The following is a 57,671-nucleotide window of genomic DNA, read 5'->3' as shown; positions in this document are numbered from 1 at the left end:
CTCGTCATGGGGCTCGACCAGGCGGTCTACGTCCGCGAGTCGTGCTTCACCGCGGCGCAGATGCGCGACTTCCACCAGCACGGCCGACGCAGCGACCTCGCGACGCTGGCCGAGCGGCCGCTCAACCACGCCGCGTCCGCCGTGGCGGCGATGATCCGCGTCCTGCGGGGCGGCGAGAGGGGCACCGCCGAGCCGACCGGGCCCACCCAGGCCGAGCTCGAGGACCTCGTCGGCAGCCCGTTGCGACCGACCACGCCCGACGAGGTCGCGGCGCGGCTCGCCGACGCCGACCCCACCACCCACCTGCTCGTCGGGGTGGACCGCGACCAGGGCCCCGGGCACTGGTACGTCGCGGTGCGCCTCGACGGGGAGGTGACCGCGCTGGACCCGATCGCGAACACGCGGCACCCCTGGCCCCCGCCGAACGCCGACGCCGTGCGCTGGTGGGCCAGCGGTACGCCGACCCCCGCCGCCCCGCCTGCCCCCGCGACGACCACCACCGCGTCCGCTGCTCCCCCAGCCCCCCGGCTCCTCCCGCCCCGCCGGCCCCGCCCGCCGCGCAGCAGGGCACGGTGCTGTGCGAGGCCGACGCCCACGGCACCCGCGTCTGGCTGCGCACGACCCCGTTGCTCGCCCCGTTCGGCCAGCAGCTCGTGGACGCGTGGACCCGGCAGCCGGCCGACCGCATCACCGGCGGGCGCGGCATCTGGTTCGGGTTCTGGTGGACCGCGCTCAGCCGGAGCAGCGAGGGCGACGGCCTGCGCGTCGCCGCCTCCGACCTCGGTCGGGTCGAGGACGCGACCAGCTGGAACGTGGACCCCGCGCTCGAGGTGATGCGCCAGCAGGTCGAGATGGTGGGCTTCTGCCGCGCGCAGCGGGACTCCGTCAACTTCCTGCGGACCGTCGCGGTCGAGCCGGGGTCCCTCGAGGCCCCCGAGGTCCACCTGCTGCGCCGTCAGCCGGGCGAGCACCCCGACTCCGGGTGGTACGTCGGCACCTCGCCCACCCCGAGCGCCGACGTCGAGGTGCTGGCGGCGAAGGAGGTCTGGCGGCGCCGACCCGAGCTCACCCGCTACCTGGGGCTCCCCGTCGGGTTCCGCGCCGTGTGGTCGGGCGGGCGCACCGCGTTCCTCCGCAACCCGGCCGGCAACTTGATCTGGGACGCCGCCGAGCACGACCGTCGACAGGCAGAGGCGGCCCCGGCGGGCCCGGCGGGCCCGGCGGGCCCGGCTCCCGCGGCCTCCGGGGCGACGCGCCCGCAGCGCACCGTCCCGCGCGGCGGCAGCCCGACGTACGCCCGGGCGGTGCAGGCGCTCAACGGCGAGCACACCTCCCCCACGGAGCTGCTCGCCGCGGCCCGCGAGGTGCGCGGCTGCTTCGAGCGCTCCGAGCACCTCATCGGCCTCCTGCCCGGCGAGGCACCCGACGTCCTGGTCGAGCTGTGGGAGCGGGCCGGCACCGGCGAGGCGCTGGTCGACCTGGGCGACTGGTGGCGCGCGCCGCGGACCGGGTCCCCCGACCCGGCGCGGGCGATCGCGGCGTACCAACGAGCCGACGCCGCGGGCTCGCGCGACGGGGCCCTCGGCTGGGTGCGCGAGACCTACTTCGCCGGGACCGGCGACCCCCGCCACGCCGTCACGCGCGTCGAGCAGCTCGTGGCCGACGACGCCGACGGGCGCGCGCACGTGCTGCGCGGGTGGATGCGGTTCAAGGGCTGGGGCTACCCGCAGGACGCCGCGGCCGCCGCGACGGACCACCGCACGGCCGCGGGACGGGGCAACGCGGACGCCCACTTCGAGCTCTCGGTGCTCCACGGGACGGGCCAGGGCGTCGAGCGGGACCCGCGTCTCGCCCTGGAGCACCTCGAGCAGGCGGCAGCGCAGGACCATCCCCGGGCGCTGCACAACCTCGCGGCGATGCACGCCACCGGACGCGGGGTGCCGGCCGACGCCGCTCGTGCGGTGGAGCTGTACGAGCGGGCCGCGGACCGCGGTCACGCGCAGGCGGCGTTCACGGCGGGCGTGATGCTGCTGACCGGTGAGGGCGGGGCGCCCGACGAGGACCGGGCCCGCGACCTCCTGGGGCTGGCGGAGCACCACGGCCTCGACGTGCGCGAGCGCGCCGGTGCGCTGCCGCCGGCGCTGCACGACCGGATCCTGGCCGTGCTGGCGCGCTGAGGGGCCTGGCAGGATCGCAGGGTCCCCGCCAACCCTTCCGAGGAGCCGCGCCGTGCCCCGCACCATCGCCACCACCACCGACGTCGACCTCGCCGCCCTGCAGGACTTCGTGCGCCCGCGCCACCGCATGGTGCTGCTGACCCGGCGTGCCGACGGGTCGCCGCAGGCCTCCCCCGTCACCGGCGGCCTCGACGACGCCGGGCGCATCGTCATCTCGACGTACCCGGAGCGGGCGAAGACGCGCAACGCCCGTCGCCGCCCGGAGGCCAGCGTCGTGGTGCTCTCCGACGAGTGGGACGGCCCGTGGGTGCAGGTCGACGGCACGAGCGAGGTGCTCGACGTGCCGGAGGCGCTCGACGCGTTCGTGGAGTACTTCCGCAACATCGCGGGCGAGCACCCGGACTGGGACGAGTACCGGCAGGCGATGCTCGACCAGGGCAAGTCGATCATCCGCATCACGCCGACCCGGTGGAGCCCGGTCGCGACCGGCGGCTTCCCCGCGCGGCTCGCGTGAGCGCGCGGCGCCGCGCCGCGGTGGCGGCGCCCCGCATCGAGGCGCCCTACCTGGAGCGGCTCGCCGACGGCTCCGCCGACGACCTCCGGCCCCGCGCCGACCTCGAGGCCATGCAGGTCAGCGAGGTCCGGGTCGAGCACCTCGACCTCGACGGGGCGGTGCTGACCGACGTCCGCCTGCGCGACCTGGCCGCCCACGAGACCGACCTGGGCGGCGCGCGCCTCACCGGCGTGGGGCTCGAGGGCGTCGACCTGACGGTGGTGCGCGCCTCCCGGGGGCAGTGGCGCGACGTCGAGGTGACCGGGCGCCTCGGCTCGATGGAGGCCTACGAGTCACGCTGGCGCTCGGTGCACCTCGTCGGCTGCAAGCTCGGCTTCGTCAACCTGCGCGGCGCCGAGCTGGTCGACGTCGCCCTCACCGACTGTGTCGTGGAGGAGCTCGACCTGGCCGACGCCCGCCTGTCGCGGGTGCGCCTGAGCGGCACGCGGGTGGGGCGTCTCGACGTACGACGCAGCGAGATGCGTGACGTCGACCTGCGGGGCGCCACGCTCAGCGAGGTCGAGGGGCCGATGGACCTCGGCGGGGCTGTCGTCACCCCCGAGCAGCTCGAGGCGCTGGCACCGCTGCTCGCCGCCGGGATCGGGCTGCGCGTCGAGCCCTGACGGGGACGACGAGGCGACCGGCGCCCGCGCCGGCCGGTCAGGGCACGGGCCAGGACCAGCCGTCGCTGAGGACGAGGCGGTGCAACCGCACCCGGCGGTCGGCCTCGGCGTCCAGCGCGGCCCGGAGGATCTCCGTCGCCACGAGGGGTACCCCGGCCTCGCGCAGCGTCTCCAGTGACGGCGCGGGCGGGGGCTCCACGTCACGGGGCCAGCCCGAGTCGGCGGCGGCGGAGAGGTAGCGGCTCAGGGCGTACCGCAACGGCCGCAGCGCGTTGGCGTCCGGGCGCTCGGTCTCCGGCACGCCGTGCGTCAGGACGGTCAGCGCCTCGTCGAGCTGCGCCACCGCGGTCGGGGCCGCGAGCGCCGGGCGGCTCGAGTGGAAGTAGTCGAGCGCCGGGTAGGCGAGGTGCTGCTCGGCCGAGGTGGCGACGGCCGGCAGGAGGCCGATCAGCTGCTGCTCGAACATGTCGCTGAACCGGTCGCCGACCCACGCGCGGGCGACCATCTCGGGGGCGGTGTCGCCCAGCGCGTGGATCTGCACGGCGAGGGCGCGCCGGGAGACGACCGCCGACACCACGGAGATGAGGTAGGTGATCGCCAGGGTGACGATGAAGAGGCCGCAGAAGCTCGCGAGGGCCGTCACCTCCCGCCACTCGGGGTCGTGGGCGACGAAGTCGCCCGTGCCGAGGGTGAACAGCGTGAAGCCGGTGAAGTAGACGACGTCGGCCGCGCCCGCGGGGACCCGGGTCGTGGAGTCGACCACGCTGCCCGACCCGGCGAGGACCAGGGCCCATCCCGTCCACAGCAGCAGGACCCACGTCAGCACCGTGCCGACGAGGAGGACCGACCCCACCCCGGTGAGGAACGACGACTCGTCGTCCTGCCGGTGCCGGCGTACGGCGACACGCCAGCAGACCCCGACGACCCGACTGGTGAGTGGCCCGGCGCCCGCCGACACCGACAGGGTCGTCATCAGGGCGTCGACGAGGACCCCGAGGACGACGAGCGCGCCGGCGACCACCAGCAGGACGTCGAGCGGTGTGTTGTCGAGCACGGGGAGTTCCTCCGGTCGGTACGACGGGTGGGCGGACCCCCGGTACCCGCGCGCGACCGACCCGGCGCGGTGGACGCCGGCGCCCGGAGCCGCGGTGGGCGGGGGGACATCCGGACCCCGGAAATGACTCCGGCCCGGGGAATCGTGTTCGATTCCCGGGCCGGACCTTGTAGCGGGGGCAGGATTTGAACCTGCGACCTCTGGGTTATGAGCAGTTCTCGCGGCGTGTCGCGGCACCTGTCGCTGAGCGGCAGATTCGCGTAAACTCGCAGGTCAAAGGCCACTTTTGATTCCACTGCCGTCCGTGTCGATCCAGCGCCATCCGGCAACGTTTGCGGACAAATTGCGGACGAGGGAGGTGGACTTACACCGCGAAAGAGGTCGCTCCAGGAAAGAGGTCGCAGATGGCTTGGGTCAAGGAACGACACGGTGCCCGCGGCACCACCTACACCGGCTGCTACCGCGACCCCGACGGCCGCGAGCGGTCGGCCGGATCGTTCCCGTCACGCCGCGAGGCACTGCGGGCTGCCCACCGGGAGGAGCAGCGGGTGCTGTCCGGCTCCTGGCACGACGCGAGCCAGGGCGAGAACACCTTCTTCGACTATGTCGAGAAGGAGTGGCTCCCCCACAAGCACCTCGAGGTGACGACGCGGGCCTCCTACGTCTCCTACCTGAACAAGCAGTTCTATCCGGCGTTCGGGAAGAAGAAGCTCAACAAGATCTCGCCGATGGTGATCCAGGACTGGGTGACCACGGCGTACGACGAGGGTCTCTCGCCGCGCTCGATCAAGAAGTACCACGTCTTCCTGTCCTCGATCTTCCGTCGGGCGGTCCGCGACCGGGTCCTCGTCTACAACCCGTGCGACCACACTGAGCTGCCGAAGGTGATCGCGCGGAAGTCGCGGACCCTGACGCCAGAGGAGTTCGAGCGACTCGTCGCCGCGGTGCCAGTGCAGTACCGGCTGATGCTGGAGACGTTCATCGAGACTGGCATGCGCTGGGGCGAGCTGATCGCGCTGCGGCCTCGCCACATCGACTTCCTGCGCCGCACGATCAGCGTGGAGGAGACGATCGTGGAGACCTCGAAGGCCCACTCCCCCACCGGCGAGCGCTTCATCGTCAAGCCCTACCCGAAGAGCAACGAACCCCGCACCTTCGGCGTTCGCCAGGCTTGGCTCGATGCGATCGCCGAGCACATGCGTGTCAAAGAGATCGGCCGCGACGACCTGCTGTTCACCACCAAGGTCGGGACGCCGATCTCCCGAAACAGCTTCCGAACCCGCGTCTGGCTTCCCGCAGTGCAGGCCAGCGGCGTCGACTTCCCCGTCCGCGTCCACGACCTCCGCCACGCGCACGCTTCCTGGCTGCTGGCCGGCGGATCGGACCTCGAGTCGGTTATGGACCGGATGGGCCACCACCAGATCCAGACGACGCAGAAGTACCTCCACGCGTTGCCCGACGCCGATCAGAAGAACCTCCACGCGCTCGAAGCGGTCCATCGGCGCTCGTGAGCACGGATGTACTGGGTCGCCCGGTACGTCGAGCTCGTATGGGACGCTCAGGTACGCGTCGCGAAACTAAGCCGGACGGGCCGAGACCGACACTACGGACGGACAGCCTCGGCCAGGGCGTCCGCCAACTCGTCGACGGTCATCAGCGAGGTGTTGAGAGTCAAGATCCCAGCGAGCAGGGGCGACTGTGCGTGCACTTGATCCTTGGTCACTCGATGCCAGACCGGCAGGATGAGGTTTTCGCCAGTACTCGTCTTCTTGCTGAACAGGGCATCGAGTTCCGCCTGCGTCCACTGCTTGGCGAAGAAGTCCGGCGAAAGGATGACGACGCCGAACCGAGCGCGGGCAATCCCCTTCTCAATCTCTTGGCGGATGCTCAGACCGCCCTTGATCTTGATCTCGTCGAACCAGACAGAGAGACCGCGTGCTTCCAGCGCTCCCTTGAGGGGCCGCGCAACTTCGTCCTTGTCCTCACTCGCGTAGGACAGGAAGACATCGTTCTCCGATACGAAGGGCTCGAACGCGCGGGGCGAGAGACCGCCGGGATGACGATCGGGAGCGAAGGGTTCGCGCGGCGGATCACCCAGGCGGCGAGGTGGGGCGAACTGGCGAGCAGCAGCCGCGTTCTGCTTCTTGATCGCATCGAGCGCCTTCTTCTGGCTCGCCTGCTGCTCCTTGTCGTACTTCCCCTGCGCCGTGGCGATCTTCTTTTCGACGTCAGCGAGCTTCTTCTCCAGGTACGATCGCTTCTTCTCGCCTTCGTTCGCTGCCTTCTCAGCCGACTCGGCCTCGCGCGCCTTCGACCGCCTTGTGGCGTCCGACTTCGTCTTGTCGGCGGCAGCGCGAGCGGCGGCAGCCTTCTTCCGCTTGTCGGCGACGGTCGCCGACGCCTTGCTGATCTGCGTCCGCAACTGGATGGCCTGCTCGCGGTACCGGCGCAGGTCGGACTCGGCCGTCATCAAAGTGCCATTCAGTTCTTGGACTTGTTGGGGACCAGGTAGTGCGGGCCAACTAGTCCGACGTGGACCTTGCCCGTTGAGCCGCCGGTGTCGTCATGGAAGTACACGCGTGGCGCGAGGTTGCCCCCGCCCTCCGAGACCTTCAGGTGGGCGAGCATCGTGATCTCCCCCGATGGGTCGACCGCCGAATCGACCTTGAAGATCCGAGTCCGGCGGAGCTTGTCACTGTTCTGGACGGTCTCGCTCTCGCTCATCGAGAGTTTTTTCGTCGTCGCGGGCCAGCCGAGCAGCGGACCCTCGGCGCACCACTCCCAGAAGCCGCCCTTGTTCCACCCGTTGGAACGGTCCTCGGCGTAGGCAGCCAGTGCGCGCAGCCCTCGCCACGTCGTGTTTCCCCAGGCGAATGAGTTCGGCGCGGTGTCGATGTCAGCGAGGTCCCGTGGCGCCGAGTCGGGGACGGCGAGCCATCGCGACAGGTAAGTCTGGGCAGCCAGTACGGCCTCGGATGTGTCCTGTACTTCGTCGGGGATGGCCGTCGTGATCTCGTGCTGCGTCCCCCAGAGGATCTCGCCCAGTCCTCTCGCAATCAGCGCCTCCTTAAGCCGGGCGAGGTGACCATTGGCCTTCGCAAGGGCCTTCTCCAGTTCGCTGTGGTCGGCGATGGCGACATCTCGTTCGAGTTCCCACTGCTGCCGTGCTTCCTCGAGCTCGGCCGCAGGGACCATTCCGTCGAGGGCATCGGCAGGAAGACCGGTCTGCTCGGCGAAGACAGCGAACACATCGGGCACGCGTCGACGCGCGGACAGTTGCGTTACCGAGTAGACGATCCGATCGATCGTCGCCTGAGTCGCGTCGTGCAGACGGGCCCGCTGGTAGTACCGGTGCCGCCAACCATCGGCGTCCGGCGTTACCGGATGTGGCGTGTAGACCCGGATTCCACCGCCCCAGACGGCGAGACCGCCGAGCACATCCTTGAAGGCCGTGACGGCATCGTTGTCGAGCGTGACGACGACCGCCACCCCTTCGACGCGCGTCGCAATCCTGTTGGCCCACATCAGCCACCGACCATCGTGTTGGCCACCCGGCTCAGAACACACGATCAGCGGCAGGGTTCGGTTCGGGGCGGCCAGCAGGTCGGTGAGGATGGCCATGCCTGCGGCAGGAATGGCTTGCGGCTCGGTGAGGAGCGCGCTGCCACCAAGTGATGGCTTACCTGCCACCGCCAGCAACTCGTGCACGATCTTCGGCCGCCCTACCGCGACGCGGAGTGTGAGGTCGTCAGACTCCATGCGGTTCTCGACGAGGGCGTGGGTAACTGCATCGTCGGCGACCACCCTGATAACAGTTGTCCAGACAGCTGCATCACCCGGCTTGTGGTCGCTGGATCTGAGCTCGAACGCGGTAGCGCCAACAGGCCGGTAGTCGATGCGACGATGGCGGCCTTGCGAGACCTCCAGATCGGTCTGCCCTTCCACGAGCGGTTCGGGATCCGATGTCTCCTGCGCCCACGCCGCCGTGCAGTGGCGGAGGTCTTCGAGACTTGCGGCGGGGGTCCTGTCAGTCCATACGGCGCGGTAGAGAACGCTCACAGCAACTCCTTCGCTCTGGCGAGGTGCCCCGCGACCTGTTTGGTGCGCGCCTGCGGCCGAAGGTCTGGAGTACGGCGACGTCGAGATCCTCGTCCGAGATGTCGGCGTGTTTCGCCTTGACAAAACGAGCGGCATTGGCGATCTCGACGGGGCTGATGTAGACGAACGGTCGGTCGGCGGTGCTGTCGTTGGGGCGGAACTCGGCCCACGTCGCCGGGTCGATCTCGCGGGGCCAGACGAACTTGTCCTCGTCGACAAAGAGACCGGCCTGCCTGATTTGGTAGGCGATCTTCTTCTCACGGTTCGCCCGGACGCGCTGTAGTCCGAACGACTGAGCGGTCTTGTCCACGAGTCGATCGAGATGGATCGGACCCTCGTACGTCGCGATCTCGACGGCGACTGCGCGCACCTTCTCCTTAGCCACCTTCTTGGGCAGGTCATCGAGGACCTCGACCCCGCCCACCGGAACGACAGTCCATGGCTCGAACTCCAGGCGCTTGCTGCCAATCACGCTGGGTTCGCGCTCCAGCACTTCCGGGTCGGGGATCACGACCTCGGGGTTGCCAGCGCCCTCGGCGTCGCCGGGCGTGGGAACCTCGGCACGAGCTGGAGCGGGCGAGGCGGGTGGCGTGGCAGACGCTTCGGCAGCCTGCTCGGTGACTCCCGCTTCCACTGCGAGTGCGGCGAGCGCCTCGTGACGAATGCTCCGTGCATCCTCCATACCGTCGTCGTTGAAGTGCTCCAGGAGGCGGACGCAGAAGTCGTTGGCGCGGAACGCTTCCTCGACCGAGAAGTCGTACATGTGCGCCATCTGCTTGCGGACAATGCGGAGTTCGTTGCCGATGGTGCTCACTGCGCGCTGCCTGTCATCAAACGGGTAACCGAAGTCGCCGAGCCGCTCGGTGAGCATTCGGAGCTGAGCCTGGAGGTCGTAGGTCCAGTGCTGGTAGCTGCCCGAGAAACCCTTCTTCTGGTCGAGGAGGTCGAGCACCACTGTCCACGGGTGGCCGCCGAGGTTGGGTGCGAGCTTCGCGGCGATGATCGGATCGAGCCTCTTCGCGAGGTGGTCGAGCCCTTCCTTCACCGACAGGTTGGGCTTGAAGCTCATCAGAAGATCACCTCGCCCTGCGTTCCAGGAAGCATCCCGTCCTCGAAGAACAAGGCGGCGTCGTCAGATGACGTGCCGCCCTTTGGCGGCTTGCGCAGAGCGTCGGACACGGGAGGCAGTTCGTCAGCGGGAATGAGCGGGCCCGCAAGGATCTGCTCCAGCAAGGCAATTCCGTCAGGCACGATCGCGAGAGTCTCCTTGATGGCGGCGACGATCTCGACGAGCTCATGGCTCCACTCAGGCGCCCAAGCAGCGGGTCGGATGTGGTCGAGCGGTGAGGCGCTGGAAGCCGCGCGGCCAGCCGGCTTCGACATGCGGTAGCCAAGCCACTTGGGGATGACGTCCATTCCGCTGACCTCGAACGTCCAGACCTCTTCGGGCACGCCGGTGAGTACTCCGTCGGCGACCTTCAAGGTCTCGGTGGGGGCATCGAACTTTATGTCTGTCTTCGCCTCCGGGAGGCGCGACGGCTCGGGCTGCCACTCGATGCCCGCGGTCGGTAGCGTGCCAGCGCCGAAGCGCTCGCCGAAGGTCTGGAGCCACATCAGCTTCTCGCCATGTTGCGACATCCGCACGAACAGCCCGGGTTCGGCGGTGAGGGGCACCCGGGGGCCGGGCGTCTCGAGGGCGTCGTGGAACCGCTCGGTGTAGTCGGTGCCAGCAAGTACCCCGAAGGTGTAGGCGAAGAGCAGTTCGACGGTGACCTTGGCGCCGAGCTTGTCACCGAGGATCTCGAGCGCCGCCGTGTCCGCATTAGGTGTGCCCTTGGCGTCGCGGTACAGGGGGACGATGTCCTTGCCGCCGTAGGAGCCGCGGAAATGATGCTTGTCTGGCACGGCCGTCGTCAGGGTGGCGGCCGGTCCGCCGCCGAGACTGGTGGTCGTCATGGTCGTGAGGAACACCTGCTTGTTGGACAGAGATGCCCAGAGCGACGGGCTCTCGGTCTTAGCGAGGCGAGGGTCCTCGAAGGTCCACTGCCGATCGAACGAGCGCATTCCGAAGCGGACGATGGGTTCGTGAGCGTCGCCTGGCTTGAGGTCGACTAGCTTCGTCATGCCCGGCACCTTGGTGGAGATGCTGCGACCGGTCTTCGAGGGCGCGAAGTACTTCAACCGCTCGCCGGGCACATTCGTCGCGACGAATTGCTCCCATCGCTCCTCCAGCAACTCCTTCGTCGGGGCCACCGGCCAGGTGCGGCTGATCATCGACCCCGGCTGCTGCCACGGAAAGAGGTCGATCACCTTGGGACACGCCGCCCAGTCGGCACCGCCTGCAGTGGGGATCAAGGGCGCGTGCCAGTCGGTACTCGCTTCAAGGGTGGTGAGCGTGGTCTTCCCAGCGGCGAGATCGGTGAGCGCGGCGAGCTTCTCGGCCCGGGTGCCCCGGTAGCTGGCGTACCGCACCGGCGCCGGCTTGCTTCGATCTCCGTTGCCGTGGCGGACGAGGGTGACGATCGCGACCGGCGACTCGATGTCAAAGACGTTCTCGTCCTTGCGGGTGCCCTTGTTGTCGCCGTGGAGGTCGACGACGGTGATTTCGTCCGCCACCTCACGGGCGAGTCGGCGCAGGCCGAGGAATCCTGGTCCGTCGAGCCACGACGAAGCGGTGATCATCGAAACGACGGCCGGCCCGGTGTTCTCCTCGAAGACCTTCCAGATGGCCCAGCGCCAGAAGTAGACATAGAGGTTGTACAGGCTGGCGTGGGAACTGAAGATGACGTGCTTCTTCGCATCGTCGAAGATGTCGTCGAACAACGACCGGGATGCGCCTTCCTGCAGCGCCGTGATGAAACCGCCCGTGCCGTTGCTCTCGACGCGGTCGTAGGGCGGGTTGCCGATCAAGACGTTGTGGTTCCAGTCGTACTTGACCTCATCGGCGTGTGCGCCCTCGGTGCTGATCGGGTCGGCGAGCGCTTCGATCACCTGTGGGTGCTTGGCCCCCAGCGTGTCGCCGAGGTAGATGGGCAGGCGTGCCTTTGCCCGGAGATTCTCGGAGATGTCGAGTGAAACCTTGAGGTGGCTGACGGCGTAGGAGGCGAGCGAGATCTCGCATGCGGAGGCATGTGCGAGCGCGGCCGCCTCGCCGCCCTCCTTGTCGTTGCGCTTCGCCTGGCGCAGCCATTCGACGAGGAAGGTGCCGGTCCCGTTCGCGGGGTCGAACATCGAGACCACTGCGTCGCCAGCGTTGGCGCGCTTGGGGATGTCGATGTCGGGGTTCGCTTCGACGTACTCGGCCCAAGTAGTGGCGTCCGCGACACCAAGCGGCAGCCCGAACGACTTCAGCGCGTCGTCGACGGTCTTGACGATGTAGCGCACGACCGGAAGGGGCGTGTAGAACGCGCCCAAGTCCTTGCGCTGGCCTGGGTCGTACTGTGCGAGGAACTCCTCGTAGAAGTAGACGACGGGATCGTCGCGCTGGTTGTCGGCACCGAAGTCGGCGAGCAGCTCGTCGACGTCCGTGACCGCGAGCTGCTCCGCAAGCTCGTTCAGCCCCAGCTCATCAACGTCGATGACCCCATCGGAGTCATCACGGAAGCGCGAGTAGATCGCGTCGAGGAACTCGTTGTCGAACTTCAGGGCGGAGACTGACTGGTCAGCCTTGAACTCCTCGGGGTGCGCGATGCGCGCGGTGAGCAGCCCGTAGACCATCGTCTGGGCATAGACATCCGCGAACCGGTCCGGGGTCAGGTTCCCCAGCAGCTGCTCGCGGACGTCGTTGAAGAGGGCCCGGATCGGACCGCCCTCGGTCTCGACCTCGTAGAGCGCACGAACTTCGTCGCGGACGTCCTGAGCAACCTCAGCCATGCGGGCCGATAGTGCCTTGGCTGACCGGATGCCCTCACGGTAGCCCCGAAATCCCTTGCCGAATTCCGGACTCAGGACGATCTTGGGGCCATTCGGGGAATTCCAGAACAGGTCAGGCACGCCACGGCGTACCAGGAGGTCAAGTCGGGCCGAGGTCGGCTCGTTGCTCCAGGAAAGGACATTGAGAACGCGCTTGCCGTCTTTCTCGCGGAAGTTGACGACGTGCAGGAGGTGCTCGTTGCCTTCGGAGAGGCAGAAGAACAACAGGTCAGGAAGATCCCATTGGGCGTGGGTGCCGCTGCCCTTGCGGGCGCGCTCGTTCTTGACGAGACGCTGTACGAGGCGGCGGATCGCGCCGACTGGTAAGCGGCCGCCGTCGAACTCCAACACCCAGACGCCAAACGCCTGATCCTTCTTAAGCTGCGGAATCTGAGAGATGTGCTTGAGCCTCGCGACCTTTTCCGGATCAAGGTGGAGCTCCTCCGGTTCCCACTCGAGTTGGAGGTCGTCCCAGGTGAGGCCGTCGGGGATCGGCCAGTCGAGGCCGTCGAGCAGCAGGGTCAGGAGGTGGTCAGTTGACTTCGGTGCGGCCTTGAGAAGTTGCCGGAGGCGGCTCTCGTTGGCAGTCATCGCACTTCCATCCAGCAGATCGTCTTCGGCGTCGGAGCATCCATCGGCAACTGGGTCTCCTTGCGAAGCCTCTTGGTCTCGTTTCTCTCGAACTCGCGCAGCGCTGGGTACAGCTTCGAGCGGTCGCTGAACGCGGCGGGCGGCGTGCTGGGTTCGGCGACGATCGCTCCGTCGACCGCGTGTAGGGCGCGCTCGACGCCCTCGGCAGTACGGAGCGCCCACTCGATCTCACCCGGTTCGATCGTCCACTCGGCCTCGCTGTCGTCGTCGGCCGCCTTGGTGAGCACGGGGACGCGGCGGCAGATGAACACGCCGGAGGGCTTGCCCACCTTGGCCGTGGAGATGCCATCGGGCAGGCGCGTGACGAGTTCGTGCAGGTTGGGGTTCTCTCTGACCAGGTTGAGCCACTTGAGACGTAGCTCTTCGATGGGGGCGACGTCCCCGTTGTACTCGTCCTTGAATGCCTGGAAGACCTTCACGTCGTCGTACACGTCGGACTCGTCGATGAGCTTGCCGCCCGGGATACCGAGCGTGCTGGAGATCATGAGCGTCTTGCTCTGGACGCGGCTGTACAGCGTGAGCAGAGTTTCGATCTCTGCCGGAGGCAGGAAGTTTCGGATCTGGATGTGGCCGCGCGACTTCTTCGCTGAGGGCCTCTCCTTGATCAGTTCCTTTTCGATCTGTGGGTTCATCCGGCGATCGACGCGACCGATGCGCTGCATCAGGCGGACAGGGTTCCAATGGATGTCGTAGTTCACGAGAAGGCTGCCGTCCTGGAGGTTCACTCCTTCACTCAGCACGTCGGTGGATACCAGTACACGGAGTGGCGCGAGCTTCTTGCGGTCGGCTGCGGAGACCTTGTTGTAGAAGGGCGCGAACCGCTTGATCATCGCGTAGCGGTCGTTGCCACGTGTGCCGTCGATGCGATCGACGTCGACCAGGCCATCCTTTCGGAGTTGCTCCTCGAGGTAGCGGGCGGTGTCCGCGAACTCGGTGAAGACGATCACGGGCTCGTTGCGGAACTCGGGCGTGAAGACGGCCTTGTCCAACTTCTCCTTCGACCCCTTGGACTGACCGATGAGGAGGTCGCGGAGGCTGAGGTACTTGTCGTCCACGCCTGCGCCACCCAGGATCAGATCCATGAAGCGCGCGAGCTGATCGAGATCGTCGAAGGCCGCGTCGATCATGTCCTGCAACCTGTACTCACCGCCGACGAGGTAGTAATCGAGTTCGTTGAGCTCCTCTTCGGTGAGGTCCTCCTCGCGCCACACCTCATCCAGCGTTGCGCGGTAGCGGTCGTGGATCGCCTGGAGTGTCGGCTCATTTGCGGCACGCCAAATAGTCAGCCGGCTCTCTTGATCCGGATCCACCTTCGTATTCACGTCGAGCCAGCCGAGTACCTTGGCCGACAGGTCGAGGCAAGAGCCCGCGAATGCGGCGAGGCTCGATTCGAACCGCTTGAGGAAGATGGTGCGGATGAGGGCAACCACCTGCCGCTGGCGGTTCTCCGCTCGGGTGTCGACGTCCTTGTTGGTCGAGAACGCCAAGGGGTAGTACATCGGCAGCACGAAGAGGGGGGTGGCGCGGCTGAAAGCGTTCTGCAACTCGGTGAAGAGCGGGGAGTAGAGCGTCCCGAACTCGTAGGGCACAACTCGGGGCACCTGTGTCTCGGGGAAGACGACCTCCGAGCCGCCGACGACCTTGGAACTCTCGACGGCATACTTGCGGCTGTTCTGGTGGATGATCGACTGGAACAGTTTGTCCTTCGCCATGAGATCCGCGATCGCAGTGGCATCTGGCACTGCCGTCTTGAACGGCTTTTCGAGGCTGACGACGTACTTCCGCAGGCTGTTGATACCGATGCTCGCGAAGTGGCTGTCGGCATCGACCCCGGTGAAGAGCTCAGCCTGGTGCACAAGGTCGAAGAGTGAGTTGTTGATTGGGGTTGCCGTGAGAAGGAAGACGGTCTTCCGCCTGCAGATCTCGTGCATCCGCCACCAGCGCGATCCCCATGGGTTCTCGTCCGTCGGGTTCTTGCCGTGGTTCCGGAAATTGTGCGCCTCGTCGATGATGATGACGTCGGCGCGCTTTGCCAGATGCTCGATCTCGTCGGCACCCTTCTGTGTCGTGAGGTCGGTGTGGGCTCGGACGAGCACGTTGGAGAACTGTCCGAACAGCTCGGGCAGCTTCTCCTTGAGCTCTGGGTTCCACACGGCGTCCTGGCCGGTCTTCGTCGCCATGATGAGGACGTTCTTGCGATGGCGCACGGCGAAGTACTCCGTCAGCATCAGCCCGACGAACGTCTTGCCCAGTCCGACGCCGTCGGTGAGAAAGCCACCGTTCCACCGTCGTGACATCTCGATCAGCGAGTGGAATCCCTCCTGCTGGTAGGGCGCGAGCAGGGGGTAGATGACGGAGTCGGACTCCTCCCACGACTTGTCGGTGGGATCGACGTTCGCGGTCAGCGCGTGCAGCGCCTTGGCGTAGACCTCCAAAGGGGTGAATTCACGCACATTGTGTTCAAGCACGGCGAGCAGCTCGGGGTTGACCGGCGTGGCCTCGTCCCAGTGGCTCTCGTACCACTCTTGGAGGTCGGCCACCTCGGGACCCTGGAACTTCACGTTCAGCTCGACGTTCTGGGTCAACCCGGGGCGGGTGAAGTTGGAAGAGCCGACGAGCGCTGCCGAGCCGACGACCTTCAGCTTGCTGTGGGTGATGTAGGCCTTCGCATGGAACTTCTTGGGCTTGTAGACCCGAATCTCGATCTTGCCGGCGCGGATGCCGTCAACGACGGCGTCCACCCCGGTGAGGAAGGCGTCACCGTTCTGTCGTTCCTCGAGAATGGAGGTGTCGAGGGCGGCTGCAATGGCGTCGGCTGTGGTGCGGCTGGTGTCGCCCCCGATGAGAAGGCGGATCTTCTCAACCTTCTGCCAGGCACCGTCGAGCGCGAGGAACGCTCCGATCTCGAAGTGACCGGTGGCGATGTCGATCGCCGAGCTGATGTCGCACCACTCGCGGACGTACTGGAGTGCCTTCCAATCCTCTGCTGTGTTGTCGACAATGAACTGATCTGACGTTGCCACTCGGTTTCCCTTCACTCCCTCGCTCCTCTCGAAACTCTATGGGGCCGGCCCGACAGAATCAGGAGAACGCAGGTCCTGGGCACGCAATTGCCGAACGCCCATGACCCGGCACGTGCCCGCTGTGCGGCGGACCCATTGAGGTCGGCGGGGCGGATCTTCAAGCTGCCCGCCGGGCGTAGCGGAAACGTGACGACCTGGGTCTGCTGGACCTGTCGTTCGCCATCCTCAGCCGGTACGCCGACGGCGGACAGCATCCGCCGCGAGCTTCAACATCGACTCGCGCAGCACAAGTCGCCGTCCATCAACAAGGGCGGGGCTGCCGTGCTGGCCGAACTCCTCGAGCGGGCGGTCAACGCAGGCTCGATTCCACAGGGGTTGGCGACCCTCGCGCGGGTCACTGAGCTCCGTGACCTGCTCCGAGAGGCAGTCGACTGGCGTGAGCCGGCGAATCTCTGCCACGAGCACGCGCTCATCGCCGTCATCGCGATCGACCAGCTCGTGCGAACCGGCGCCGTGAGCGTCATGGCCCGGACACTCGACAGGCCACACCCTTGAGCGAGCCCACGATCCGGCACGTCGGCGAGCATGCGTCGCCGGAGGCGATCGAGAACGCCTACGAGTGCATGAACGTGACCGACCCCGCGGTGCTGCAACGCTGGTCCGATGAGGAGACGGACTTCGAGCTCCTCTGGGCCGACGGCACCGGGATCGTCGTACGGACCGAGCACACGATTCTCGCCTGGGGCGGTCGCTTCGCGCCCGCCGGCGGGCATGCCGCTTTCGAGGTCCTTGAATGGGCCGCCGCTCACGACCGTCCGTGGGCCGTCGGCGGGACCCTGGTCCAAAGCGGAGCTCCGACGATCATCCTCCCCCGCTTGGTCAGCGACGGCTCCATTCCTGACCCAGAGGCTGTCCGTGCACTGGTGGCCGAGTGCGGACACCTGGACCCCGAACGGCAGTACGTCGTGATCGACCGCCGACCGAAGGTGATCGACCACTCCGGCATCGGCTGGACGACCATCGCCGAACATCCCCGCAAGAGATCCGCCGAGCGACCACTGCTCCTGATCGACGTCGACGGCTTCCTCTCGCCCTACAATCACCGGGACGAACGGCTCCCCGGGTTCACCGATCTGCAGATATTGAGCCACATGCAGGTCCACCTTTCTGGCGCACGGCGCCTCTTCGCCCTCGCCGACAGGTACGACTTGGCCTGGGCCACGACCTGGAACGAGGGAGCGAACGGCGTCGCGCAACGCTTGGGCCTGGCGTCGCTGCCCGTGGTGCCACTCGACGCCACGCGAGCACTGGAGGACGCGCCGTTCGAGAGCCCGAAGGCGAGTGCCATCCTCGCCTACGTCGGCGACCGGCCGTTCGCGTGGCTCGACGACTGGAACACGCGGAGCGACGCGATGCGGCTGCTCCGCGGCCACGATTGCCTCATCATCCGGATCGCGCCCCGCAGAGGCATCGAGGACCATCAACTCGAGGCGCTCAGCACGTGGGCGACGTGATGCACAACGCAAGGATTTCGATTGCGTCGGACCCCGAGCTAACCTAGTGTCATCTGTGTCATCTGAATCACCTGTGACACTACCTCCAACGTAGGTGCACCCATGAAGACTCTTGAGACCTCCAACATCCCTGCCGACCAGCTCGACGAACTCGACAAGTTCGCCGAAACCGCTGGTCCCGAGCTTCGCGATGTCCTGATGAGCCTGAGTCGTTGCGTGCGCGAAGGCGACGACGTCGTCGTCGTCATCGACGGCTCTCAGACCGTGACACCCAGCCAAGCTGCCGAGCGACTCGGCATGAGCCGCACGCACCTTTACAAGCTGCTCGACCGCGGAGAGATCGTGTTCCATCGCGTCGGCCGCGATCGTCGCATCCGCGTTCCCGACCTGCTCCAGTTCGAAGAGCAGCGCCAGCGCGACCGCCGTGAGCTCGCCGAGCGCTTCGCCCACCAGCGCCAGACCGCTGCCGCCGCGACCGACGAGATCGCCGACCTGCTCTGACTTGAGCGGGTCTGGCGATCTTCGTCGGCACCGTTCGGCAAGATGGGCGGGTGCACAACCGTCGAGCCCGTCCCACGCTTCGCGTGCTCAAGGAGGACCTGACGTCGGGCTGGGACTCCCCTGTCCCGCAGCGAAGGATCGCAGCCGGGCAGCACAGCGAACTGCATCCGGTGAGCGAGCTGCCACACCCGATCATCGCGAAGGCAACCGAATCCTTCGGTCCGGACGCGGCGCACGACAACTACGTGGGTCCGGTCGCCAGCGCGGCGCAGCTGCGACTCCTCGAGATCAAGCAGTCACAGTGGCGAGGCGGCGTCTGGCAGGACGACGAAACCGGCGTGTGCTGGCTAGTCGTCGCCGGCCTGGCCAAAGGCGGGCACCAGGACCGCGACGACTTCTACCAGCGCGTCCAGCGTGAGAACGACTCTGGCGACATCAGCGACTGGCTCCCCTCCAAGGACGACATTCGCCTACTCAAGCAGGAGACGGCAGCCCGTCTGATGACAGAGTGGGAGCTCGGCGTCCAAAGGCTCGTCAGGGACGTCTTGCGCACCATTCACGAAGGAGGCGCCGCGCAGCTGGCGGTCGAGCATCCGATCCCCGGCAAGGGCGGGCTCGCCCAGGTCGAGATCTCGGTAATCGCCGTCAGGGACGACGACTACGTGGCCGATGAGGTCGTCGTCGAGATCGTGCCAGCCGCAGGATTCGCATGGAGCAACCTGATGTGGCAACTGACTGCTCGAGTCCTGAACTCCATCGACCCGCCAGAACAGCGCTGGGACCGATACAAGGACACGTACTCCAACATCGGCGAAGTCGGGGCCTGGACTGAGCGTCTCACTGCGCTCGATGAACACGTCCGCTCGGGCACGTTGGCCACATCCGCGCCAGGATCCGTGAGCCACTTCAGCCATCGAAAGCACCTGGCTGGAAGCACGATCGAGGGCACTGCCGTGCGGGCGCTCTGCGGCACGTTCTTCGTGCCGACCCAGGATCACAAAGCCCTGCCCGAATGCCCCACCTGCTCCCAGAGGTTCGCCGAGCTTCCGGGATAGGAAGACAACTGGTCCGGCGCGTCAGATCCGGTCCAACAAGTCCTCGAGAGCCCGCAGCTCATCCAGGGCCTCGCGCTGCCTGGCAACTCGCTGCGCACAGAAGACATCCAGATCGGCTTCCCGGATGATCACGCCGCCCGCAGAGGGACGGCCAACCAGGATCCTCTGGCCGAGGAGCCCTTCGACCGACGGTCGCGGCAGGCCGAGGCGGTCAGCGGCCTCATCGAGCCGAAGCCATTACTCCCCGTCGCCGTCCATGTCGTCATCATGGCTCTGCCACCGGAGTTCGGCCGCGGACATTTCACGGACGAGATTTCCCAGTCCGTCCACTCGGATCCACGCAGATCCACGGCCGTCGGGACCGACGTCACACGGCAACGACTGCGGACAGGTTGCGGACAAGCGCCGAAAACGCGAATCAGGGGCGGCTTCCGGATCTCTCCGGAAACCGCCCCTGACCTGCTGTTTCTTTTTGTAGCGGGGGCAGGATTTGAACCTGCGACCTCTGGGTTATGAGCCCAGCGAGCTACCGAGCTGCTCCACCCCGCGTCGGTGAACAGAACGTTACGCGACCACCCGCACGGTGCCAAATCGGGGGTGGGTGACACCGGTCACCCACCCCCGACCGGTCACTCCGTGGGCTCGGCCGACGGCTCGGCCGGCTGCTCCGTGGCCTCGGCCGACGGGTCCGCCGTGGCGTCCGCGGAGGGCTCGCCCTCAGCGGCGGCACCGGCACCCGGCAGCTGCGCGGCGAGCTCGAGCGCGTCCTCGATCAGCGCCTGCGCGTCGCGGATGTTGTCCTGGTAGGTGCCCAGGTCGCCCTCCTCGAGCGCGGCGTCGGCGGCCGCGAAGAGCCGGTCCGCCTCGCTGAGGGCGGTGGCGATCCGCTGCTCGACCGTGCCGGTCGGCTCGGTCGGCTCCTCGGGAGCGTCCGGGTCGTCCGGGTCGAACGGCGGTGCCACCGGTCCGTCGTCCAGCGAGACGCCCAGGACGTCGCCCAGCGCCTGCGCCAGCGTCTGCCCGATGCCGACGTTGTCGTCGCCGAACGAGACGGCCACGAAGCGGAGCACGGGGTAGTTGCCGTCACCGGCGGTGCGGATCGAGTAGAGCGGCTGCACGTAGAGCAGGCTCTCCCCCACCGGCAGGGTCAGCAGGTTGCCGAACACGGGCCGGACCTCGCCCTGGCGGTACGGGAACAGCGCGTCCGTCACGCCCTGGTCGGACTGGATCTGGTTGGCGATCTGCCCGGGACCCGCCACCTGGCTGCTGGAGCTCAGGCGCCGCACGCGGAACTCGCCGTACGTGTCGGAGGAGGCGTCGCCGTCCACCTGCACGAAGGCCGCGAGGTTCTGGCGGTTGGCCGGCGTGTAGACGCTGGTGAGCGAGAACGTGTCCGGCTCGACCTGGTCACCCGACGGCACCGAGAGCCGGTACGCCGGCTGCAGGCTCCGGTCGTTGTTCGGGTCGACCGGCACCTGCCAGCGGTCGTTGCCCTCGTAGAAGTCGCCCGCGTCGTCCACGTGGTACGACGCCAGCTGGAAGCGCTGCACCTTGAAAATGTCCTCGGGGTAGCGCATGTGGTTCAGCAGGCCCTCGGGGATCTCCGAGCGCGGCTGCACCGTGCCCGGGAACGAGTCCATCCACGACCGCAGCATGGGGTCGTCCTCGTCCCACGCGTAGAGGGTGACCGTGCCGTCGTACGCGTCGACGGTCGCCTTCACCGCGTTGCGGATGTAGTTGATGTCGTCGGTCGGCACCGTCTGGAACGGGTTGTCGTTCTGCAGCGCGTCGTCGGTCATCTCGTCGAACGACTCGCGGTTCGACAGCGGGAACTGGTCCGTCGTCGTGTAGCCGTCGACGATCCAGACGACCTTGCCGTCCACCACGGCCGGCAGCGCGTCGCCGTCGACCGTCAGCCACGGGGCGACCTTCTCGACCCGGCGGCCCGGCTCGCGGTCGTAGAGGATCCGGGAGTTCTCGTTGACCCGGTCCGACAGCACGATGTTCGGCTCGCCGAACTTCACCGCGTACAGCAGCTTGTGGAACAGGCCACCGACCTCGACGCCGTCGGCGCCGTCGTACGTCGTGGTGGTCCCGCCCTCGTTGCCCCGCGGCAGGTCGAGCTCGACGTCGTTCGCGCCCTCGCTGCCCTTGCCGACGATCGAGTACGACGGGCTGTTCTCGCCGAAGTAGATACGGCCCTCGTAGCCGTCCTCTCCCGAGATGTCCGTGAGGTCGCCGACCGGCGGAAGGTCGCGCTCGGCCCACGCCGGGGCCTCCGGCACGATCGTCGCGTTGTCCGCGCGCTTCTGGTTGCCGTAGGCGGCGATGACGCCGTACCCGTGCGTGTAGACGGTGTGGAGGTTGGCCCAGTTCTGGCTGCCCTCCGAGATGCCCGCCTGGTTCAGCTCGCGCACGCCGAGCACGACGTCGCGCTCGATGCCGTCGATCTCGTAGGTGTCGACGTCGAGCACGTCCGAGACCGTGTAGTAGCCGCGCACCTGCTGCAGCTGCTGGAAGGTCTGCGGCACGACCGCCGGGTCCACCAGGCGCACGCCGCCGCTGTTGGCGACGGTGCTGGCCAGCTGCGCCCGCGAGTCCTCCGACAGGTTCGTCAGGTCGGTCTCGGCGTCGAAGTCGTCGATGTTGACGTCGTCGATCCCGTACGCGTCCTTGGTCGCGGCGAGGTGCTTCTCGATGTACGGCGCCTCCCGGTCCGCCTGCGACGGCAGCACCTGGAAGCGCTCCATGATCGCGGGCCAGATCATGCCGAGCAGGATCGAGGACAGCACGAGCAGGCCGAGGCCCACGCTCGGCAGCATCCACGTGCGGCGCCAGACGTTGAGGAAGAAGAGGATCGCGCAGATCACCGCGATGCCCATGAGGATGTTCTTCGCCGGCAGCACCGCGTTCTCGTCGGTGTAGCCCATGCCGTCGATGTAGCCGCCGGTGCCGGTCAGCAGGTCGAAGCGGTCGAGGTAGTAGTCGAGCCCCTTGACCAGGACGAGCAGGCCGACGAGCACGGAGAGCTGCACCTGCGCGGCGCTCGAGAGCTTGTCGGTCGCGGCCTGCAGCCGGATGCCGCCGAAGAGGTAGTGCACGACGACCGCGCCCATGGCCGAGACGACCAGCATGGCCAGCACGAAGTCGGTGACGAAGTGGAACCACGGCAGGTCGAAGACGTAGAAGCCCAGGTCCTTGCCGAAGTAGGGGTCCGTCTCCTCGAAGGACTTGCCGTTGCGCCACAGCAGGAAGTTGCGCCACTGACCGGCGCCCGAGGTGCCGGCGAAGACGCCCATGAGCAGGCCGATGACCACGAGCAGCCACCGGCGTACCGGCGTGACCGCCTCGCGGTAGCGGTCGAGGCTCGTCTGCTCCGGCGAGGCCGGGCGGAAGACGGGCCGGAAGCGGTAGGCCAGCCACATGCTGGTCGTCACGGCCGCGGCCATGAGCAGGCCGAACACGGCGAACAGCGCGATGCGGGTCCACACCAGCGTCGAGAACACGTCGGAGTAGCCCACGGAGTCGAACCACAGGCGTTCGGTCCAGAACGACGAGAAGCCCGCGAGCGCGATGAGACCGGCGACCACGACTCCCGCCGTGATGAGCAGTGCGCGCGAACGACCCGAGGGGGCCGGTCTCGTGCGCGGGCCGCCGCGGGGCGGCCGGGGGCCGGAGTCGAAAAGGTCGCTCACGTGTCTCGGTTCTCCTCGTCGAGGGTGGTGGCCAGCAGCTGGACGAGTCCCGGCACCAGGTCGGGTCCACCGACCACCGACTGCTCGTCGTCGTGCGATCGCATGCGCAGGGCGCAGTACGCCGCCCCCGCTCGCGTGACGCCCACGACCATGCGCACCTCTTGGCGCAGGGGGTGGGCGCGGGCGAAGGCGTCGGCCTCCGCCGGGTCCTGGGGGATCTCGGGGTCGACCTCGGGCGGCAGCACGAGCCGCTCGAGCACGGCGGCGCACCCGGCGACGGCCGGGGGCCACGAGATGTCGGCGACGGCGCGCTCGAACGCACCGGGCCCGCCGGGCAGCTCGTCCTGCTCCACCGGGGTCAGCGACCCCTCCGCGCTGGCGTCGTCGAGGCCGGCGCTGGCGGCCAGCTCGGGCGCCTGCGCCACGAGCAGGCCGGTGTCGACCAGGGCGTAGAGGCGGGCGGGCTGGTCCCAGCCCGCCGTCGCGGCGTGCGACTCCAGCTCGAGGACGGCGGCGGCCAGGGCCGGGTCCGTGTCGAGCTCGGCGGCGAGGTCGCGCTCGAGCGCGGGCGCGTCGTCGGCGCCCGGGCCGGGCTGGTCGGGCTGCTCGGGGCGGTCGGTCTGCTCCGTCACCGGGTCACGTCCTCACAGGTCAGCACGTCGGCGTCGACGTCGTCAGCGAGCGCCGTGAGCGTCTCGACGGCGCGGTCGAAGGTGTCGATGGCGACGAGGCGGACGTCGCCGTTGGCGGCCCCCAGGGCCTCGCCGCAGTTGTCGACGGGCACGAGGAAGACCGCGGCCCCGTCGTCGCGGGCCCCGGGGATCTTCTGGGCGATGCCCCCGATCGGGCCCACCTCGCCCTCCGGCGAGATGGTGCCGGTGCCCGCCACGTGCAGGCCGCCGGTGAGGTCCCCGGGCGTCAGGTAGTCGTAGACGGCGAGCGCGAACATCGTGCCGGCGCTCGAGCCGCCGATGCCGGCCGGCGGGGTCAGCCGCACGGGGAAGGGGAAGTCGTAGCCCTGGACGGGGGTGATCCCGATGACGGCCCGGTCGTCCTCCTCCACGGGGACGATCTCCACCTCGCGCTCCTCGCCGTCGCGCTCGACGGTCGCGGCCAGGCGGGCCCCGACCCCGGCGCGCTGGACGACCTCACCGATCTCGGCCGGGGCGGTCACGGCCCGACCGCCGATGCTGCGCACGACGTCCCCCGGCTGCAGCAGGCCCTCGGCCGGGTAGCCGACGCGCACGCCGCCGACCTGCACGTTGGCCGTGAAGTCGATGTCGAGGGCCGCGAGGGCGACGGCGATCGAGACGTCGACCGAGCCCGTCATCTGGGCCGTCGAGATCATCTCGCTGGTCGCGTTGTCCTCGTCCTCGTCGTACACGCTGTCGTAGGGGCGCACCGCCGCGTCGGGGTCGCGCCACGCCGAGAGGGCCTGCACCAGGGCCAGCTGCGTCTCCGGGCGGGTGATGCTCGCGGTGGTCATCCGCAGCTCGCCGGACTCCGGCGGGAAGCTCTCGTGCTCCTCGACCTCGACGATCGGCGTGCCGTCGCTCTCGCCCAGCAGGTCGGCCGTCGTGCCCGGGTAGTAGGTGACGAACGGGGCGGGGAGGAACAGCGCGGCGGACCACAGCCCGACGACGAGCGGCACCGCCACGACGCCCGCCAGGGTCCGCTGCTTCATGGGCCCCACCCTCTCAAATGGCCGCAAGGACGCGGTCATCGCCCGACACCCGACGGCACCCGGCGACCGGGGCGTCGCTCAGCCGGCCTCGCGCCGTCGCACCGCGACGCCGCTGCTGCGGTCGCGCCGCGCCTCGCCGGGCACCGCGTAGCCGGCGGCCGGCGGCCGGCGCAGGGCGTCGCCGAGGCGGCGTACCTGCTCGTGGCGGTCGGGCGCGGGACGGTCGCGGTCCAGCCACGTCACCCACACCATCGCCCCCAGGGTGACGACGACGGGCGGCACGAGCCAGAGCAGGATCTCCACCCGGTGAGGGTACGGCGGGCGCCGCCCCCGACCGGGCAGGCGCTACGGCGTGCCCACCCAGCTGTCGTCGCCGTCGGCGAACAGCTGGTGCTTCCAGATCGGCACGCGCTCCTTGAGCCGGTCGATGAGCGCGCGGGACGCGTCGAAGGCGGTGCCGCGGTGCGCGGCCGCCGTGCCCAGGACCACTGCGGCGTCACCGATCGCCAGGTCGCCCACGCGGTGCAGCACCGCGACCGCCTGCACGTCGAAGTCGGCCGCGACCTCCGCGCAGACCGCCTCGAGGGCGGCCTGGGCGCCGGGGTGCGCCACGTACCCCAGCCCGGTCACGCCACGACCGCCGTCGTGGTCGCGCACCCGCCCGACGAAGAGGTCGATCGCGCCCGACGCCGGGTGGTCGAGCGCGGCGACCACCTCCGCCAGGTCCAGGGCCTGCTCGCGCAGGCCCACGAGACGCACGACGGCGGCGGGGGCGGCGGACACCTCGGGGCTCACCCGTCCGATCGTAGTGACCCCGCACACCCGGACCCGCACACCCGGACCCGCACACCCGGACCCGCGCCCGTCCTCGGCCGGTCGCGGGCCGTGCGTGCCGGAGTAACGTTGCACCATGAGCGACGAGCCCGGCGACCCCGGCGGCGACCGACCCGGCGACGGCGAGAACCCGTTCCGCGGGACCCCCTTCGAGGCCCTCTTCTCCGGCAGCGGCCTCGGCGCGTTCCTCGGTGGCGGTGGGGGCGGCATGCCCGACCTCTCCGGCCTGATGCAGCAGGTGCAGGCGATGATGCAGCCGCACGACGGCCCCATCAACTGGCCGGTCGCGGTGGATCTCGCCCGCCGACAGGTGGCCTCCTCCCCCGACCCGTCGCCCACCAGCGGCCAGGTCTCGGCCGTGGCCGACGCCGTGCGCCTCGCCGACCTGTGGCTGGACGCGGCGACCGACTTCCCGAGCGGCGTCACCTCGACGGCCGCGTGGAGCCGCGCGGAGTGGGTCGTGGGCACGACCGACGTCTGGAAGGTGCTCGTCGAGCCCATGGCCGAGCAGGCCGTCGGTTCCCTCGGCAACGCGCTGCCCGAGCAGGCCCGCGCGATGGGCGGACCGATCCTCGACCTGATGGCCAAGGCGACCGGCGCCATGCTGGCCTCCCAGATCGGGCAGGGCCTCGGCACGCTCGCGGGCGAGGTGCTCAGCGCCTCCGACATCGGCCTGCCGCTCGGCCCCACCGGTCGCGCTGCGCTCGTGCCGGCCAACATCGCCACCTTCGCCGAGGGCCTCGACGTGCCCGCCGACGACGTCCTGCTCTACCTGGCGCTGCGCGAGGCCGCCCACCAGCGCCTGTTCGCGCACGTGCCGTGGCTGCGGAGCCACCTCGTCGAGGCCGTCGCGGCGTACGCCCGCGGCATCGACATCGACGTCGAGGGCATCCAGCAGAAGCTGCAGAGCCAGCTCGGCGACCTCGACCCGACCAACCTGGCCGGGCTGCAGGAGGCCATGGAGGGCGGGCTCTTCGAGATCGAGCAGTCCCCCGCGCAGAAGGCGGCGCTCGAGCGGCTCGAGGTGACCCTCGCGCTGGTGGAGGGCTGGGTCGACGAGGTCGTCGGCCAGGCCACCGCCGAGCGGATGCCGAACGCGGTGCGCCTCGCCGAGGCCGTGCGCCGGCGCCGGGCCACCGGTGGTCCCGCCGAGCAGACGTTCGCGACCCTCGTGGGCCTCGAGCTGCGGCCCCGCCGCCTGCGCGACGCCTCGACGCTCTGGGGCTCCCTGCGCACCCGTCAGGGCACGGAGGGCCGCGACGGCGTGTGGATGCACCCCGACCTGCTGCCGAGCGCCGCCGACCTCGACGACCCGCTCGGGTTCCGCGAGGACGCGCTCACCACGGACGAGCTCGTCGAGGACGACTTCGACGCCGCCCTGCGTGACCTGCTGGCCGGCCCGGAGGGCGAGCCGCAGGCCGGCACCGACGGGGAGGACGACGAGGACGGCGGCGGGGAGCCCCCGACGCGGCCCGGCCCCACGGGGTGAGCCTCCACGCCGACGCGCTGGCCCTGCTGGAGGCGTGGGCCGCGCCGGTCCCCCACCAGGAGACGCTGCGCGAGCAGTACGTCGCGCACCTGCGGGCGCACCGCGACGGGGTGTACCGCCACGCCGCCCCGGACCACGTGACGGCGAGCGCCGTCGTGCTCGACGCGACCGCCGACCACGTGCTCCTCACCCTGCACGCCAAGGCCGGCCGGTGGTTCCAGCTCGGCGGGCACTGCGAGACCGGTGACACGACGCTGGCCGGGGCCGCCCTGCGCGAGAGCGCGGAGGAGTCGGGCCTCCCGGCGCACCGGCTGGTGGTGGACCCGGCGCCGGTGCAGCTCTCCGCGCACCCGGTGCCGTTCTGCCGGCCCCCCACGCTGGGTCCCGACGACGTCGTGCACCACCTGGACGTGCGGTTCCTCGTCGTCGTCGACGGCGCCGACGAGCCGGTCGTGAGCGAGGAGTCCCTCGACGTGCGGTGGTGGCCGGTCGACGCGCTGCCGGACCCCGAGCCCGACCTCGTCGAGGCGGTGACGTTCGCCCGCGCCCGGCTGACGGCGCGGGTGGGCGCTCAGTCGGTGCCGGGCACGCCGGACGCCGAGCCCGCTGCGGGGTCACCCGGCTCGTCCGCGAGCGCGTCGAACCCGTCGGGGTCAGCGGGGTCGGCGGGATCGTCCAGGTCGTCGGGCTCCTCCCCCGGCGGCGGCTCCAGCCGCCCGGCGGCGGAGTAACCGAGCAGGTAGCCCTTCGCGCGCTCGGCGTGCGGGTAGTGCGCCACCCACGCCCAGAAGTCGGCGTCGTGGCCGGGGACGAGCAGGTGCGCGAGCTCGTGGACGAGCACGTAGTCCACGACCCACGCCGGCATGCCCTGCAGCCGCGAGGAGAGGCGGATCGTGCTGTCCCCGGGGGTGCAGGAGCCCCAGCGCGAGCGCTGGTTGTCCACCCACCGCACGGACGCGGGGCGCGCCATCCCGCCCAGGTAGCGGTCGCTGAGCCGGCGTGCGCGACCGAGCAGCTCGTCGTCGCTGGGGCGGGCGCGGGCGTCCGAGCGCTCGATGCGCCGCACCATCTCCGCCACCCAGCGCTCGATCTCGGCGTCGCTGAGCGCTGCGGGCACGAGGACGACGATCCGGCCGCCCTCGCGGTACGCCGAGACCGTGCGCCGTCGGCGACGGGAGCGGCGTACCTCGACGTCTGGCCGGGCTCCGGTGCGGCCCGTGCCGTCGGGCGTGACGTCGCCCCGGTCCGCGCCGGGGCCGGCCCCCGGCTCCATGGAGGGGACGCTAGCGCGTCAGGAGGGCCGCGCCCAGGACGTCAGACGCTCCCGCGTCCACGTGTTGACGATGCGGTCGGGGTTGATACCGGCCTCCTCGGCCCGCTCGCAGCCGTGGACCTGCAGGTCCAGCTGGCCCGGTGCGTGGGCGTCGGAGTCGATGGAGAACAGGCACCCGACGTCGCGGGCCAGCTCGAGCAGGGCGGTGGGCGGGTCGCGCCGCTCGGGGCGGGCGTTGATCTCCACCGCCACGTCGTTCTCCGCACAGGCCTCGAAGACGGCCCGCGCGTCGAAGGACGACGGCGGCCGGGTGCCCCGGTTGCCGCGCACGAGCCGGCCCGTGCAGTGGCCGAGCACGTTCGTGAACGGGTTGCGCACCGCCGCCACCATCCGGCGGGTCATGGGCGCAGGGTCCATGGCGAGCTTGGAGTGCACGCTCGCGACCCGGACGTCGAGCCGCTCCAGCAGGGCGTCCTCCTGGTCGAGCGCACCGTCGTCGAGGATGTCGACCTCGATCCCCTTGAGCAACCGGAAGCCGCCGTCGGCGAGGTGCTCGTTGACCGCATCGACCACGTCGAGCTGGCGCCGCAGGCGGGCGGGGCTCAACCCGTTCGCGACCCGCAGGCGCGGCGAGTGGTCGGTCAGCACGAGGTAGTCGTGGCCCAGCTCCATCGCCGTCATCGCCATCTCCTCGATGGGCGAGCCGCCGTCCGACCAGTCCGAGTGGGAGTGCAGGTCGCCGCGCAGGGCCCGGCGCAGGTCGTGCCCGCCGGCGGTGAGGGGTCCGCCGTACCGCTCCTCGGTCTCGGCGAGGCGGGCGGGCAGCTCCCCGCGGGCGGCCTCCTCGGCGACGCGGGCGGTGCTGCGGCCGACGCCGGGCAGGTCGGTGAGGGTGCCGTCGCCCGCGCGGCGCGCCAGCTCCTCGGGCGGCAGGTCGAGCAGCGCGGCCGCGGCGGCCCGGTAGGCCTTCACCTTGTAGGTGTCCTCGCGGGCGCGTTCGAGGAGGAAGGCGATGCGGCGCAGCGCCGCCACCGGACCCCCGTCGTAGCTCTGCGTCACCGTCGGCTCTCCTCCCCAGGGTGTGGACGACCATCCTGGCAGGTCAGCGGTGGTCGTCGACGGTCCGCCGCGGGCACGCTCCCCAGGTGCCTCCCCGCCCCGGGCACGCTCCTCCACGGACCGCGGCCCCTCGTCCACACGTCCTCCACAGGTTCGTCCACAGGGGTGGACGACCGCGCCCGGCGTCGCCGTTGACCGGGGGGTCACCACCCCCTAGCGTGGAGGGCGACGAGGCCCCCGGGTCCGTCGTGCTCCGCAGGCAAGGGGAAGGCCGGCGGCGCCACGACGGCCGGGGGCCTCGCTCTCGCTCAGCGGCCGCGGAAGACCGGGGTACGACGCTCCCGCGCCGCGGCGATCCCCTCCTGCAGGTCCTCGGTGGCCAGGGTGATCGGCTGGGCCATCGCCTCCCACTGCAGCCCGGCCTCGATGTCGGCGTGGCGCGACCGGAGCGCCAGCGTCGTCAGGCGGCTCGGCACCGGCGCGGTGGCCGCGACCGCGTGGGCCGCGGCGAGCACCTCGTCGACGAAGGTCTCGCGCTCGATGACGCGCGAGACCAGGCCGAGCGCGAGGGCCTCCTCGTCGGCGACGAGACGCCCGGTCAGCAGCAGGTCCCGCGCGTGAGCGGGACCCACCACGTCGGGCAGCAGGTAGGTCGCGGCCATGCCCGGGTGCATGCCGAGGTTCACGAACGGCACGCCCAGCTTGGCGCCACGGGCGGCGTAGCGGATGTCGCAGGCCAGCGCCACGCAGAGCCCGGCGCCGATGGCGGCGCCGTTGAGGGCCGCGATGGTGGGCACCTCGAGGCGGCGGATCGACAGCCACCCCCGGTAGAACGGCAGCATCCGGGCGCGCAGGTCGTCGACCGACGCCTCGGGATCGCCCGCGATCCACCTCTGGTCGCCCCCGGAGCAGAACGCCGAGCCCTCGCCGCGCACGACCACCGCCCGGACGTCGCGGTCCCCCACCAGGCCGTCGACCGCCTGCTGCCACGACGCCGACATCGGGGCGGACATGGCGTTGCGCTGGTCGGGGTTGTCGAGGACGAGCACGACGACGCCGTCGTCGTACCGCTCGACCCGCAGGTGGGGCAGCTCGGTCGTGGTGGGGGCGCCGGCCCCGGGGGTGTCCGTCATGGTCGGCAGGCTAGCCCCGGGCGGGGACGACGGCGTGACCCGCGCCACGCGGGCGGCCCCGGGCGCCGCCCCGTGCCCTGTGGAGAGCGCACGGCGCACCGCCGCGGCCCGTGCCAGGCTCGTCGTCGTGGACGTGCGCGAGGACGAGCGACGAGGCGGGGTCGCCGCCGGGGTGGCTGCCGGGGCGACCGCTGGGGTGGGTGGGACCGACGTGGCGCCGCGACGGGCCGTGCTGCGCCCCGGCTGGGTCCCGGTGCGGCGCGGCGACGGCCACCTGCAGGTCGGGGTCGACGGCCCCGAGCGGGCGCTGCTCCCCGCGACCGACGCGGTGCGGGAGCACCTCGTCGCGCTGCACACCGCCGGGGCGGGCCCGACGCCCGACGCCCCCTCCGCCCGGGACGCCCACCGGCGCCTCGCCGAGGCGGGGCTGCTGGTCGACGCGGACGCGCTCCTCGCCGCCCTCGGCACCGCGGGTGATGGCACCCGACGCTCGGCCGTCAGCGCACTGTGGGCCGACCACCCGGCCGACGCCGCGGACCGCCTGCACGGTCGGCGCGACGCCCGCGTGCGGGTCACGGGTGCGGAGCCGTGGCGCTCGGCGATCGAGGACGCGCTCGAGGAGGCGCTCGTCCGCCCCGCCGGTGATGGTGCGGGCGCGGGTACGGGCGCGGGTACGACGACGCGCGCCCCCGTGTGCACCGTGCACGTCGCGGTGGGTGAGCTGGACCGCGCGGTGGTCGACGAGCTGGTGCGCCGCGACGAGCCGCACCTGGTGGTCGTGCTGCGCGCGGGCGGGGCGCGCCTGGGGCCCTTCGTGGTGGCCGGCACGACCGCGTGCCAGCGCTGCGTGGACGCCGGCCGCAGCGAGGAGGACCCCCGCTACCCGCTCGTCGTCAGCCAGGCCGCGGCGAGCGCTCCCGGCCTCGTCCCGCCGCCCGTCGACCCCGGGCTGGCGCGATGGGCGGTCGGGTGGGCGGTCAGCGACGTGCTGCGCTTCGTCGACGGCGGGCTGCCCACCACCTGGTCGGCCACGGTCGACCTCGACGGGGCGATGCCGGCCCGCACGCCCTGGGCGCGCCACCCCTGGTGCGGCTGCAGCTGGGACGAGGTGGAGGAACGGGACGAGGCGGACGAGCAGCACGAGGTGGAGGAACGGCACGAGCCCGCCGGGACCTTCCCGACGGGCTCGTGACGGAGGTGCGTCCGAGGCTGGGCCGCCGTCACGGGACGGCAGCCGTCGACTCAGAGCGAGCGGGCCAGCTTGAGCCGCGCGCGGGCGGCGACGACCTCGGCCTTGCGGCTGAGGCGACGCGCCGCGACGAGGCGCTGGACCTGGTGGCGCTGCTCCGCCTCAAGGAGCAGCTCGGCTGACTGTGCTCGGGCCAGTTCTTCGTTGAGCAGTTGCATCTCGGTGTTCCTGTCCTGGGTGCTGGAGGTCTGGGGCTGCAGGGCGGTGGTCACGACGCGGTCACGTCCTGGCGGGTCGGGGTGGCGACGCGGTCGTCGCCGAGGGGACGCACACGGTGGTCGAGGTTCATCGGTTCCTCCTGGGGGTCATCGGGTGGTGCTGCGGGTGGTGCTGCGGGTGGTGCGGGTGCTGCGCGGACGGGTGCGGGCTCACGCCGCGACGGGGTTCTTCCGCGGGCGCCCCCGGGGGCGCTTGCGCGGGATCACCACGCCCTGGGCGAAGAGCTCTCCGCCCCACACGCCCCACGGCTCGCGGCGCTCGAGGGCGCCGTCGAGGCAGGGGGCCCGCACGGGGCAGTCGAGGCACAGGGCCTTCGCCGCCTCGACGTCGCCGGGCGACTCCGCGAACCACAGCTCGGCGTCCCCCCTGCGGCACGGCAGCAGCCGGGGGTCCACCTGGTCGGCGGCGTCGTGCAGCGCCCCGAGGGTGGGCAGTGCCGCGTCGGGCACCAGCTCGTGGACGGTCATGTCGTGTCACCTCCTTCGTCGACCTGTCGGTTGGGCGGGAAAACAGAAAGGCCACGGTTCCCGTGGGGGGACCGTGGCCTGGAGGCGCCGACTGAGCTGTGTCAGACGGGTGGACTCCAGGCAGGGGTCTCCGGGAACGCGAAGCCGCGCGGGGCAGCGGCGGGCGCGACGGCGCCACGGATGGCGTCGTACGCACGCAGACGCAGGCCGGCCACCCGGCCGGCCTCGCCACCGAGGGTCAGGTGGCGACGCGTGCAGGCGGACGTGCCGACGCCGGCGAGCTCGCTCGCCTTCCACGTCATCGTCGTGTTCTCCATGGGTGCCACCTCCTCCGGTCGATCTTCGTGCGCGGGCCGTGCCAGGGCCCTCGTCGCGCTCGTGGTCAGAACGGGCACGAAGTTACCCGCGCCCGCCCGTCATGGGCAATCTATTTTCTGACTCATTTCACCGCCGGTCTCCGGCGGGCCCGGATCAGCCCTCGTCGAGGGTCTCCCCGGCTCCCCCGGCTCCCCCGGCTCCCCCGGCGGCCGCTGCGGCCGCCGCCTCGGGCGTCTCGCCCGCGACGACGGCGAGCAGCTCGTCGCCGTACTTCTCCAGCTTCGAGCGGCCCACCCCGCTCACCTTCAGCAGGGCGTCCGCGCCACGGGGCTGGTGCTCCGCGACGAGCTGCAGCGTGGCGTCGGTGAACACCACGTACGCCGGCACGCTCTCCGCCGCGGCCCGGCCGCGCCGCCACTCGCGCAGGCGCTCGAACAGCTCCTCGTCGTAGGACGCCGGGCAGTCGGCGCAGCGCCCGACCTTCTTCTCGGCCGCCGAGTCCAGCGGGCGCCCGCACTCGCGGCAGTGCACCGCGTGCCGCGACTTCTTCCCCTTCGACCGCGTGCCCGCCCCGGCGACCTCCTCGAACGACGACGGCAGCACCGGGCGCAGGAAGCGCGAGGGCTTGCGCGAGGCGCGGCCGCCGGGCTGGCGGGCGCTGGCCCAGGAGACCACCAGCTCGCGGCGAGCGCGGGTGATCCCGACGTACAGCAGCCGGCGCTCCTCCTCGACCGCGGCCGGGGTGTCGGCGTAGCTGATCGGCAGGGCACCGTCGTGGATGCCGCACAGCAGCACCACGTCCCACTCGAGGCCCTTCGCCGCGTGCAGGGTGGCCAGCGTGACGCCGTCGGCCACCGGGGCGTGCTGCTCGGCGGCCCGGCGCTCGAGGTCCTCGACGAAGGCCGTCAGGTCGGCGGTGCCCGCGTCGCCGGCGAGGTCGACCAGCGCCTGCAGCGACTCCCACCGGTCGCGGGTCTGGCCGCGGGCGGCGGGGGGCTCCGCCGCCCAGCCCATGCCGGCCAGCGCCGAGCGGACGGCGTCGGGCAGCGGCACGTCGTCGTCGACCCCGGCCCGGGCCGTGCCGCGCAGCAGCGTGACGGCCTGGCGGACCTCGGGCCGGTCGAAGAAGCGGGCGGCGCCGCGCACGACGTACGGCAGGCCGCGGGCGGCCAGCGCCTCCTCGAACGCCTCGGACTGGGCGTTGATGCGGAAGAGGATCGCGACCTCGCCGAGCGGCACGCCCTGGGCGCGCAGGCGGGCCACCTCGGCGGCGGCCGCGTCGGCCTCGGCGACCTCGTCGGGCAGCGCGCGGGCCGCGATCTCGGGCCCCGCCGCGCCCTGCGCGCGCAGCTGGACGCCCTGGCTCTGCGTGCCCGCCAGCAGCGCGTTGGCGCCGGCGACGATCTGGGGGGTCGAGCGGTAGTTGCGCACCAGCTCGATCGAGGCGGCACCCGGGTGCTTGCGGTGGAACTCCCGCAGGTACGACGCGTCGGCCCCGGCGAAGCTGTAGATGGTCTGCGCGGGGTCGCCGACGACGCACACCTCGTCGCGCCCACCCAGCCACAGGTCGAGCAGCGCGGACTGCAGCGGCGAGACGTCCTGGTACTCGTCCACGACGAACCACCGGTACTGCCGGCGGACCTGGGCGGCGACCCGCTCGTCCTCGGCGAGCAGCCCCGCCGTCCACAGCAGCACGTCCTCCATGTCCATCCGGCCCTGGGAGCGCTTCGTCTCCTCGTAGGCCGTCAGCACGCGGGCCACCGCGGCCGCGTCGAGCCCGCCCACCGAGCGGCCGCGGGCCGTCGCGACCCGCGCGTAGTCGTCGGGCCCCACGTTCGAGACCTTGCTCCACTCGACCTCGGCGGCGAGGTCGCGCAGGAGCGCCGCGTCGGTGCCGATGCGCAGCCGCCGCGCCGCCGGACCGAGGATGCCGAGCTTCGACTGCACCAGCTCGGGCAGCTCGCTGCCGTGGACCCGCGGCCAGAAGTAGCGCAGCTGGCGCAGGGCGGCCGAGTGGAACGTGCGGGCCTGCACTCCCCCGGCGCCGAGCTGGCGCAGCCGGGTGCGCATCTCGCCGGCGGCCCGGGTCGTGAAGGTCACGGCCAGCACCTCCGTCGGCGCGTACACGCCCGTGGCCACGCCGTACGCGATCCGGTGGGTGATCGCGCGGGTCTTGCCCGTGCCCGCCCCGGCGAGCACGCGCACGGGCCCGCGCAGCGCCTCGGCGACCCGGCGCTGCTCGGGGTCGAGGGCCTCGAGGAGGGCGTCGGGCTGCAGCGCGGCGGGCGCGGACGACGTCGTCGGAGGGAGCGGCGACGGCATGGGGGAACATCTCCTCGGCGTGGAACGTTATGGCGCCGACGACACTAGACGCCCGAGGGGACACTTCGATGACCGCGACGTTCACCATGTACAGCACGCCCTGGTGCGGCTACTGCCACCGCCTGCGGGGGCAGCTCGACCGGGAGGGCATCGCCTACGACGTGGTCGACATCGAGCAGCAGCCCGACGCCGCCGCGCTGGTCGAGAAGGTCAACAACGGCAACCAGACGGTGCCGACGCTCGTCTACTCCGACGGCTCCGCGCAGACCAACCCGAGCCTGGCGCAGGTGAAGGCCAAGATCGCCTCCCTGGCCTGAGCGCCCGTCTCCCCCGCGCCCCTCGGCGCCCGCCTCACCAGCGGGTGTCGAGGGGCGCGCCGTACCAGGCCTGGATGAGGCGGTGCGATATCGACACCGATCCCGGCAGCGCCAGCGACCCGTCGGCCACCCCGCGGGCGATGTCGGCCCGGGTGAACCAGCGCGCGTCGGCCACCTCGGCGCCGTCGACGTCGATCTCCGTGGAGGTCGCGCGGGCGGTGAACCCGATCATCACGCTCGCCGGCAGGGGCCACGGCTGGTTGCCGAAGTAGGTCACCTCCCCCACCCGGACCGCCGTCTCCTCGGCGACCTCGCGGCGCACCGCGTCCTCGAACGTCTCGCCCGGCTCGACGAACCCGGCGAGCGTCGAGAACCGGCCCGCGGGCCACGCCCGGGCGTGACCGAGCAGGCAGCGCTCGTCGTCGGCGCCCGGCTCGCCGTCGGTGACGAGCATGATCACGGCGGGGTCCGTGCGCGGGAAGTGGTGCTTGCCGCAGCCGCGCGCCGTGGAGCACACGAGCACGTGGCCGGCGTGCGAGGGCGTGACCGGTCGGCCGCAGCGGGTGCAGAACCGGGTGCTCCAGTGCCACTCCGCCATCCCCGTCGCGTGGAGCACGAGCGGCGCGGTGGGGCCCTCGACGACGCCCTCCAGGACGGCCCGCAGGCCCTGCCACTGCTCCTCGGGGTGCGGGGCGCGGGCGGGGTCGAAGAGTGCCGCGAAGTACGTCGTGCCCTCGTGCTCGCCCAGCAGCAGCCGGGTCGCCGACGGCTCGGCGGCCGCGGCCGGCAGGTCGTCGACCGCGCCCCACGCGGGGACGCCGTCGGCGACGAGCATCCGGTTGCCGGCGATCGGCAGCACCCGTGTGTCCGGGGCCTCCCACGCCCGGCGCAGCCACGCCTCGTCGATGCGCTCGACGCCGTGGCGGTCGTGCGCGTACGCCGACAGCGCGACGTGCGGGAGGCGGTGGCCGGGGGTGGTCGGGGCGTCGCGGTCGGGCACCCCCCGAGCGTAGGCGCGCGGCCCTCAGCCCGGCGCCGCGCCCCGCACCAGCTGCTCCAGGCCGACGCGCCCCGGCAGGTCGCGCGGCTCCACCACCCGTCCCGTGCGGACGTGGCAGAAGACCGCGCGCACCCGCTCCACCGGCACCCCGCGGAGCTCGGCCCACGCGAGGCGGTAGAGAGCGAGCTGCAGCGGGTCGGTGCGCCCGCCCCGCCCGGTCTTCCAGTCGACGACGAGGAAGTCGGCGTCGCCGCCCGCCGGTTCGGCGTACACCGCGTCGATGCGCCCCCGCACGACCTGCCCGGCGAGCACCAGCGCGAACGGGGCCTCCGTCGCGAGCGGCACCCGCTCGGCGAACGGGCCGGACTCGAAGGCGGCCACCACCTCGGCGAGGTCCCGCTCGTCCTCGATGTCGGTGTCGGCCCGGCCGGGCACCTCGTCGGTCGGGATCAGGGTCTGCTGGTCGAAGCGCGTCTCGACCCAGGCGTGGAAGCGCGTGCCGAAGCGGGCCGCCGCCGACGGCGGCCGGGGCATGGGCCGCGCGAGCTCCCGTGCCATCACCGCGGGGTCGTCGCGCAGCCGCCCCAGCGCGGTCGCGGAGATGCTGGGCGGCAGGGGGATGTCGACCTGTGCCGCCACCTGCCGGCGGGCCTCCGCGAGCAGGCGCTCGATCTCCTCGTCCCACTCCGCCACCTCGGCGATGCCGACGATGTCGAGGTCCGCGTCGTCGGCCTCGCCGCCCTCGCCCGCCGCCAGTCGCTCCTGCTCGGCGCGCACCATCCGGGCGGCCACCAGCCGCCGCTCGACCTCCGGGGTGTGCCCGTCGACGGGCCACGGCACCGGGGGCTTCTCCGCCTTCAGCGGGTTGGGCGTGTCCTTCGGCGGCCGCTCCACCCAGCGCTCGGGCTCGTCGCCGTCGTCCGCCATCGCCTCGGCCAGGGTCACCAGGTACGGCGAGGGCCCGACCGGCGAGGCCCGCGTCGCGGTCCACAGGTACGCCGACGCCACCAGCTCGTGGCGGGCGCGGGTGAACGCGACGTAGCCCAGCCGCAGCTCCTCCTCGGCCTCGTGGGCGCGGGCGTCGACCTTGAGGGCGTCGAGGTCGGCCTTCTCGTACCCCCGCAGCTGGGGCACGTCGCGGGCGTCGCCCCGCAGCGGGGAGGGCAGCACCGCCGGTCCCGTCGTCCACTGCGTCCGGGTCTGCTTGGTGGGGAACTTGTCCTCCCCCACCCCGACGCAGAACACGACGTCCCACTCGAGGCCCTTCGCACGGTGCACCGTCAGCAGCTTCACCGAGTCGGCCTCGGTGGGCGTGGCCACGTCGAGGCCCGTGCCCATCTCGTCCTCCGCGCCGAGGTAGGCCAGCAGCGCGCCGAGGCCCGTGGCGCCGTCGACGGCCTGGAAGTCGGCCACCGCCCGCACGAACAGGTCGAGGTTGTCGCGGCGGGCCGCGGCCGCGGGCGACGTCGAGCTCGCGAGCTCGACGTCGATCCCGCTCACGTCGACGATGCGCCGCACCAGGTCGAGCAGCGGCTCGTCGACGTGGCCGCGCAGCATCCGCAGCTCGCCGGCCAGCAGCCCGATCCGCACCCGGGCCTCGCGGGAGTAGGGGTAGTCGGGCGCCTCGCCCGGCGACTCCAGCGCGTCGCACAGCGACGAGATCTCGGTCGGGTCGGCGCCCTCGACGGCGACGGCCAGGGCCTCCTCGACACCGTGCTCGAGGTCGCTGGCCGGGCCCGTCGCGGCCAGGTCGCGGGCCCGTCGACCCAGGATCGCCAGGTCCCGCGGACCCAGCGCCCACCGCGGGCCGGTCAGCAGCACGAGGGCCGAGGCGTTCGCGGTCAGGTCGTGGAGCAGGGTCAGCGTGGCGACCACCTCCGCCACCTCCGGCAGGCGCAGCAGCCCCGACAGGCCGACGATCTCGACCGGCACCTCGCGGGCGGTCAGCGCGTCGAAGACGTCGGCCGCGTGCCGGTTGTCGCGGGTCAGCACGCCGATCTCGCGCCACGGCGTCCCCGCGGACCGGGTCGCGAGCACCTGCTCGGCCAGCCAGGCCAGCTCGTCGTCGTACGTGTCGTGCACGGCGACGCGGACCCGCCCCTCCGCCGCGCCGTCGGGGGCCCGCAGGGGTCGCACGACGTCGTGCGCGGCGTACAGCGGGCCGGCGAGCCGGTTCGCGGCGGCCAGGATGCGGCGGTCGGAGCGCCGGTTGACCGTCAGGGCGTAGGTCGCGACGTCGGACGCCCCGTCGGCGCGGGGGAAGTCGTGGCCGAAGCCGAGGATGTTGGAGACCGACGCGCCGCGCCAGCCGTAGATCGCCTGGTTCGGGTCGCCCACGGCCGTCACGGCGTGCCCGCGCCCGGTCCCCGGCGTCGGACCCGAGAACAGCTTGCGCAGCAGCAGGGCCTGGGCGACCGAGGTGTCCTGGTACTCGTCGAGCAGCACGACGGCGTACTTGCCGCGCTCGAGGGCTCCGACGTCCGGGTGCTCGTCGGCCAGCCGCGCCGTCAGCGCGATCTGGTCGGAGAAGTCCATGAGCCCCAGCGAGCCCTTGAGCCGCCGGTACGCCGTCACGAGGTCGAGCAGCTCCTCGCGCCGCCCGATGGTGTTGAGCACGCCCTCGAGGTCCTTCTTGCCCCGCGAGACGGCCAGCGCCTCGGTGAAGCGCGGCCGCTCCCGCGCGTGGAACGCCCGCACGTCGTCGGGCTCGACGAGGTGCTCGTTGAGGGCGCCCTCGAGCGCCACGATGTTGCCGATGACCGTCGCGGGGTGGTCGCTCAGCAGCTCGACGGGGCGCCGGTGGCGCGTGATGGCCCGCTCCGCGAGCTGGTAGCGCGACGCGTCCGCCATCACCCGCGTGTCCGGCTCGTGGCCGATCCGCAGGCCGTGCTCGGTCAGCAGGGACGCGGCGTACGCGTTGTAGGTCGCGACCGTCGGCTCCAGCACCTCCTCGCCGTCGTCCTCGGGGGACGGGCGCGAGCCGGCCGGGCCGAGCCCCGCGACCGCGAGGGCCTCGCGGACCCGCGTCGAGAGCTCGCGGGCCGCCTTCGTCGTGAAGGTGAGGCCCAGCACCTGCTCGGGGCGCACCTGGCCCGTCGCCACCAGGTAGACGACCCGCGCCGCCATCAGCGTGGTCTTGCCGGACCCGGCGCCGGCGACCACGACCGCCGGCTCCAGCGGCGCGCTGACGGCGCGCCACTGCTCGTCGCTCACCGGGTACGGCGCCCGCATCACCCGCTGCAGGTCGGCGGGCGTGCGGATCTCGACCGGGGCGGTCGCCCCGGTCGTCACGCCCGGCTCCACCGCCGTGCCCGTCACGACAGCACCGTCCCGGCGCCCGTGGCGGGACACGTGGCGACGAAGGCGCACGTGTCGCAGTGACCGCCGGCGCGGGCCCCGAACGACTCCCCGCGCACGACGCGGGCGGCGAGCGCCAGCTGCTGCTCGACGAGCCGACGGCCCGTCGCGTCGGCCTCCTGTGGCGGCTGGGCCTGCACCTTGACGCTGCCCCGCGTCTCCTTGCGCAGCTGCACCAGCTCGGCGCCGCCGGAACGGGCGGGGCGGTGCTCCGGGGGCAGCAGCTCGTCGGCGGCGCCCAGCTCGACCGCCAGCTGGTAGAGCCCCAGCTGCGGGTGCTCGGCCACCTCGGCGCCGGTCGGCGGGTACTTCCCCGTCTTGAGGTCGACCACCACGACGCGGTGCTGGTCGTCGATCTCCAGGCGGTCGGCGAAGCCGTTGAGGACGATGCGCTCGCCGTCGTCCAGGCGCAGCTCCGCACGCAGGTGCTGCTCGACACCGAGCACGCGCCGCGCCTCGGGCCGGGTGTGCCACCGCAGGAACCGCAGCAACGCGGCCCGCGCCTCGGCCCGCTCCCGGGCGCCGGACCACGGGGTGCGGAAGGACATCTGGGGCCACACCTCGTCCACGTGGGCAATGAGGTCGTCCACGGCGGCCGGGTCGCCGGGCAGCTCCCCCGTCGCGACGCGCTCCGCTAGCGCGTGGAGGACGAGGCCGAAGCCCTGGGAGGCGCTGCTGACCTGGCTGCCGCCCGCCTCGCGCTCGAGGAACCAGCGCAGGGGGCAGACGAGGATGGAGCTGAGCGTGCTCGCCGAGATGCGCAGCGGCTGGTCGGCCGGGCGCACCGGGGTCTCCGCGAACGTCAGGCCGCGGGTGCCCCACCACGTGCCCGGGTCGGCCGCGCGCACCAGCGGGCGCCCCTCGACGTCGCGGGCCGAGGCCAGCGCCGCCAGCCGGCGGGCGGCGGCCCGGCGCACCTCCTCCGGGCGCTCGGGGTCGGCGACGGTGCGGCGCAGGTGGGCGACCACGCCAGTCATCGACAACGGCCGGGTCGGCCGCCCCACCCGGTGGACCGGGTCGACGCCCGTCTCGGCGAGGAAGCGCGAGGGCTGCTCCCCGTCGTCCTCCGGGGAGCGCACCGCGGTGACCACGAGGCGCTCCCGGGCGCGGGTGCAGGCCACGTAGAAGAGGCGGCGCTCCTCCATCAGGGCCTCGCGCACCCCCGGCGGCGGCAGCAGGTCGTCCCCCGGCCCTCCGATGCGGTCGGCGCCGAGGAGGGTCACCCGGCGGCGCAGGTCGGGCCACGTCTCCTCCTGCACGTGGGCCACGACCACGAGGCGCCACTCCAGGCCCTTGGAGCGGTGAGCGGTGAGGAGGCGCACCGCGTCGCCGCGCACGCCCCGCTCCGCGAGGGTGTCGGACGGGATCTCCTGCGCCACCAGGGTGTCGAGGAACGAGCCCACGCCGGTGTGGCCCCGCTGCTCCTCCATCTTGGCGGCGCCCTCGAACAGGGCGCAGACCGCGTCGAGGTCGCGGTGGGCGCGCCGCGCCGCGGCGCCGCCCAGGGTGGTGCCCCGGCGCAGCCGCTCGGGCCAGGACGTGCCGGACCACAGGGCCCACAGCGCCTCCTCCGCGGTGCCGCCGCCGTCCACCACGGCGCGCGCCGCCCGCAGGAGGTCGCCGAGGGCCCGCGCCTTCGCCACGCCCGCGACGCCGGCCGCGTCGGCGTCGTCGAGCCGCCCCGGCTCCAGCACCGCCTCCCGCAGCACGTCGGCCGAGGGCCGCGGAGCACCCCCGTCCGCCGCGGTGCGCGCCCGCTCCTCGAGCCGCACGTGGCGGGCCAGCGCGCGCACCTCGGTGGCGTCGAGACCGCCGAGCGGGGACGTGAGCAGCGCCTGCACCTGGCCGGCGTCGACGAACGACTCCGCCTCGGGATCGGTGACGTCGAGGTGCACGACCGTCCGCAGCGCGTCGAGCAGAGGTGCCACGGCGGGCTCCCGAACGAGCGGGAGCTCGTCGGCCGCCACCTCGACCGGCACCCCGGCCGCGGACAGCGAGCGCCGCAGGGCCGGCAGCGTCGCCCGGCCCGAGCGGGCCAGCACCGCCATGTCGCCCCACGCCACCCCGTCCTCGAGGTGGGCCCGGCGCAGCAGGTCGGCCAGGTGCTCGGCCTCGGCCCGCTCCGTGTCGAAGGTCAGGACCTCGACGCGGTCGCGCGGCGCCCCGGGCGCGGTCACCGGCGCGCTGAATACCTCCCGGGCCACCGGGTCGATGCTGCCCGCGAGCGAGAGCCGCGAGGCGACCGCCGTGGCCGTGCGGAGCACCCGCGGGCCGAAGCGACGGGTCGTGGCCAGCACCGCGACCGGGGCCGGCGAGCCGTCGGCCTGCGGGAACGCCCGGGGGAACTCGAGGATGCCGCGCACGTCGGCGCCCCGGAAGCCGTAGATGGACTGGTGGGGGTCGCCCACGGCCACCAGGTCCCGCCCGTCGCCGGCGAGGGCGCGGAGCAGCTCCACCTGGCCGGGGTCGGTGTCCTGGTACTCGTCCACGAACAGGCACGAGTACCGCTCCCGCAGCTCGTCGCGGTGGTCCTCGGCCTCGATCACGGCGCGCCGCACCAGGTCGGCGTAGTCGATCGCACCGGTGTGGTCGAGGATCGTGAGGTACTGCCCCAGGAACGCCCCGGCGGCGACGAGCTCGGGGGCGGCGGAGCGCTCGCCCAGCTCGACCAGCTCGTCCGCGCTCAGCCCCTTCTCGCGGGCGCGCGCCAGCACGTGGTGGACCTCGCGGGCGAAGCCGCGGGTGCCGACCGCGCGGCGCAGCGCGTCGGGCCAGCGCACCGACTCCGGCGCGTCCGTCAGCAGCTCGGCGAGCACGACGTCCTGCTCCGGGGCCGACAGCAGGCGCAGGGGCGCGGCGTACAGCTCCGGCGGCGAGTAGCGGCGCACGAGGCCGTAGGCGAACGAGTGCACGGTCGAGCAGAGCGCCGCCTCGGTCGTCCGGCCGAGGCGGGCCGTCACGCGGTCGCGCAGCTGCTCCGCCGCCTTGCGCGAGAAGGTGAGGGCGAGCACGGACGAGGGGTCGGCGCCCCGGTTCTCCACCCGGTCGACGATCGCCTCGACCAGCGTCGTCGTCTTGCCCGTGCCCGGCCCGGCGAGCACGAGCAGCGGCCCGCCCGGGTGGTCGACGACGCGCTGCTGGTGCGCGTCGAGCCTGGGCACCACGACGTCGTCCTGCGGGCGCACCAGCTGGTACGCCGGACCCGCGACCGACCCTGCGACCGACCCTGCGACTGCCATGCCGACCATCCCAGCACGGCCCACCGACAGCTCCGGGCTCAGGTGCCGCAGAAGGTCTGGTAGTCGCCCGCGTCGGGGCCGGGCTCGGCGTACCGCTCCAGGCCGGGCCGCTCGTCGTACGGCGCCGCCAGGACCTCGAGCAGCCGCTCGAGCGGGGCGAGGTCGCCGTCCGTGGCCGCCGCGAGGGCCTCCTCGACGAGGTGGTTGCGGGGCACGTAGACGGGGTTGACGCGGTCCATCCGGTCCGCGTCCGGCTCCAGCGCGCGCCACCGCTCCAGCCAGGCGTCGACCTCGGGCAGGTCCAGCACGAGCGCGCGCACCGCCTCGACGTCACCCCGCGCGGCGCGGCCCAGCGCCCGGAACGCCGTCGTCCAGTCGACCCGCCCGGAGCGCAGCACCTCGAGCAGGCCCTCCGCGAGGTCCATCGTCTCCGCGTCGCCGAGGCCGGCGGGCAGGCCCAGCTTGTCGCGCATCCCGCCCGCCCAGGCCGCGACGTACGCCGTCGCGAAGCCGCCGAGCAGGTCGGTGGCCCGGGCGATGGCCGCCTCCTCGTCGGTGTCCAGCAGCGGCAGGAGCGCCTCGGCGAACCGGGCCAGGTTCCACTGCGCGACGGCCGGCTGGTTGCCGTAGGCGTAGCGGCCGCCGCTGTCGATCGAGCTGAACACGGTGGCCGGGTCGTAGGCGTCCATGAACGCGCACGGCCCGTAGTCGATGGTCTCGCCCGAGATCGTCACGTTGTCGGTGTTCATCACGCCGTGCACGAAGCCGACGAGCATCCAGCGCGCGACGAGCTGCGCCTGCGCCGCGACGACCGCCGAGAACAGGGCGGCGTACGGCTCCTCGGCGCCCGCCAGCTCCGGGTGGTGGACCTCGATGGCGTGGTCGGCGAGGCGGCGCAGCAGGTCGGGGTCGCCGCTCGCCCGCGCGTGCTGGAAGCTGCCGACCCGCAGGTGGCTGCTGGCCACGCGGGCGAGGACCGCGCCCGGCAGCACCGTCTCGCGCTGCACCCGCCGTCCCGTCGCGGTGACCGCCAGCGAGCGGGTGGTGGGGATGCCGAGCGCGTGCATGGCCTCGCTCACCACGTGCTCGCGCAGCATCGGGCCGACCACCGCGCGACCGTCGCCGCCGCGGGCGAAAGGGGTCCGCCCCGATCCCTTGAGGTGGAGGTCGAACCGGCGGCCCTCGACGTCCGCCAGGTCGCCGAGCAGGAGCGCCCGTCCGTCACCGAGGCGCGGGGAGAACCCGCCGAACTGGTGGCCGGCGTACCCCTGGGCCACGGGGTGGGCGCCCTCGGGGACGAGGTTGCCGACGAGGAGGCGCACGCCCTCGGGGCTGCGCAGCACGTCGGGGTCGAGGCCCAGCCGGCGGGCCAGCGGCTCGTTGAGCACGAGCAGCCTCGGGTCGGGGGCCTCCTCGGCCCGCCAGTCGACCGCGAGCTCCGGGAGGGCTCGCGCGAAGCGGTCGCCGAGGGTGGGCAGGGCCGTCGTGGTGGTCACCTCTCCCAGCGTACGACGCGGCGTCCGGGCGCCCACCCTCCTCACGGGCCAGACCGCGCGCCTCAGCCGATCGGCGCGACCCCGCCCTCGCGGGCGACGAGGTCGCGCGCCAGCGTCTCCCACCGCGCGTACGCGTCGGGGTAGGCCGAGCGCTGCACCGCCTGGGCGCCCTGGGTGATCGTCATCGACTGCCACCCCGCGACGTCCAGCAGCCCCGGGTTCGGGGTGTGGACGGCGACGCCGTAGAACGCCTTCGAGGCGAGCACCGGGTCCTGCACCTGCGCCTCGCTGCCCCAGCCCTGCGACGGGCGCTGCTGGAACAGGCCGAGGGAGTCGCGGTCGCCGAAGTCGACGTTGACGAGGGTGGACTCCTGCAAGGCGGTGGCGAGCGCGACGACCCAGCCGCGCTCGGGCACGCCGGCGCCCTTGCCGACCGCGATGATGGTGCGGGCGTTGGCCTTCTGCGCCTCCGACAGGGAGTCGTACGACGACCCGGGCGGCTGCGTCCCGCCGGAGCCGAAGAGCGCGTCCCACGTCTGCGGCCCGGCGACCCCGTCGACGGCGAGGCCGCGGGCGGACTGGAACGCGCGCACGGCCGCGGCCGTCGCCGGTCCGAGGTCGCCGTCGGCGCTCAGCGCCGCGCCCCGGGCGTTCAGCAGCGTCTGGAGGGCCTGCACCGCGGGCCCGCGGTCGCCCTCGCGCAGCGTGACGACGAGCGCCCCGATGGTCCGGGGCCCGGCGATCCCGTCGGCGGTGAGGCCGCGGTCGGCCTGGAACGCGGTCACCGCGGCCCGCGTGCCCGAGCCGTACTGCCCGTCGGCCGCCGTCGCCCGGCCGTGGTGGGTCAGCAGGTGCTGCACCGCCGTGACGTCGGGGCCGCTCGACCCCGTCGTCAGGGTCGGGTACGCCGCGTGCGCTGCGCCCGGCGCGCCGGTGAGCAGCGCCAGGGCGAGCAGGGGCGCCAGCAGCGTCAGGAGCGCGCGCTGCAGGCCGGGCCCGCCGCGCGGCGCCGAGTAGTCAGGTCGTCCGTCCCGAGAGGAAGCCATGCGGCCCAGTCGAGCACGGGCGCCGGGGCGGCGGAACCCGCTGCGGGGCGGAGATCTCCGGCCCGTCCTCGGCGGGACCTGCGCGTCAGCCGCGGCCGTAGCGGCCGCGGCGGTGGACCAGCGGGGCGTCGGCGGCCGCGGACGCGTCACCGGCCGCCGCGGCGGCGTCCGGCGCGGGCTCGAGGTGGGCCTCCTCCACCACGCAGGTCACGAGGCGCGCCCAGCCGACGTCGGTGGCCGACTCGAGCCGCACCCCAGCCCAGCCCTCGACGCCGTCGAGGAGCGGCCCCCACGCGGTGGGGGTGAACGTCGCCTGCCGGAAGGGGCCCCCGGGCGCGGGGGCGAGCCCGGCGAACACCTCGGCGAGGTCGCGGTGGCGCCAGCGCAGCAGCTGCACCACGGCGCGCCCGGTCTCCTCCAGCGCGTCGGTGTGGTCCGCGTCGGGGTCGAGCAGGGCCAGCACCCGCCCGGGCTCGCCGTGGGCGACCATCAGCGAGCTGACCGTCAGGCCGGCCCGCGTCGCGCCCTCCCCCGCGGTCCACAGCGTCACGGCGCCGCCGAGGCGCCCGCGGAGACGGCGGACGGGGTCGCGTCCCGGCTCGGGGTCGGCGAACGGGTGGGTGGTGTGGATCGTCACGACGCCACCTTCCCCGACCGCGGCACGGTGAGCTCCCACTCCGTGCCGAACGAGCCCGTGGCGAGCTCCGCCGTACCCCCCAGGTCGGCCAGGCGCCCCCGCACCGAGCCGGAGACCCCGAGGCGGCCCGCGGCCTCGGCCTCGGCCAGCCGTCCGGCGGGGATGCCGGGGCCCTCGTCGCGCACCGTGAGCACGACCGCGTCCCCGAGGTCCTCCAGCAGCAGCCAGGCCGGGGCGTCGTCGCCGACGTGCACCGCCACGTTGTCGAGGCAGGCCCCCGCCGCCGCGACCAGCTCGGCCACCACGTCGGCCGGGAGCAGCACCGGTACGCCGGGGGTCACGACCGCGACCCGGGGGCGGTCGCGGTGGCCCAGCTCCTCCACCGCGCCGGCGAGGTCGACCTCGTCCGGGGCGCCGGCGTCCGGCGTCGCCAGGGTGTCCTGCTGGCGGATGAGGGCCCGCAGCGCCGCCTCCTGCTCGCCCGCGAGCCGGGCCAGCTCCGCACCGCCCGGACCCAGGTCGGCGCCGCGACGCTGGGTCAGCGCGAGCACCTGCAGCACGCCGTCGTGCACGGCGCGCGCGAGCCGGGCGCGCTCCGCGGCGGCGGCGGCGACGCGCTCGGCGCGGTCGCGCTCGGCGGCCATGCGCTGCAGCGACTCGCACAGGTAGCCCACCAGCGGCGCCCCGATGCCGATGAGGAAGAGGTGGCCGTAGTTCGTCTGGCTCAGCTCCTGGCGCACCGACACGTCGGCCGCGATGAGCACGACAGCGGCGACGAGGCCCCCGCGCCAGCGCCAGTGGACCGCCCAGGCGAGCAGCGCCCCCATGATCCAGAAGCCGGGGATCGTGGCCCGCAGGCCCTCGCCCTTCACGGGCAGGCTGAGCAGCAGGAGGGCGGCGGTCACCGCCAGGTCGAGCACGAGCAGGGGCGCGCGGCGCCGCGCGGGCACGGCGTACCCCCACAGAGCCACGCCGGTCCACCCGACCATGAGCAGCAGGCACGCCCACAGGCCCCACGCGACCTGGGCGTTGTCGCGCCGCACCACGTTCAGGGCGACGGCGTTGACGAGCAGCACGACCCGCAGCACCGCGAGCGCACGGAACATGCGGTCCTCGACCGCGACGGCGGCGGCGTCGCGCCAGCCCGGCGGGAGGATGCGGAGTCGGCCCGCCACGGGGTCAGGAGGCCTTGCGGTCCTCGGGGGCGCCCCGGTCGGCCGCCGACGCGTCGGAGGCGTCCGACTTCTTGGCGTCGGCCTTCGCCCGGCTGGCGTAGACGTCGACGTACTCCTGGCCGGACAGCTCCATGATCGCGTACATGATCTCGTCGGTGACCGAGCGCAGGATGTAGCGGTCGCCGGACATGCCCTCGTAGCGGGAGAAGTCGAGCGGGGCGCCGAAGCGGACGGTCGGTCGCGCCATGCGGCCGAACTTCTTGCCGGGAGGGGCCACGGTGTCGGTGTCGACGACGGCGACGGGGACGACGGGCACCCCGGTCTCCAGCGCGAGGCGGGCCACGCCCACCTTGCCCCGGTAGAGGCGGCCGTCGTGGGAGCGGGTGCCCTCCGGGAAGATGCCGAACAGCTCGCCGCGGCCCAGCACCGCCTTGGCGGACGTCAGCGCGCCCTCGGCGGCGTTGGCGCCGGAGCGGTCGATGGGGATCTGCCCGGCGCCCGAGAAGAAGGTGCGCTGCAGCCGGCCCTTGACGCCGCGGCCCGTGAAGTACTCCGACTTCGCGACGTAGCTGACGCGGCGCGACAGGACGAGCGGCATGAAGAGCCAGTCGGCGTAGGACAGGTGGTTGCTCGCGAGGATCGCGGGACCCTCGGCGGGCACGTTCTCGAGGCCGTCGCTGCGGGGCCGGAAGACGACGCGCAGCAGGGGCCCCAGGGCCACGAGCTTCAGGAACCAGTAGAACACCGTCAGACCTCCTCCGGACCGGGCCGCCGCCTGCCCGCGGTCCGCCCGCGACACGACCGAGTCGAACCCTAGACCCTGCGGGGCCCGGTGCAGAATGCCCGCCATGGCCATCCACCCGCTCGCGCACCCCTTCTCCGCGCCCGCCCGTCCCGACCTCACGGGTGGGCGCCGCGTCGGCGTGCTGCTCAGCCACGGCTTCACCGGCTCCCCCGCCTCGATGCGGCCGTGGGGCGAGGCGCTGGCCGAGCGCGGGTACGCCGTGGAGGTGCCGCGGCTGCCCGGGCACGGCACGACCTGGCAGGAGATGAACCGCACCGGGTGGGCCGACTGGCACGGCCACCTCGAGCGCACCCTCACCACGCTCGCGGACGCCTGCGACGCCGTGGTGGTCGGCGGCCTGTCGATGGGCGGCGGGCTCGTGCTGTCGCTGGCCGCCCGTCACCCCGAGCAGGTCGCCGGGGTCGTGCTGGTCAACCCCGCCGTCACGACCACGAACAAGCAGCTGAAGGCCGTGCCCGTGCTGCAGCACCTCGTGCCGTCGGTGGCCGGCATCGGCAACGACATCGCCAAGCCCGGCGCCGACGAGCACGGCTACGCCCGCACCCCACTGCGGGCGCTCGCCTCGATGACCCGCGGCTGGCGCACGGTGCAGGCCGAGCTCGAGCGGGTCCAGGCGCCGGTCCTGCTCTTCCGCTCCCGGGTCGACAAGGTCGTGGACCCGTCGTCGGGGGCGCTGATCCGGGCCCGCGTGCCGCAGGTGGAGGAGCGCGTGCTCGAGCACAGCTTCCACGTCGCCACCCTCGACCACGACGCGGAGCGCATCATCGAGGAGTCCGCGGAGTTCGTCGCCCGCGTCACCGCCTGAGCGTGCCTACACTCGTCGGGTGAACCGCGGCAGCGAGGACGAGGCCTGGCGGGCCATCGTCGAGAACTACGGGGACCGCGCCGAGATCGACGACGACGCGTGGCCCGCCGACGCGTCCGGCGGACCCGGGTCCGGCCGCACCGCGAGCCCCGTCGAGCGCCCGGGCGAGGGCCCGGACGAGCGACCGGACGACCTCACCGACGACCTCGCCGACCTGCCCGGCGACCTGCCCGACGACGTCCCGGCCGCGCCGGTCCGCGACCCGCTCGAGGACCGGTTCGTCCCGCCACCACCCCCGCCGCTGCCCCGCCCGTCGCCGCCCCGGCTCCTCGCCTGGGTGGGGGTGCTCGGCATGCCGGCGCTGCTGGTGCTGACGCTGCTGCTCGGCATCGTGCTGTGGCCGGTCGTCTCCTCGTTCATGGTCGTGTGGTTCCTCGGGGGCTTCGCCTTCCTCGTGGCCTCGATGCCCACGCAGCGCGTCGACGGCGACGGGGACGACGGCGCGGTCGTCTAGCGCAGGTCGGCCGCGAGCGCGGCGGCGCCGACGATCGCCGCCTCGGGGCCGAGCTCCGCGACGCGGACCGGCGGCACCGCGCGGTACGGCGCGCCCACCAGCGAGCGCGACAGCGCGGCGCGGGCGGGCTCGAGCAGCCGGTCGCCGGCCGCGGACACACCTCCGCCGACCACCACCACGTCAGGATCGAGCACGGCCACGAGGTTGGCCAGCCCGACGCCGAGCCAGTCGCCCACCGCCCGGAACGCCTGCAGCGCGACCAGGTCGTCGGCCTCCGCCGCGTCGGTGACCATGGGGCCGGTCAGCCGCTCCGCGACCCCGCCGCACCAGTCGTCGAGCAGCGTGGGCTCCCGGCCCACCCGGGCCCGGGCGAACGCGACGAGCGCGTTCCCGCTGCAGTACTGCTCCCAGCAGCCCCGCCCGCCGCACTCGCACGGCTCGCCGTCGGGCACGACCTGCTGGTGGCCGAACTCCCCGGCCATGCCGTTGCGGCCCCGGAGCAGCCGGGGCCCGGCCCCGGCGTCCAGCACCACCGCCCCGCCGAGGCCGGTGCCGACCGTGATGGTGACCGCGAGCGACGCGCCGCGCGCGGCGCCGTGCAGCTGCTCGGCCCAGGCGGCGGCGTTGGCGTCGTTGTCGAGCCGCACCGGCGCGTCGAAGCGCTCCGCCAGACGCCGGCGCACGGCCTCGCCCCGCCACGGCAGGTGGGGGGCGAACATGACGCGCTCCCCCGCCCCGTCGACGAACCCGGCGGCCGCCACGCCGACCGCGGCGACGGGCCGGCCGTCGGCGACCTCCTCGACGGCCTCCGCCACGGTGCTCTCCAGCAGCAGCACGCTGCTGTCGCGGCCGGGGGTACGCCGTACCGCGACCGCGTCGAGCCGCCCGTCCGGCGCCACGACGCCCGCGAGGATCTTCGTGCCGCCGACGTCGACGCCGATGCGGACGCCGCCGCCCCTGCCGCCCGTGGCGTCGACCCGCGTGTCCCCGTGCGTGCTCACGCCGTCACCGGCGGGCGAGGTCGGCCGCGCCGATCATCCCGGCGTCGTTGCCGAGCACGGCGCCGAGGATGGCGGGGGCCGGGCGGAAGCCGCGGCCGCTCAGCGTGTGCGCGAACCGGTCGCGCAGGGGGGCCAGCAGCAGCTCCCCCGCGGCCGAGACGCCGCCGCCGATGACCACCATGCCGGGGTCGAGCACGGCCACGAGGGAGGAGACGCCCTCCCCGAGCCAGTGCCCCAGCTCGGTCAGCTGCTCGACGCAGAAGGGGTCGCCCTGCTGGGCCAGCTCGGTGACGAGCGGACCGGTGATGCGTCCCGGGTCGCCCCCGGCGCGATCCAGCAGCGGACGGGCGAGGAGCGAGCCGCCCACCGCGTCGGCCCGGGCCTCCCGCACCAGCGCGGACCCGCTGGCGTACTGCTCCCAGCAGCCGTGGTTGCCGCACCCGCACAGGCGTCCGCCGTGCACGAGCCGGAGGTGGCCGATCTCGGCCGCGATCCCGAACGCGCCGCGGCGCAGCTCGCCGTCCGCGACGATGCCGCCGCCCACGCCGGTGCCGACCGTCACCAGCAGCATGTCGCCGGTCGCGGAGCCGTGGCCCGCACCGAACACGTACTCCCCCCAGGCCGCGGCGTTGGCGTCGTTCTCGACGACCACCGGCAGGCCGGTGCGCTCGGCGAGCTGACGGCCCAGCGGCTGGTCGCGCCAGGCGATGTTGGGGGCGAACAGCACGGTCGACCGGCCGGCGTCGATGAACCCGGCGGCGCCCACGCCGACGTGCTCGACCGGGTGCTCCGCCCGCAGGTCGTCGACGAGGCAGGCGACCGTGTCGACGATGGCCTCCGGGTCAGTGGCCGGGGACTCCGCCCGCAGGCGGGCCAGGATGCGGCCGGACTCGTCGACCACGCCGCCGGCGATCTTGGTGCCGCCGATGTCGATGCCGCAGGACAGGCTCACCGGGCACCGCCCGTCGTGTCGTCGTCGGTGGACAGGTCGCCGTCGAGGTCGATGTGCTCAAGGCCGTCGGCCCGCCCGCCGCCGCCGGACCCGTCGGGCGACCCCTCGGGGCGCGCCTCGGCGGCCGCGCTGAGGAGCCCGGCCGCCGCCTGCAGCAGTGACGCCGCCGCGGACGCGAGGTGGGTGCGCACCTCCGGGGTCACGGCGTGACGCAGGGCCTGCGCGCCGCGGCACACGGGGCACCAGGTGCACTCGGCCGCGCCACCCGTCGTACCGGTCCGGGGGTCGTGCGGGGCGTCGTGCGGGGCGTCGTGCGGGGCGTCGTGCGGGGCGTCGTGCGGGGCGTCGTGCGGGGCGTCGTACGGGTTGGCGTACGGGTCGGCGGCGGGACCGGCGTGGCCGCCAGCCCCGTGGTCGCGGGCCCAGTCGGAGAACGCGCCGAACAGCTTGACCGCCTCCTCGCCGACGCTGCCGACCGCGGCCTCGTGGTCGGTGCGGGCGCCGGGGGCCTCCCGCTCGTCGTGACCCTTCACGTCGTCCCCTCCTCGAATCGCACGACCAGCTCCCCCCGCTCCACCCGCGCACCGGCGATGCGCTGGTGCGCGAGGCCGCTGGGCAGGGTCAGCACGCGACGATACGACCCGACGGTCACGACCAGCTCGTCGCCGGTGCGGGCGAGGGCGACGTCGCTGCGCTCCACCAGCGGCAGCGTGAGCCGGACGGTGGCGGACCCCTCCCTCCGCTCGACCGCGTAGGGGCCGGGACCGACTGGTACGGCGAGCGGGTCGCCGTCGCCGTGCACATCGGCCACGAGCGCGGCCAGGGCCTCGGCGCCCACCGGCTCCTCGGCGCGGTAGACCGAGCGCCACACCGGCAGGCCGGCGAACGACTCCTCGGCCTCGGCGAGCACCGCGGCCTGGGCGCGCGCCCAGCCGGCACGCCACGCGTCGGCGCCGTCGTCGTCGGGGAAGACCCGGTTCGCGACGACCCCGTCCACGCGGTAGCCGAAGAGCGACAGCATCGTCCACGAGCGCCGTGCCTCGGCCAGCACGACCCGCTCCGGCGTCAGCACGAGACGGACCGAGGCCTGCGGTCCCGTCAGCAGCGCGTGCACCTCGGCGAGCTCGGCGTGCAGCCGCTCGAGGGCGTCGAAGACCCCGTCACCGGGCATCGGCACCCCGGCGGCGCGGGTGAGCACCGGCTTGAGCGCCCGCACCACCGTGCGCTGGGCCGGGAAGATGCGCTGGACGTACCACCCGAGCGCCTCGGGCAGCGCCAGCAGCCGCAGGGTCTCGGCGGTCGGCGCGCAGTCGACGACGATCACGTCCCAGCGTCCCGAGCGGGCCTGCAGCCGCAGCTCGAGCAGCGCCAGCACCTCCTCGGCGCCGGGCAGCACGGTGAGCTCCTCGGCCGCCACCCGGTCGACGCCGACGACGTCGAGCACCGAGAGCAGGTAGCGCTGCACCTCCGCCCACGACTGCTCGAAGCGCAGCTGGGCGTCGACCTGCTGCACCCACAGGCCGTCGGCCACGGGTGTCGGCTCGGCGCCCACGGGCACGCCGTACGCGTCGGCGAGCGAGTGGGCGGGGTCCGTGCTGAGCACCAGGGTGCGCGCGCCGCGCGCGGCGGCGAGGGCCGCCGTACCCGCTGCGAGGGTGGACTTGCCGACCCCGCCCTTCCCGGTGAGGAGCAGGACGCGCGGGTCGTCAGCCAAGGGCCTCGACGCGCTTCTTGAGACCCTTGAGGGCCGTGTCGATGAGGATCTTCTCGCCCTTGCGGCGCAGCATGCCGATGAGCGGGATGGTGACCTCGAGCGCCAGGCTGTAGGTCACCTCGGTCGACCCGCCGCCCAGGTCGCGCAGCACGTACGAGCCGTCGAGGGCGCGCAGGATGCCGCCCTGCACGAGCGTCCAGGTGACCTCGCGGTCGCCGTGCCACTCGTAGGCGAGCGTGTACTCGTCCTTGATCGGCGCCACGTCGAGCACGAAGCGCACCTCGCGGGCACGCTCGCCGTCGGCACCGGGGGTCACGACCTCGACCGACTTCATGCCGGTCGCCCACTGCGGGTACGCCGGGAAGTCGGCGATGACGGCCATGACGACCGAGGGCGGCGCGTCGATCACGATCGTGGACGACGTCTGCTCTGCCACTGCGACCTCCCAGGCCTCCGGAATCACCACCGCCGTCGGTCTGCGGTCTGACGCCCGGCGAGCGTACCGGATCGCGGTGGCCTCCGATCGCGGCGGTAACGTGCACCGCGGATCACCCCCACCACGTGCGTCCCCGAGCAGCCAGGAGCCCCTCTGTGCGCGAGTACTCCACCCCCATGACGATCGAGATCCCGAGCACCGGGAACCTCACCGACGACGTCGTGCGCAACGCCGCCGAGGCTCCCGACGCCGTCGTCTTCAGCCGGCCCGACGGGTCCGGCGGGTGGGCGGACGTCACCGCGGCCACGTTCCTCGCGGAGGTCACGGCGGTGGCCAAGGGTCTCGTCGCGGCCGGGGTGCAGCCGGGCGACCGGGTGGTGCTGCTGTCGAAGACCCGCTACGAGTGGACCCTCGCCGACTACGCGATCTGGTTCGCCGGCGCGGTCACGGTGCCGGTCTACGAGACGTCGTCCGCGGAACAGGTCGCGTGGATCGTCGCCGACTCCGGCGCCGTCGCCGTCCTCGCCGAGACGGCCGACCACGTCGCCCGCGTCGCCGAGGCGCGCGAGCAGGCCCCGGCGCTCGCCCACGTCTGGTCCTTCGACGACGACGCCGTCGGCGTCCTCACCACCCTCGGCGGTGACGTCGCCGACGCCGACCTCGAGGCCCGCCGTACCGCGAGCGGCCCGGGCGACCTCGCCACGCTCATCTACACGTCGGGCACGACGGGCCGGCCCAAGGGCTGCGAGCTGACCCACGGCAACTTCATGTTCGAGCTCGGGGTCGCCGTCGACGAGCTGGACGACCTGTTCGACGAGGGGGCCTCGACCCTCCTCTTCCTCCCGCTGGCGCACGTGTTCGCCCGGATCATCCAGGTCGGCTGCGTCAAGGCGCGTGTCCGGATGGGCCACTCCAGCGACATCAAGACCCTCGTCGCCGACTTCGGCGTCTTCCAGCCCCACTTCATCCTGGCCGTGCCGCGCGTGTTCGAGAAGGTGTTCAACACCGCGAGCCAGAACGCCGCCGCGGACGGCAAGGGCAAGATCTTCGACCGCGCCGCCGACGTGGCCATCGCCTGGTCCCGCGCCCGCGACCACGGCCGTCCCTCGCTCGCCCTGCGCCTGCAGCACGGACTGTTCGACCGGCTCGTCTACGGCAAGCTGCGGGCCGCGCTGGGCGGGCAGTGCCGGTACGCCGTCTCCGGTGGCGCGCCGCTCGGGGAGCGGCTCGGCCACTTCTACCGGGGCATCGGCCTCGGCGTGCTCGAGGGCTACGGCCTCACCGAGACGACCGCCGCGCTCACGGTGAACCTCCCCGACGCCCAGAAGATCGGCTCCGTGGGCCGGCCCCTGCCGGGCACCGCGGTGCGGGTGGCCGACGACGGCGAGCTGCAGTTCCGCGGCGGCCAGGTGTTCCGCGGTTACTGGGGCAACGCGGAGGCGAGCGCCGAGGCGCTCGACGCCGACGGCTGGTTCCGCACGGGCGACGTCGGCGAGGTGGACGACGAGGGCTTCGTGCGGATCACGGGGCGCAAGAAGGAGATCATCGTGACCGCGGGCGGCAAGAACGTCGCCCCCGCCGTGCTCGAGGACCGGCTGCGCGCCCACTTCCTCGTCTCGCAGTGCATGGTCGTGGGCGACGGCCAGCCGTTCGTCGGCGCCCTCGTCACCATCGACCCAGAGTCGTTCCCGGCGTGGGCCCAGGCGCACGGCAAGACCGGCGAGATCGCCGACCTCGTCGACGACCCCGACCTCGTCGCGGCCATCGAGGGCGCGGTGGACGACGCGAACAAGGCGGTCTCGAAGGCCGAGGCCATCCGGAAGTTCTCGATCCTGCCCGTCGACTGGACCGAGGAGGGCGGGCAGCTGACCCCCAGCCTCAAGCTGAAGCGGAACGTGGTCATGCGCGAGTTCCGCAGCGAGGTCGAGGGGCTCTACGGCTCCTGAGGCCGCGGGCCAGGGCCGGTCTAGACCACCCTTGGGACTTTCGGCCACCTCCTGCGCAAAAGCGCTCGGCGCGGCGGGCCGGTCGGGCAGGGTGAGGCGCGGGGAGGGGTCCGTGCCGTGCGTCCGCGGCGGCGGGCCGGCCGTCCTCCCCGCACGCACGTCTCGCCTGGAAGGACCCCCTCCCCCATGGACCGACGCAGGATCCTGCTCGTCGTCGCGGCCGTCGTCGCCGCGCTCGGGCTCGTCATCGTCTTCCTCTACGCCCGCCAGGCCGACGCCCGTGCGGACGAGCGGTACGACGCCGTCGACGTCTACAAGGTCGTCAAGCCCATCGAGCTCGGCGAGACCTTCGACGCCGCGCTGGCCGAGGGCAAGATCGAGCAGCAGGCGGTGCCCCGGGGCCAGCTGCTGGAGGGTTACGTGACCTCGGAGAACGCCACGAGCCTCGAGGGCCAGCTGGCGGCCATGGACATCGCCCCGGGCGAGCAGGTCACCACGGCCAAGTTCGCCGAGGAGGTGCGCACCGGCGTGGTGCTGCCCGTGCCCGAGGGCATGCTCGGCCAGTCCGTCGAGCTCGACGACCAGGGCCGCGTCGCCGGCTTCGCCAGCCCGGGCGACTCCGTGGCCGTGCTCGTGGCCACCGGTTCCTCGGCCGCCGTCGTGCTCGTGCCCGAGACCCAGGTGCTCGCCGTCGGCTCGTCGTCGCCCATCGCCTCGCCGACGACGGAGGGCGAGGCGGGCGCGGCGGAGGAGAACGCCGTCGCCAACACGGTCGTCACCCTCGCGCTGACCCCCGAGGGAGCGCTCGACCTGACCGCGGCCATCGACGCCGGGTCCACCATCACCCTGGCGATCCGTGGCGAGGGCGTCCAGCTGCAGCGCGGCCAGACCGTGCCCGGCTCGACCGCCCTCTCCCCCTGACCCCCGGCGCGGCGGCTCCCGCCGCGCGCCCGCGGACGTCAGCACCAGCGATCCGAACGAGGAGACCATGCCCGTCGTCGTCGACCCCGACAGCTCGACCCTCAGCGAGCTGCTGACCGCCCTGCCCCCGGGCGGGCACGGGATGGACAGCACGGAGAAGCTCGCCGCCTGGCTCGACAACCGTCCCGACGAGTACGTCGCGGTGATCGGCCCCGGCGTCGACCTCGCCGTCGCCCTGGAGATCTGCGAGACCCTCCGGTTCACCCGACCGACCGTCAGCGTCGTCGTCGTCCGCGACCACGTCGACACCGACGTGCTGACGAAGGCGATGCACGCCGGCGTGCGCGACGTCGTGCCGGGGGCCGACCTGGCCGCCATCAGCGGCGCGGTCGAGCGCGCCTACCAGCTGTGGATCGCCCTGCGGGGCCCCGGCGGCGTGGCCCGCCAGGGCCGCATCGCGGCCGTCTTCTCGCCCAAGGGCGGGGTCGGCAAGACGACGGCGGCCGTCAACCTCGCGCTCGCTCTCGCGGACCGCGGGGCGCGGCAGGTCTGCCTCGTCGACCTCGACCTGGCGTTCGGCGACGTCGCCATCACCCTGCAGCTCTTCCCGTCGCACTCCATCGAGCACGCAGTCGGCTCCGAGGAGGCCCTCGACTTCCGCCTCCTCGAGCCCATGCTCACGCGGCACGAGGACTCGCTGATGGTGCTCGCCGCCCCCAGCACCCCGGACGCCCGCGACCGCATCACGCCCACGTTGGTGGCCCGCACCCTCCGGGTGCTGGCGGAGAACTTCGACTTCGTCGTGGTCGACACCGCGCCCGCCTTCGACGAGCTGACGCTGACCGCCCTCGACGAGACGGACGAGTGCGTCATGGTCGCCACCCTCGACGTGCCGACGCTGAAGAACGTCAAGGTCGCGCTGGAGACGATGGACGCCCTGGGCATCGCCCAGGGCCACCGCCACCTGCTCCTCAACCGCGCCGACGACGAGGTCGGCATCAGCGCCGAGAAGGTCGAGGCCATCCTCGGCCTCGAGATCGCCGCCCAGGTCGCCACCTCCGTGGAGATCGCGGCCGCCACGAACGCCGGGCGTCCCATCGTCGCGGCCAAGCCGGAGCACGGGTCGAGCGCGCAATTCGTGCAGCTCGCCGCCCGCCTCGCCGGCACCTCCGCGCCGGGCCACCCGGCCTCCCCCACCACGTCGAACGCGTCGGAGGAGCCGCGCGACGAGCGGCGCTTCTTCCGCCGCCGGAGGTGAACCACCCATGAGCACCCTCGCCGAGCGCCTCGCCGCCGCGGCCGCCCGCCGCCAGCCCGCCCGCCCCGCCCCCGACGCCGTACCGGCCGACGCCCCCGCGGACGCCCCCGCCGGTGGCGCCGGCGGTGACACCGGCGCCGTCCCGGCCG

47 protein-coding genes, 1 tRNA gene and 1 pseudogene are annotated in these 57,671 nt (G+C 72.7%); 17 read left to right on the top strand and 32 right to left on the bottom strand.

Annotated features, from left to right (window positions below; all coding sequences use genetic code 11):
- The first annotated feature begins 443 nt into the window (after positions 1-443).
- Genes INN71_RS04115 through INN71_RS04105 form a run of 3 tightly spaced genes read left to right on the top strand, consistent with a single transcriptional unit; the run spans position 444 to position 3,353 of the window.
- Positions 444-2,177 (top strand): tetratricopeptide repeat protein, encoded by a 1,734-nt coding sequence (locus tag INN71_RS04115; RefSeq protein ID WP_277498365.1) that lies wholly within the window; start codon positions 444-446, stop codon positions 2,175-2,177.
- Positions 2,178-2,229: 52 nt separating this feature from the next.
- Positions 2,230-2,691 (top strand): PPOX class F420-dependent oxidoreductase, encoded by a 462-nt coding sequence (locus tag INN71_RS04110; protein ID WP_277498364.1) that lies wholly within the window; start codon positions 2,230-2,232, stop codon positions 2,689-2,691.
- Complete coding sequence (locus tag INN71_RS04105) at positions 2,688-3,353, top strand: pentapeptide repeat-containing protein (RefSeq protein ID WP_277498363.1); 666 nt, start codon at positions 2,688-2,690, stop codon at positions 3,351-3,353. The genes INN71_RS04110 and INN71_RS04105 overlap by 4 nt, the downstream gene beginning before the upstream one ends.
- 37 nt (positions 3,354-3,390) lie before the next feature.
- Here the strand turns inward: INN71_RS04105 and INN71_RS04100 are convergent, their stop codons facing one another.
- Positions 3,391-4,407 carry an ion channel gene (locus tag INN71_RS04100; protein ID WP_301799740.1) on the bottom strand — a complete coding sequence of 339 codons (1,017 nt, stop codon included), beginning with the start codon at positions 4,405-4,407 and terminating at the stop codon, positions 3,391-3,393.
- Positions 4,408-4,811: 404 nt separating this feature from the next.
- On the opposite strand from INN71_RS04100, the gene INN71_RS04095 reads away from it, so the two are divergent.
- A complete protein-coding gene (locus tag INN71_RS04095; protein ID WP_301799739.1) occupies positions 4,812-5,918 on the top strand; it encodes a tyrosine-type recombinase/integrase in 1,107 nt (368 codons plus the stop codon).
- 92 nt (positions 5,919-6,010) lie between these two features.
- On the opposite strand, the gene INN71_RS04090 is transcribed toward INN71_RS04095, so the two are convergent.
- Genes INN71_RS04090 through INN71_RS04070 form a run of 5 tightly spaced genes read right to left on the bottom strand, consistent with a single transcriptional unit; the run spans position 6,011 to position 16,106 of the window.
- Positions 6,011-6,877, bottom strand: a complete 867-nt coding sequence (locus tag INN71_RS04090; protein ID WP_277500016.1) for a TIR domain-containing protein — start codon at positions 6,875-6,877, stop codon at positions 6,011-6,013.
- An 11-nt stretch (positions 6,878-6,888) separates the two neighbouring features.
- The gene (locus INN71_RS04085) at positions 6,889-8,466 is read right to left on the bottom strand and encodes a hypothetical protein (RefSeq protein ID WP_277500015.1); all 1,578 of its coding nucleotides are present in this window, start codon (positions 8,464-8,466) and stop codon (positions 6,889-6,891) included.
- Positions 8,435-9,574, bottom strand: coding sequence for a DUF3320 domain-containing protein (locus tag INN71_RS04080; RefSeq protein WP_277500014.1), 1,140 nt, complete (start codon positions 9,572-9,574; stop codon positions 8,435-8,437). Before INN71_RS04080 ends, INN71_RS04085 begins: the two co-directional genes overlap by 32 nt.
- A complete protein-coding gene (locus INN71_RS04075) occupies positions 9,574-13,008 on the bottom strand; it encodes a type ISP restriction/modification enzyme (RefSeq protein WP_277500013.1) in 3,435 nt (1,144 codons plus the stop codon). The genes INN71_RS04080 and INN71_RS04075 overlap by 1 nt, the downstream gene beginning before the upstream one ends.
- Positions 13,005-16,106, bottom strand: a complete 3,102-nt coding sequence (locus INN71_RS04070; RefSeq protein ID WP_277500012.1) for a helicase-related protein — start codon at positions 16,104-16,106, stop codon at positions 13,005-13,007. Before INN71_RS04070 ends, INN71_RS04075 begins: the two co-directional genes overlap by 4 nt.
- A gap of 171 nt (positions 16,107-16,277) precedes the next feature.
- On the opposite strand from INN71_RS04070, the gene INN71_RS04065 reads away from it, so the two are divergent.
- The 4 genes from INN71_RS04065 (at position 16,278) to INN71_RS04050 (ending at position 19,161) form a co-directional block, all read left to right on the top strand.
- Entirely contained in the window at positions 16,278-16,646 is a 369-nt protein-coding gene (locus INN71_RS04065; protein WP_277500011.1) for a hypothetical protein, read from the top strand.
- A complete protein-coding gene (locus INN71_RS04060; protein ID WP_277500010.1) occupies positions 16,643-17,605 on the top strand; it encodes a hypothetical protein in 963 nt (320 codons plus the stop codon). Before INN71_RS04065 ends, INN71_RS04060 begins: the two co-directional genes overlap by 4 nt.
- Positions 17,606-17,707: 102 nt before the next feature.
- The gene (locus INN71_RS04055; protein ID WP_277500009.1) at positions 17,708-18,106 is read left to right on the top strand and encodes a helix-turn-helix domain-containing protein; all 399 of its coding nucleotides are present in this window, start codon (positions 17,708-17,710) and stop codon (positions 18,104-18,106) included.
- 83 nt (positions 18,107-18,189) lie between these two features.
- Positions 18,190-19,161 carry a DUF3039 domain-containing protein gene (locus INN71_RS04050; RefSeq protein ID WP_277500008.1) on the top strand — a complete coding sequence of 324 codons (972 nt, stop codon included), beginning with the start codon at positions 18,190-18,192 and terminating at the stop codon, positions 19,159-19,161.
- Between the two features lie 475 nt (positions 19,162-19,636).
- On the opposite strand, the gene INN71_RS04045 is transcribed toward INN71_RS04050, so the two are convergent.
- From INN71_RS04045 to INN71_RS04020, 6 genes are all read right to left on the bottom strand, one after another.
- Positions 19,637-19,710, bottom strand: a tRNA-Met gene (locus INN71_RS04045).
- An 80-nt stretch (positions 19,711-19,790) separates the two neighbouring features.
- Entirely contained in the window at positions 19,791-22,856 is a 3,066-nt protein-coding gene (locus INN71_RS04040) for a UPF0182 family protein (RefSeq protein ID WP_301799730.1), read from the bottom strand.
- On the bottom strand, positions 22,853-23,488 hold the full coding sequence (locus INN71_RS04035; RefSeq protein WP_277500006.1) for a PPA1309 family protein: 636 nt from the start codon (positions 23,486-23,488) through the stop codon (positions 22,853-22,855). The genes INN71_RS04040 and INN71_RS04035 overlap by 4 nt, the downstream gene beginning before the upstream one ends.
- The gene (locus INN71_RS04030; RefSeq protein ID WP_277500005.1) at positions 23,485-24,540 is read right to left on the bottom strand and encodes a PDZ domain-containing protein; all 1,056 of its coding nucleotides are present in this window, start codon (positions 24,538-24,540) and stop codon (positions 23,485-23,487) included. Before INN71_RS04030 ends, INN71_RS04035 begins: the two co-directional genes overlap by 4 nt.
- A gap of 78 nt (positions 24,541-24,618) precedes the next feature.
- Positions 24,619-24,843 (bottom strand): hypothetical protein, encoded by a 225-nt coding sequence (locus tag INN71_RS04025; protein ID WP_277500004.1) that lies wholly within the window; start codon positions 24,841-24,843, stop codon positions 24,619-24,621.
- A 42-nt stretch (positions 24,844-24,885) separates the two neighbouring features.
- Positions 24,886-25,335: a molybdenum cofactor biosynthesis protein MoaE gene (locus INN71_RS04020; protein WP_277500003.1), complete on the bottom strand. Its 450-nt coding sequence runs from the start codon at positions 25,333-25,335 to the stop codon at positions 24,886-24,888.
- Between the two features lie 115 nt (positions 25,336-25,450).
- Here INN71_RS04020 and INN71_RS04015 point away from each other — a divergent pair, with 115 nt between their 5' ends.
- Together INN71_RS04015 and INN71_RS18100 are read left to right on the top strand one after the other, a co-directional pair.
- Positions 25,451-26,863 (top strand): zinc-dependent metalloprotease, encoded by a 1,413-nt coding sequence (locus INN71_RS04015; RefSeq protein WP_277500002.1) that lies wholly within the window; start codon positions 25,451-25,453, stop codon positions 26,861-26,863.
- Positions 26,860-27,357: pseudogene (locus INN71_RS18100) on the top strand (NUDIX hydrolase); the annotation flags it as partial. The gene INN71_RS04015 and the pseudogene INN71_RS18100, both read left to right, overlap by 4 nt.
- A gap of 77 nt (positions 27,358-27,434) precedes the next feature.
- On the opposite strand, the gene INN71_RS18095 reads toward INN71_RS18100, so the two are convergent.
- The 3 genes from INN71_RS18095 to INN71_RS03995 form a co-directional block, all read right to left on the bottom strand.
- Positions 27,435-28,136 (bottom strand): M48 family metallopeptidase, encoded by a 702-nt coding sequence (locus INN71_RS18095; protein ID WP_346812991.1) that lies wholly within the window; start codon positions 28,134-28,136, stop codon positions 27,435-27,437.
- 18 nt (positions 28,137-28,154) lie between these two features.
- Positions 28,155-29,195, bottom strand: coding sequence for a PHP domain-containing protein (locus INN71_RS04000; protein ID WP_277500001.1), 1,041 nt, complete (start codon positions 29,193-29,195; stop codon positions 28,155-28,157).
- Positions 29,196-29,503: 308 nt separating this feature from the next.
- Positions 29,504-30,328, bottom strand: coding sequence for an enoyl-CoA hydratase/isomerase family protein (locus tag INN71_RS03995; protein WP_277500000.1), 825 nt, complete (start codon positions 30,326-30,328; stop codon positions 29,504-29,506).
- Positions 30,329-30,455: 127 nt separating this feature from the next.
- Here INN71_RS03995 and INN71_RS03990 point away from each other — a divergent pair, with 127 nt between their 5' ends.
- A complete protein-coding gene (locus INN71_RS03990) occupies positions 30,456-31,520 on the top strand; it encodes a hypothetical protein (protein ID WP_277499998.1) in 1,065 nt (354 codons plus the stop codon).
- Between the two features lie 50 nt (positions 31,521-31,570).
- Here the strand turns inward: INN71_RS03990 and INN71_RS03985 are convergent, their stop codons facing one another.
- The 4 genes from INN71_RS03985 to INN71_RS03970 all read right to left on the bottom strand — a co-directional run bounded on the left by INN71_RS03985 (position 31,571) and on the right by INN71_RS03970 (position 34,903).
- Entirely contained in the window at positions 31,571-31,789 is a 219-nt protein-coding gene (locus tag INN71_RS03985; RefSeq protein WP_277499997.1) for a hypothetical protein, read from the bottom strand.
- Between the two features lie 156 nt (positions 31,790-31,945).
- Positions 31,946-32,263: a WhiB family transcriptional regulator gene (locus tag INN71_RS03980; RefSeq protein WP_277499995.1), complete on the bottom strand. Its 318-nt coding sequence runs from the start codon at positions 32,261-32,263 to the stop codon at positions 31,946-31,948.
- A gap of 101 nt (positions 32,264-32,364) precedes the next feature.
- Positions 32,365-32,580 (bottom strand): hypothetical protein, encoded by a 216-nt coding sequence (locus INN71_RS03975; protein WP_277499994.1) that lies wholly within the window; start codon positions 32,578-32,580, stop codon positions 32,365-32,367.
- Between the two features lie 154 nt (positions 32,581-32,734).
- Positions 32,735-34,903, bottom strand: a complete 2,169-nt coding sequence (locus INN71_RS03970) for an ATP-dependent helicase (RefSeq protein ID WP_277499993.1) — start codon at positions 34,901-34,903, stop codon at positions 32,735-32,737.
- Positions 34,904-34,971: 68 nt separating this feature from the next.
- Between INN71_RS03970 and INN71_RS03965 the strand changes: the two genes are divergently transcribed.
- Complete coding sequence (locus INN71_RS03965) at positions 34,972-35,220, top strand: mycoredoxin (protein WP_277499992.1); 249 nt, start codon at positions 34,972-34,974, stop codon at positions 35,218-35,220.
- Between the two features lie 34 nt (positions 35,221-35,254).
- Here the strand turns inward: INN71_RS03965 and nudC are convergent, their stop codons facing one another.
- The 8 genes from nudC to INN71_RS03925 all read right to left on the bottom strand — a co-directional run bounded on the left by nudC (position 35,255) and on the right by INN71_RS03925 (position 47,915).
- Complete coding sequence (nudC, locus tag INN71_RS03960) at positions 35,255-36,220, bottom strand: NAD(+) diphosphatase (protein ID WP_277499991.1); 966 nt, start codon at positions 36,218-36,220, stop codon at positions 35,255-35,257.
- Positions 36,221-36,244: 24 nt separating this feature from the next.
- Positions 36,245-39,538 (bottom strand): ATP-dependent DNA helicase, encoded by a 3,294-nt coding sequence (locus INN71_RS03955; RefSeq protein WP_277499990.1) that lies wholly within the window; start codon positions 39,536-39,538, stop codon positions 36,245-36,247.
- Positions 39,535-42,816, bottom strand: a complete 3,282-nt coding sequence (locus tag INN71_RS03950; protein ID WP_277499988.1) for an ATP-dependent DNA helicase — start codon at positions 42,814-42,816, stop codon at positions 39,535-39,537. Before INN71_RS03950 ends, INN71_RS03955 begins: the two co-directional genes overlap by 4 nt.
- A 38-nt stretch (positions 42,817-42,854) precedes the next feature.
- Positions 42,855-44,312 (bottom strand): YdiU family protein, encoded by a 1,458-nt coding sequence (locus INN71_RS03945; RefSeq protein WP_277499987.1) that lies wholly within the window; start codon positions 44,310-44,312, stop codon positions 42,855-42,857.
- A gap of 62 nt (positions 44,313-44,374) precedes the next feature.
- Positions 44,375-45,358 carry a peptidoglycan-binding protein gene (locus INN71_RS03940; RefSeq protein WP_277499985.1) on the bottom strand — a complete coding sequence of 328 codons (984 nt, stop codon included), beginning with the start codon at positions 45,356-45,358 and terminating at the stop codon, positions 44,375-44,377.
- Between the two features lie 85 nt (positions 45,359-45,443).
- Complete coding sequence (locus INN71_RS03935; RefSeq protein ID WP_277499983.1) at positions 45,444-45,995, bottom strand: flavin reductase family protein; 552 nt, start codon at positions 45,993-45,995, stop codon at positions 45,444-45,446.
- Positions 45,992-47,170: a MacS family sensor histidine kinase gene (gene macS, locus INN71_RS03930; protein ID WP_277499982.1), complete on the bottom strand. Its 1,179-nt coding sequence runs from the start codon at positions 47,168-47,170 to the stop codon at positions 45,992-45,994. Before macS ends, INN71_RS03935 begins: the two co-directional genes overlap by 4 nt.
- Positions 47,171-47,174: 4 nt before the next feature.
- Entirely contained in the window at positions 47,175-47,915 is a 741-nt protein-coding gene (locus INN71_RS03925) for a 1-acyl-sn-glycerol-3-phosphate acyltransferase (RefSeq protein ID WP_277499981.1), read from the bottom strand.
- 103 nt (positions 47,916-48,018) lie between these two features.
- Here INN71_RS03925 and INN71_RS03920 point away from each other — a divergent pair, with 103 nt between their 5' ends.
- Positions 48,019-48,780, top strand: a complete 762-nt coding sequence (locus INN71_RS03920; protein ID WP_277499980.1) for a carboxylesterase — start codon at positions 48,019-48,021, stop codon at positions 48,778-48,780.
- Positions 48,781-48,799: 19 nt separating this feature from the next.
- Entirely contained in the window at positions 48,800-49,294 is a 495-nt protein-coding gene (locus INN71_RS03915; protein WP_277499979.1) for a hypothetical protein, read from the top strand.
- Here INN71_RS03915 and INN71_RS03910 read toward each other — a convergent pair.
- Genes INN71_RS03910 through INN71_RS03890 form a run of 5 tightly spaced genes read right to left on the bottom strand, consistent with a single transcriptional unit; the run spans position 49,291 to position 53,397 of the window.
- Positions 49,291-50,295 carry an ROK family protein gene (locus INN71_RS03910; protein WP_277499978.1) on the bottom strand — a complete coding sequence of 335 codons (1,005 nt, stop codon included), beginning with the start codon at positions 50,293-50,295 and terminating at the stop codon, positions 49,291-49,293. The two genes, INN71_RS03915 and INN71_RS03910, sit on opposite strands and share 4 nt — an antisense overlap.
- A 4-nt stretch (positions 50,296-50,299) precedes the next feature.
- Positions 50,300-51,247, bottom strand: coding sequence for an ROK family glucokinase (locus INN71_RS03905; protein WP_277499977.1), 948 nt, complete (start codon positions 51,245-51,247; stop codon positions 50,300-50,302).
- Positions 51,244-51,780, bottom strand: a complete 537-nt coding sequence (locus tag INN71_RS03900) for a hypothetical protein (protein ID WP_277499976.1) — start codon at positions 51,778-51,780, stop codon at positions 51,244-51,246. The genes INN71_RS03905 and INN71_RS03900 overlap by 4 nt, the downstream gene beginning before the upstream one ends.
- Positions 51,777-52,961 (bottom strand): ArsA family ATPase, encoded by a 1,185-nt coding sequence (locus INN71_RS03895; protein ID WP_277499975.1) that lies wholly within the window; start codon positions 52,959-52,961, stop codon positions 51,777-51,779. Before INN71_RS03895 ends, INN71_RS03900 begins: the two co-directional genes overlap by 4 nt.
- A complete protein-coding gene (locus INN71_RS03890) occupies positions 52,954-53,397 on the bottom strand; it encodes an SRPBCC family protein (RefSeq protein ID WP_277499974.1) in 444 nt (147 codons plus the stop codon). Before INN71_RS03890 ends, INN71_RS03895 begins: the two co-directional genes overlap by 8 nt.
- Positions 53,398-53,552: 155 nt before the next feature.
- Between INN71_RS03890 and INN71_RS03885 the strand changes: the two genes are divergently transcribed.
- From INN71_RS03885 to INN71_RS03875, 3 genes are all read left to right on the top strand, one after another.
- Positions 53,553-55,343 (top strand): long-chain fatty acid--CoA ligase, encoded by a 1,791-nt coding sequence (locus tag INN71_RS03885; protein ID WP_277499973.1) that lies wholly within the window; start codon positions 53,553-53,555, stop codon positions 55,341-55,343.
- A 186-nt stretch (positions 55,344-55,529) separates the two neighbouring features.
- Entirely contained in the window at positions 55,530-56,264 is a 735-nt protein-coding gene (locus INN71_RS03880) for an RcpC/CpaB family pilus assembly protein (protein ID WP_277499972.1), read from the top strand.
- Positions 56,265-56,331: 67 nt separating this feature from the next.
- On the top strand, positions 56,332-57,522 hold the full coding sequence (locus INN71_RS03875; RefSeq protein WP_277499971.1) for an AAA family ATPase: 1,191 nt from the start codon (positions 56,332-56,334) through the stop codon (positions 57,520-57,522).
- The last annotated feature ends 149 nt before the right edge of the window (positions 57,523-57,671 follow it).

Origin of the sequence: Nocardioides sp. ChNu-153 (assembly GCF_030466625.1) — a bacterium.
Taxonomy (GTDB): Bacteria; Actinomycetota; Actinomycetes; order Propionibacteriales; family Nocardioidaceae; genus Nocardioides.
Note: the sequence above shows the minus strand (reverse complement) of the source record. Positions and strands in the feature narration are given on the sequence as shown.

Coding starts and splice junctions, on each gene's coding strand:
- INN71_RS18095 (WP_346812991.1), bottom strand. CDS start 28,136: ATGGAGCCGGGGGCCGGCCCCGGCGCGGACCGGGGCGACGTCACGCCC.
- INN71_RS03940 (WP_277499985.1), bottom strand. CDS start 45,358: ATGGCTTCCTCTCGGGACGGACGACCTGACTACTCGGCGCCGCGCGGC.
- INN71_RS04075 (WP_277500013.1), bottom strand. CDS start 13,008: ATGACTGCCAACGAGAGCCGCCTCCGGCAACTTCTCAAGGCCGCACCG.
- INN71_RS04030 (WP_277500005.1), bottom strand. CDS start 24,540: ATGAAGCAGCGGACCCTGGCGGGCGTCGTGGCGGTGCCGCTCGTCGTC.
- INN71_RS03880 (WP_277499972.1), top strand. CDS start 55,530: ATGGACCGACGCAGGATCCTGCTCGTCGTCGCGGCCGTCGTCGCCGCG.
- INN71_RS03920 (WP_277499980.1), top strand. CDS start 48,019: ATGGCCATCCACCCGCTCGCGCACCCCTTCTCCGCGCCCGCCCGTCCC.
- INN71_RS03995 (WP_277500000.1), bottom strand. CDS start 30,328: ATGACGGACACCCCCGGGGCCGGCGCCCCCACCACGACCGAGCTGCCC.
- INN71_RS04080 (WP_277500014.1), bottom strand. CDS start 9,574: ATGAGCTTCAAGCCCAACCTGTCGGTGAAGGAAGGGCTCGACCACCTC.
- INN71_RS04090 (WP_277500016.1), bottom strand. CDS start 6,877: ATGACGGCCGAGTCCGACCTGCGCCGGTACCGCGAGCAGGCCATCCAG.
- INN71_RS03975 (WP_277499994.1), bottom strand. CDS start 32,580: ATGGAGAACACGACGATGACGTGGAAGGCGAGCGAGCTCGCCGGCGTC.
- INN71_RS04015 (WP_277500002.1), top strand. CDS start 25,451: ATGAGCGACGAGCCCGGCGACCCCGGCGGCGACCGACCCGGCGACGGC.
- INN71_RS04095 (WP_301799739.1), top strand. CDS start 4,812: ATGGCTTGGGTCAAGGAACGACACGGTGCCCGCGGCACCACCTACACC.
- INN71_RS04055 (WP_277500009.1), top strand. CDS start 17,708: ATGAAGACTCTTGAGACCTCCAACATCCCTGCCGACCAGCTCGACGAA.
- INN71_RS03950 (WP_277499988.1), bottom strand. CDS start 42,816: ATGGCAGTCGCAGGGTCGGTCGCAGGGTCGGTCGCGGGTCCGGCGTAC.
- INN71_RS03875 (WP_277499971.1), top strand. CDS start 56,332: ATGCCCGTCGTCGTCGACCCCGACAGCTCGACCCTCAGCGAGCTGCTG.
- INN71_RS03980 (WP_277499995.1), bottom strand. CDS start 32,263: ATGACCGTCCACGAGCTGGTGCCCGACGCGGCACTGCCCACCCTCGGG.
- INN71_RS03965 (WP_277499992.1), top strand. CDS start 34,972: ATGACCGCGACGTTCACCATGTACAGCACGCCCTGGTGCGGCTACTGC.
- INN71_RS03970 (WP_277499993.1), bottom strand. CDS start 34,903: ATGCCGTCGCCGCTCCCTCCGACGACGTCGTCCGCGCCCGCCGCGCTG.